Source organism: Streptomyces sp. TRD_SC_5 (genome assembly GCF_056836825.1).
The window spans coordinates 1,755,914-1,812,586 of record NZ_JBWZZS010000001.1; the positions used below are offsets into that span (position 1 = coordinate 1,755,914).

51 protein-coding genes, 1 pseudogene and 1 riboswitch (2 of these 53 only partly in view) are annotated in these 56,673 nt (G+C 70.9%); of the genes and pseudogenes, 19 read left to right on the plus strand and 33 right to left on the minus strand.

Annotation, left to right across the window (positions count from 1 at the left end):
- A protein-coding gene (locus AC1P0E_RS08085; RefSeq protein ID WP_482745688.1) for a zinc metalloprotease crosses the window boundary here: on the plus strand, positions 1-161 show its final stretch. Its footprint begins 772 nt before the window's first position; the window shows 161 of its 933 coding nt (coding positions 773-933); its start codon lies beyond the left edge, outside the window; the stop codon is at positions 159-161.
- 25 nt (positions 162-186) lie between these two features.
- Entirely contained in the window at positions 187-1,749 is a 1,563-nt protein-coding gene (locus AC1P0E_RS08090) for a serine/threonine-protein kinase (protein ID WP_482741472.1), read from the plus strand.
- Positions 1,750-1,753: 4 nt separating this feature from the next.
- Here AC1P0E_RS08090 and AC1P0E_RS08095 read toward each other — a convergent pair whose 3' ends face one another.
- Positions 1,754-2,323 carry a dienelactone hydrolase family protein gene (locus AC1P0E_RS08095; RefSeq protein ID WP_482741473.1) on the minus strand — a complete coding sequence of 190 codons (570 nt, stop codon included), beginning with the start codon at positions 2,321-2,323 and terminating at the stop codon, positions 1,754-1,756.
- Between the two features lie 30 nt (positions 2,324-2,353).
- On the opposite strand from AC1P0E_RS08095, the gene AC1P0E_RS08100 reads away from it, so the two are divergent.
- Complete coding sequence (locus AC1P0E_RS08100) at positions 2,354-3,445, plus strand: mechanosensitive ion channel family protein (RefSeq protein WP_482741474.1); 1,092 nt, start codon at positions 2,354-2,356, stop codon at positions 3,443-3,445.
- Between the two features lie 9 nt (positions 3,446-3,454).
- On the opposite strand, the gene AC1P0E_RS08105 is transcribed toward AC1P0E_RS08100, so the two are convergent.
- The 6 genes from AC1P0E_RS08105 to AC1P0E_RS08130 all read right to left on the minus strand — a co-directional run bounded on the left by AC1P0E_RS08105 (position 3,455) and on the right by AC1P0E_RS08130 (position 9,155).
- Positions 3,455-5,041 carry a Na+/H+ antiporter gene (locus AC1P0E_RS08105; RefSeq protein WP_482741475.1) on the minus strand — a complete coding sequence of 529 codons (1,587 nt, stop codon included), beginning with the start codon at positions 5,039-5,041 and terminating at the stop codon, positions 3,455-3,457.
- Positions 5,042-5,094: 53 nt separating this feature from the next.
- Positions 5,095-6,111, minus strand: coding sequence for a glycoside hydrolase family 5 protein (locus AC1P0E_RS08110; protein WP_482741476.1), 1,017 nt, complete (start codon positions 6,109-6,111; stop codon positions 5,095-5,097).
- Positions 6,112-6,279: 168 nt separating this feature from the next.
- Positions 6,280-6,765 carry a GNAT family N-acetyltransferase gene (locus AC1P0E_RS08115; RefSeq protein WP_482741477.1) on the minus strand — a complete coding sequence of 162 codons (486 nt, stop codon included), beginning with the start codon at positions 6,763-6,765 and terminating at the stop codon, positions 6,280-6,282.
- Positions 6,766-6,775: 10 nt separating this feature from the next.
- Positions 6,776-7,717, minus strand: a complete 942-nt coding sequence (locus AC1P0E_RS08120; RefSeq protein ID WP_482741478.1) for an RluA family pseudouridine synthase — start codon at positions 7,715-7,717, stop codon at positions 6,776-6,778.
- A 17-nt stretch (positions 7,718-7,734) separates the two neighbouring features.
- A complete protein-coding gene (gene lspA, locus AC1P0E_RS08125; RefSeq protein ID WP_482741479.1) occupies positions 7,735-8,334 on the minus strand; it encodes a signal peptidase II in 600 nt (199 codons plus the stop codon).
- Between the two features lie 71 nt (positions 8,335-8,405).
- Entirely contained in the window at positions 8,406-9,155 is a 750-nt protein-coding gene (locus AC1P0E_RS08130; protein ID WP_482741480.1) for a TraR/DksA family transcriptional regulator, read from the minus strand.
- Positions 9,156-9,723: 568 nt separating this feature from the next.
- Between AC1P0E_RS08130 and ileS the strand changes: the two genes are divergently transcribed.
- Positions 9,724-12,861: an isoleucine--tRNA ligase gene (gene ileS, locus AC1P0E_RS08135; protein ID WP_482741481.1), complete on the plus strand. Its 3,138-nt coding sequence runs from the start codon at positions 9,724-9,726 to the stop codon at positions 12,859-12,861.
- Between the two features lie 284 nt (positions 12,862-13,145).
- Here the strand turns inward: ileS and AC1P0E_RS08140 are convergent, their stop codons facing one another.
- From AC1P0E_RS08140 to rsmH, 16 genes are all read right to left on the minus strand, one after another.
- Positions 13,146-14,366 carry a DivIVA domain-containing protein gene (locus tag AC1P0E_RS08140; RefSeq protein WP_482741482.1) on the minus strand — a complete coding sequence of 407 codons (1,221 nt, stop codon included), beginning with the start codon at positions 14,364-14,366 and terminating at the stop codon, positions 13,146-13,148.
- Between the two features lie 49 nt (positions 14,367-14,415).
- Positions 14,416-14,700, minus strand: coding sequence for a YggT family protein (locus tag AC1P0E_RS08145; protein ID WP_138902161.1), 285 nt, complete (start codon positions 14,698-14,700; stop codon positions 14,416-14,418).
- 70 nt (positions 14,701-14,770) lie between these two features.
- On the minus strand, positions 14,771-15,388 hold the full coding sequence (locus AC1P0E_RS08150) for a cell division protein SepF (protein WP_482741483.1): 618 nt from the start codon (positions 15,386-15,388) through the stop codon (positions 14,771-14,773).
- 140 nt (positions 15,389-15,528) lie between these two features.
- Positions 15,529-16,248 (minus strand): YggS family pyridoxal phosphate-dependent enzyme, encoded by a 720-nt coding sequence (locus AC1P0E_RS08155; protein ID WP_482741484.1) that lies wholly within the window; start codon positions 16,246-16,248, stop codon positions 15,529-15,531.
- A gap of 3 nt (positions 16,249-16,251) precedes the next feature.
- Positions 16,252-16,983 (minus strand): peptidoglycan editing factor PgeF, encoded by a 732-nt coding sequence (gene pgeF, locus AC1P0E_RS08160; protein WP_482745689.1) that lies wholly within the window; start codon positions 16,981-16,983, stop codon positions 16,252-16,254.
- Between the two features lie 2 nt (positions 16,984-16,985).
- Positions 16,986-18,209: a cell division protein FtsZ gene (ftsZ, locus tag AC1P0E_RS08165; protein ID WP_482741485.1), complete on the minus strand. Its 1,224-nt coding sequence runs from the start codon at positions 18,207-18,209 to the stop codon at positions 16,986-16,988.
- A gap of 272 nt (positions 18,210-18,481) precedes the next feature.
- Positions 18,482-19,297 (minus strand): cell division protein FtsQ/DivIB, encoded by an 816-nt coding sequence (locus AC1P0E_RS08170; RefSeq protein WP_482741486.1) that lies wholly within the window; start codon positions 19,295-19,297, stop codon positions 18,482-18,484.
- Between the two features lie 38 nt (positions 19,298-19,335).
- Entirely contained in the window at positions 19,336-20,430 is a 1,095-nt protein-coding gene (gene murG / locus AC1P0E_RS08175) for an undecaprenyldiphospho-muramoylpentapeptide beta-N-acetylglucosaminyltransferase (RefSeq protein ID WP_355266120.1), read from the minus strand.
- A 6-nt stretch (positions 20,431-20,436) separates the two neighbouring features.
- Positions 20,437-21,840: a putative lipid II flippase FtsW gene (gene ftsW / locus AC1P0E_RS08180; protein ID WP_482741487.1), complete on the minus strand. Its 1,404-nt coding sequence runs from the start codon at positions 21,838-21,840 to the stop codon at positions 20,437-20,439.
- 61 nt (positions 21,841-21,901) lie between these two features.
- Positions 21,902-23,320 (minus strand): UDP-N-acetylmuramoyl-L-alanine--D-glutamate ligase, encoded by a 1,419-nt coding sequence (murD, locus tag AC1P0E_RS08185; RefSeq protein ID WP_482741488.1) that lies wholly within the window; start codon positions 23,318-23,320, stop codon positions 21,902-21,904.
- A complete protein-coding gene (gene mraY / locus AC1P0E_RS08190) occupies positions 23,317-24,387 on the minus strand; it encodes a phospho-N-acetylmuramoyl-pentapeptide-transferase (protein WP_214977456.1) in 1,071 nt (356 codons plus the stop codon). Before mraY ends, murD begins: the two co-directional genes overlap by 4 nt.
- Entirely contained in the window at positions 24,384-25,799 is a 1,416-nt protein-coding gene (locus AC1P0E_RS08195) for a UDP-N-acetylmuramoyl-tripeptide--D-alanyl-D-alanine ligase (protein ID WP_482741489.1), read from the minus strand. The genes mraY and AC1P0E_RS08195 overlap by 4 nt, the downstream gene beginning before the upstream one ends.
- Positions 25,796-27,475 carry a UDP-N-acetylmuramoyl-L-alanyl-D-glutamate--2,6-diaminopimelate ligase gene (locus AC1P0E_RS08200; protein WP_482741490.1) on the minus strand — a complete coding sequence of 560 codons (1,680 nt, stop codon included), beginning with the start codon at positions 27,473-27,475 and terminating at the stop codon, positions 25,796-25,798. Before AC1P0E_RS08200 ends, AC1P0E_RS08195 begins: the two co-directional genes overlap by 4 nt.
- A gap of 13 nt (positions 27,476-27,488) precedes the next feature.
- A complete protein-coding gene (locus tag AC1P0E_RS08205; protein WP_482741491.1) occupies positions 27,489-29,462 on the minus strand; it encodes a peptidoglycan D,D-transpeptidase FtsI family protein in 1,974 nt (657 codons plus the stop codon).
- Positions 29,463-29,549: 87 nt separating this feature from the next.
- Positions 29,550-30,125, minus strand: coding sequence for a cell division protein FtsL (gene ftsL, locus AC1P0E_RS08210; RefSeq protein ID WP_482741492.1), 576 nt, complete (start codon positions 30,123-30,125; stop codon positions 29,550-29,552).
- The gene (rsmH, locus tag AC1P0E_RS08215; protein WP_482741493.1) at positions 30,122-31,078 is read right to left on the minus strand and encodes a 16S rRNA (cytosine(1402)-N(4))-methyltransferase RsmH; all 957 of its coding nucleotides are present in this window, start codon (positions 31,076-31,078) and stop codon (positions 30,122-30,124) included. The genes ftsL and rsmH overlap by 4 nt, the downstream gene beginning before the upstream one ends.
- 395 nt (positions 31,079-31,473) lie before the next feature.
- Here rsmH and AC1P0E_RS08220 point away from each other — a divergent pair, with 395 nt between their 5' ends.
- The 4 genes from AC1P0E_RS08220 to AC1P0E_RS08235 all read left to right on the plus strand — a co-directional run bounded on the left by AC1P0E_RS08220 (position 31,474) and on the right by AC1P0E_RS08235 (position 37,228).
- Complete coding sequence (locus tag AC1P0E_RS08220) at positions 31,474-32,037, plus strand: beta-class carbonic anhydrase (RefSeq protein WP_482741494.1); 564 nt, start codon at positions 31,474-31,476, stop codon at positions 32,035-32,037.
- Between the two features lie 210 nt (positions 32,038-32,247).
- A complete protein-coding gene (locus AC1P0E_RS08225) occupies positions 32,248-33,285 on the plus strand; it encodes an AAA family ATPase (RefSeq protein WP_482741495.1) in 1,038 nt (345 codons plus the stop codon).
- Entirely contained in the window at positions 33,285-34,721 is a 1,437-nt protein-coding gene (locus AC1P0E_RS08230; RefSeq protein ID WP_482741496.1) for a DUF58 domain-containing protein, read from the plus strand. The genes AC1P0E_RS08225 and AC1P0E_RS08230 overlap by 1 nt, the downstream gene beginning before the upstream one ends.
- Positions 34,718-37,228 carry a transglutaminase TgpA family protein gene (locus tag AC1P0E_RS08235; RefSeq protein ID WP_482741497.1) on the plus strand — a complete coding sequence of 837 codons (2,511 nt, stop codon included), beginning with the start codon at positions 34,718-34,720 and terminating at the stop codon, positions 37,226-37,228. Before AC1P0E_RS08230 ends, AC1P0E_RS08235 begins: the two co-directional genes overlap by 4 nt.
- 130 nt (positions 37,229-37,358) lie before the next feature.
- Here AC1P0E_RS08235 and AC1P0E_RS08240 read toward each other — a convergent pair whose 3' ends face one another.
- From AC1P0E_RS08240 to AC1P0E_RS08250, 3 genes are all read right to left on the minus strand, one after another.
- Complete coding sequence (locus tag AC1P0E_RS08240; RefSeq protein WP_482741498.1) at positions 37,359-37,763, minus strand: DUF3040 domain-containing protein; 405 nt, start codon at positions 37,761-37,763, stop codon at positions 37,359-37,361.
- A 282-nt stretch (positions 37,764-38,045) separates the two neighbouring features.
- Positions 38,046-38,816 carry a class I SAM-dependent methyltransferase gene (locus AC1P0E_RS08245; RefSeq protein WP_482741499.1) on the minus strand — a complete coding sequence of 257 codons (771 nt, stop codon included), beginning with the start codon at positions 38,814-38,816 and terminating at the stop codon, positions 38,046-38,048.
- Positions 38,817-38,934: 118 nt separating this feature from the next.
- Positions 38,935-39,480: an SAV_6107 family HEPN domain-containing protein gene (locus AC1P0E_RS08250; RefSeq protein ID WP_482741500.1), complete on the minus strand. Its 546-nt coding sequence runs from the start codon at positions 39,478-39,480 to the stop codon at positions 38,935-38,937.
- 152 nt (positions 39,481-39,632) lie between these two features.
- Between AC1P0E_RS08250 and AC1P0E_RS08255 the strand changes: the two genes are divergently transcribed.
- The 4 genes from AC1P0E_RS08255 to AC1P0E_RS08270 all read left to right on the plus strand — a co-directional run bounded on the left by AC1P0E_RS08255 (position 39,633) and on the right by AC1P0E_RS08270 (position 45,102).
- Positions 39,633-40,412: an ATP-binding cassette domain-containing protein gene (locus AC1P0E_RS08255; RefSeq protein WP_482741501.1), complete on the plus strand. Its 780-nt coding sequence runs from the start codon at positions 39,633-39,635 to the stop codon at positions 40,410-40,412.
- Entirely contained in the window at positions 40,384-42,552 is a 2,169-nt protein-coding gene (locus tag AC1P0E_RS08260; protein ID WP_482741502.1) for a YhgE/Pip family protein, read from the plus strand. Before AC1P0E_RS08255 ends, AC1P0E_RS08260 begins: the two co-directional genes overlap by 29 nt.
- Positions 42,553-42,563: 11 nt before the next feature.
- On the plus strand, positions 42,564-43,175 hold the full coding sequence (locus AC1P0E_RS08265) for a TetR/AcrR family transcriptional regulator (RefSeq protein WP_482741503.1): 612 nt from the start codon (positions 42,564-42,566) through the stop codon (positions 43,173-43,175).
- A 418-nt stretch (positions 43,176-43,593) separates the two neighbouring features.
- Positions 43,594-45,102 carry a phytoene desaturase family protein gene (locus AC1P0E_RS08270; RefSeq protein ID WP_482741504.1) on the plus strand — a complete coding sequence of 503 codons (1,509 nt, stop codon included), beginning with the start codon at positions 43,594-43,596 and terminating at the stop codon, positions 45,100-45,102.
- A 31-nt stretch (positions 45,103-45,133) separates the two neighbouring features.
- On the opposite strand, the gene AC1P0E_RS08275 is transcribed toward AC1P0E_RS08270, so the two are convergent.
- From AC1P0E_RS08275 to AC1P0E_RS08300, 6 genes are all read right to left on the minus strand, one after another.
- Entirely contained in the window at positions 45,134-45,940 is an 807-nt protein-coding gene (locus AC1P0E_RS08275) for a hypothetical protein (RefSeq protein ID WP_482741505.1), read from the minus strand.
- Between the two features lie 51 nt (positions 45,941-45,991).
- Positions 45,992-46,909 (minus strand): methylenetetrahydrofolate reductase [NAD(P)H], encoded by a 918-nt coding sequence (metF, locus tag AC1P0E_RS08280; RefSeq protein ID WP_482741506.1) that lies wholly within the window; start codon positions 46,907-46,909, stop codon positions 45,992-45,994.
- Between the two features lie 118 nt (positions 46,910-47,027).
- The gene (gene thiE / locus AC1P0E_RS08285) at positions 47,028-47,717 is read right to left on the minus strand and encodes a thiamine phosphate synthase (protein ID WP_482741507.1); all 690 of its coding nucleotides are present in this window, start codon (positions 47,715-47,717) and stop codon (positions 47,028-47,030) included.
- Between the two features lie 78 nt (positions 47,718-47,795).
- Complete coding sequence (locus AC1P0E_RS08290; RefSeq protein WP_482741508.1) at positions 47,796-48,161, minus strand: Rv2175c family DNA-binding protein; 366 nt, start codon at positions 48,159-48,161, stop codon at positions 47,796-47,798.
- A 68-nt stretch (positions 48,162-48,229) separates the two neighbouring features.
- Positions 48,230-49,444, minus strand: a complete 1,215-nt coding sequence (locus tag AC1P0E_RS08295) for an NAD(P)/FAD-dependent oxidoreductase (protein ID WP_482741509.1) — start codon at positions 49,442-49,444, stop codon at positions 48,230-48,232.
- Between the two features lie 67 nt (positions 49,445-49,511).
- The gene (locus AC1P0E_RS08300) at positions 49,512-49,862 is read right to left on the minus strand and encodes an avidin-fold protein (RefSeq protein ID WP_482741510.1); all 351 of its coding nucleotides are present in this window, start codon (positions 49,860-49,862) and stop codon (positions 49,512-49,514) included.
- Between the two features lie 94 nt (positions 49,863-49,956).
- A riboswitch (TPP riboswitch) is annotated at positions 49,957-50,070 on the plus strand.
- On the opposite strand from AC1P0E_RS08300, the gene thiO reads away from it, so the two are divergent.
- From thiO to AC1P0E_RS08330, 6 genes and pseudogenes are all read left to right on the plus strand, one after another.
- Positions 50,067-51,257, plus strand: coding sequence for a glycine oxidase ThiO (gene thiO / locus AC1P0E_RS08305; protein WP_482741511.1), 1,191 nt, complete (start codon positions 50,067-50,069; stop codon positions 51,255-51,257). (Overlaps the previous riboswitch by 4 nt.)
- The gene (gene thiS, locus AC1P0E_RS08310) at positions 51,254-51,454 is read left to right on the plus strand and encodes a sulfur carrier protein ThiS (protein WP_452804772.1); all 201 of its coding nucleotides are present in this window, start codon (positions 51,254-51,256) and stop codon (positions 51,452-51,454) included. The genes thiO and thiS overlap by 4 nt, the downstream gene beginning before the upstream one ends.
- A 3-nt stretch (positions 51,455-51,457) precedes the next feature.
- Positions 51,458-52,252: a thiazole synthase gene (locus tag AC1P0E_RS08315; RefSeq protein ID WP_482741512.1), complete on the plus strand. Its 795-nt coding sequence runs from the start codon at positions 51,458-51,460 to the stop codon at positions 52,250-52,252.
- 236 nt (positions 52,253-52,488) lie between these two features.
- Positions 52,489-54,414 (plus strand): Stk1 family PASTA domain-containing Ser/Thr kinase, encoded by a 1,926-nt coding sequence (pknB, locus tag AC1P0E_RS08320; protein WP_482741513.1) that lies wholly within the window; start codon positions 52,489-52,491, stop codon positions 54,412-54,414.
- 30 nt (positions 54,415-54,444) lie between these two features.
- Positions 54,445-55,320 (plus strand): deoxyribonuclease IV, encoded by an 876-nt coding sequence (locus AC1P0E_RS08325; protein ID WP_482741514.1) that lies wholly within the window; start codon positions 54,445-54,447, stop codon positions 55,318-55,320.
- A gap of 74 nt (positions 55,321-55,394) precedes the next feature.
- Positions 55,395-55,661, plus strand: a pseudogene (locus AC1P0E_RS08330) (DUF4396 domain-containing protein); the annotation flags it as partial.
- Between the two features lie 29 nt (positions 55,662-55,690).
- Here the strand turns inward: AC1P0E_RS08330 and AC1P0E_RS08335 are convergent.
- Positions 55,691-56,323, minus strand: a complete 633-nt coding sequence (locus tag AC1P0E_RS08335; RefSeq protein ID WP_482741515.1) for a sulfite oxidase-like oxidoreductase — start codon at positions 56,321-56,323, stop codon at positions 55,691-55,693.
- 155 nt (positions 56,324-56,478) lie between these two features.
- On the opposite strand from AC1P0E_RS08335, the gene bfr reads away from it, so the two are divergent.
- Positions 56,479-56,673, plus strand: the start of a protein-coding gene (bfr, locus tag AC1P0E_RS08340) for a bacterioferritin (RefSeq protein WP_482741516.1). 285 nt of this gene lie beyond the right edge of the window; 195 of the gene's 480 nt are visible here — the first part of the coding sequence; its start codon is at positions 56,479-56,481; its stop codon lies beyond the right edge, outside the window.

Sequence of the window (56,673 nt, forward strand, 5' to 3'; positions counted from 1 at the left end):
CGTACCAGTGCCCGACCGGCCGCGACTCCTGCGCCAACAAGACCGGCGTCGACCCGGTCCACAACTTCATGGACTACACGTACGACAACTGCATGTACCAGTTCACCGCCGGCCAGACCGCGCGGATGACGGACAACTGGACCGCCTACCGCGCGGGCTGACCCAGGGGTCCCCTACCCTGACGCCATGAGCGGGCCGGGGGACATCGGGGACATCGTCGACGGGCGGTTCGAGCTGCTGGAGCGGCTCGGCAGCGGGGGCATGGGCACGGTGTGGCGTGCCCGCGACGCCGTCCTCCACCGTGAGGTCGCCCTGAAGGAAGTCCTGTCCTCCGGCCCCGCGTCGGCGGGTGACGCCGAGGCGTCGCGCGTCCTGCGGGAGCGGGTGATGCGCGAGGCCAGAGCGCTGGCCAGGATCAACCACCCCCACGTGGTGATGATCCATCACATCATCGACCAGGAGCCGCACCCCTGGCTCGTGATGGAGCTCCTGCCGGGCCGCACCCTTCAGCACCGCCTGGAGCAGGGCCCCTTGCCGCCCCAGGAGGCGGCGCGCACCGGCCGCGAGGTCCTCGCCGCCCTGCGCGCCGCCCACGTCGCCGGAATCCACCACCGGGACGTGAAACCCGCCAACGTCCTGCTGCGGGCCGACGGCCGGGCGGTGCTCACCGACTTCGGCATCGCCGCCGTCCAGGGATCGGTGTCCCTGACCATGACCGGCGAGGTGATCGGCTCCCCCGAGTACATGGCGCCGGAGCGCATCCGCGGGGCGGCGGACATCCCGGCGTCCGACTTCTGGTCGCTGGGCATGACGCTGTACGTCTGTGTGGAGGGCGTGAGCCCCATGCGCCGCGGCAGCACCCTCGCCACGCTGGCCGCCGTACTCGACGATCCCGTTCCGCCGCCCCGGCAGGCCGGGCCGCTCGGTCCCGTGCTGGCGGAGCTGCTGGTACGGGACCCGGCCGCGCGCCCGTCCGCCGACCGGCTCGACGCGCTGCTGGCGGCCGCGGAGGCGGGACACTTTCCGGCGCCGCCTCCGATGCCCGTACCACCGTCGCCCACCCGGATCGACACACCGCGGCCCGTCGGGCCGCCGCCGACGCCGCACGCGCTGCCGACCGTCGGCCCGGGGAGCGTGCCCGCGACGGTGACCACGCGACCGCACCGCGGCCGGGCGCCGCTGGCCGCCGCGGCAGCGGTCGTCGCCCTGGCGCTGCTGGGGGCGGGGGCGTACGCCGTGCTGAAGCCGGAGGCGAAACCGGACACGACGGCCGGAGGGGGCGGCAGCACCCCCACGGCCACGGCGAGCGCGACCCCGACGGCCACCGGGAACCGGACGACGTCCCCGCCCACGCCGCCCCCGTCCGCCACCCCGTCCACTCCGGCCACGAAGTCCTCGTCGCCGCGACAGCCGGCCGTGGCCGACAGCTGGGTCGCGCAGCTCCACTCGGAGCCGCTGTCCGCCGGCCGCGCCGCACTCGAACGCCGCCTCGCCGCCGTCCGTCAGCAGGTGCCGGAGGCCCAGGTGCTGCGGAGTGACGACTTCCGCTCGTTCCGGTCCGGCTACTGGGTGATCTACGCCCCGGGCCCGTTCGCCGACGGTCGCGCGGCGCTGTCCTTCTGCGCCGAACGCGGCCGTACGACTCCCGACCAGTGCGTCGGCCGCTGGGTGAGCGACCGTTCCGCCGACCTGGCCTACCTGTGCCGCCCGCCGGCGGGCGCCCCGACAGGTCGCTGCACCCGCCCGTAGGGAGCTAGAGCGTCGCCAGGAACCCGGCCGCGACCTTCCACGTCTGTGCGGCGGCATCGGCGTCGTAGTCCGCCAGGTCAGGGTCGGTGTAGATGTGCCCGGCTCCCGGATAGCGATAAATCTCCACGTCCGCACCGATCCGCCGCATCCGCAGATACCAGGCGTTCAGCCAGTCGTCGGACTCGAAGGGATCCGGGTCCGCGACATGCAGCTGTACGGGCAGATCGTGCCCTGTGGCGTCGTCCGCGATGTCCGACGTTCCGTGCAGAAGCAGCAGGCCACGGGCCTTCTCGTCGCCGAGCGCGAGGTTCTGTGCCACGGACCCGCCGAAGGAGAGACCGGCGTACACCAGACCGCTCTCGGAGTGCGGGGCGGCGGCGAGAACGGCGCGGCGCAGGAGCTCGTCCCGGCCGATGCCGTCCTTGATCGCCATACCGGCCTCCACGGTCTCGGCGGTTTGCCCTTCGAAGAGGTCGGGCACGTGCACCTGGTGCCCGGCGGCACGCAGCCGCTCTGCTGCGGCGTGCACCGCCGGGCGCAGACCGTAGACGGAGTGGAAAAGCATGATGTCCATCCCGTCATCCTCCCACTGAGCGTCGGAGTCATGGAGAACGTACTGCGTCCGTTGATCGTCATTGGTGGCTCGGTCGTGCTCACGCTGGTCGTCGGCTGGGCCGCCGACCTTCTGCTGCGCCGGACCGATGCCCGCCACCACGAGACCCCGCTGTGGGGCCTGCTGCGCCGCTGCCGTGTGCCGCTTCAGGTCCTGATCCTCGCCGCCGTCCTCAGAGGGGCGTACGAGACGACCGCTCTCGGGATCGTGCAGGACCACCGGGCAGGAATCGGCCAGACGCTCTCCCTGGTGCTGATCGGCGCCGGCGCGTGGCTGGTGATAAGGATCGCCTCCGCCGTCGTGGAGTCGTCGTACGCCCGCTACGCGTCCACGACGCGTGATCCGGCCCGGGTACGGCGCGTCCGTACCCAGGTCACGCTGATCATGCGGATCGTGACCGCGGTCGTGGCGGTGGTGGCGGCCGGCGCGATGCTGATGACCTTCCCCGGCATGCGGACGATCGGTACGTCGATGCTCGCCTCGGCGGGAATCATCGGCATCGTCGCCGGTGTGGCGGCCCAGTCGACCCTCGGCAACCTCTTCGCCGGCTTCCAGATCGCCTTCGGCGACATGGTGCGCATAGGGGACACGGTGGTCGTGGACGGCGAGTGGGGTGTGGTGGAGGAGGTCACGCTGACCTTCCTGGCCGTACGGACCTGGGACGAGCGGCGGATCACCATGCCGGTGTCGTACTTCACCAGCAAGCCGTTCGAGAACTGGTCGCGCGGCGGCGCCCAGATGACCGGCACGGTCTTCCTCCACCTCGACCACAGCGCGCCGGTGGACCTGATGCGGGAGAAGCTCCAGGAGATCCTTGGCACGACCAAGGCCTGGGACGGCCGCGACTGGAGTCTGGCGGTCACCGACACGACGCCGAACACCATGGTGGTACGGGCGGTCGTCACGGCCAAGGACGCGGACGACGTGTGGACGGTCCGGTGCACCGTGCGCGAGCAGCTGATCGCCTGGCTGGCCGAGAAGCACTCCTACGCGCTCCCGCGCATAGCGACCGCCCCGGCGGACCGGCCCCCGAACGGCAAGCCGCCGGTGCCCGACGAAGAGCCGCGCACCGGACGCGGGTAGCGCGGACCGCTACTTGAGGCTTCGCACGTCCAGATGGTGCAGCACCCGGTCCACCACCTCGGGATCGACGCCGGGTTCGCTCCGGGCCGACAGCACCTCGCGCCGGGCGGCCGACATCATCTCGCGCTGGATCCGTTGCACCGACTTGACCCGCTGGGCGCGCTGCGCGAACGCCTCGCGCCGCTCGTCGTCCACGATCTCGGGGCTGATCCTGATTCCGATGTCGACCACGCCGCGGTGCAGCCGGTCCACGACGTCGTCAGGCAGGTCCTCGACATCCTGGATCTCCTTGAGCCTGCGCTTGGCGGCCTTGGCGGCCCGTACCGCCAGATCGCGTTCGAGTTCGCGCTCCGCTCCGGTGTCCGCGCGTACGCCGAGCTTCCGTACCAGCCACGGCAGCGTGAGTCCCTGGACGAGGAGGGTGGCCATGATGACGGAGAAGGCGATGAACACGATCTCGTCCCGCGCCGGGAAGGGCGAGCCGTCGTCCGTCCTGAGCGGAATGGCCAGCGCCAGCGCGACGGACGCCACCCCCCGCATCCCCGACCACCACATGACGACCGTCTCGCGCCAGCTGACGGGAATGTCCTCGTCGTAGTCGCGGAGCGTGTGCAGCCGCTTGGCCAGCCAGGTGGCGGGCAGCAGCCACACCAGCCGTACGCCGACGACGACTCCGACGATCGCTGCGCCCCAGCCGAGCATCTCGCCGAGGCGGTCCTCGGCCGTACCGAAGACGTTGTGCAGCTCGAGACCGATCAGGCCGAAGGCGATACCGGTGACCAGGGTGTCGACGATCTGCCAGAAGGTCTGTCCGGCGAGGCGGCCGAGTACGTCGTCGGCGTCGACGGCCTGCTCCGCGAGATACAGCGCGATGACGAGCACGGCGAGCACGCCGGACCCCTTGAACTCCTCCGCCAGCACGTACGCGACGAAGGGCGCCAGCAGCGTCAGGCTGATCTGCAGGGTCGCGTCGCCGAGGAAACCCATCAGTTTGTCGGTGACCCAGCCGAGCCCGAACCCGACGACGACGGCGACGAGCGCGGAGAGGAAGAGCTCCCCGACCGCGACCGGCCAGGAGAACGTCCCGCTCACCGCCGCCGCGATCGCCACGTGGTAGAGCACGATGGCCGTCACGTCGTTGAACAGCCCCTCGCCCTCCAGGATCGACACGAGCCGCCGCGGGAGCCCCAGCGACCCGGCCACGGCGGTGGCCGCGACCGGGTCCGGCGGGGCGACGAGCGCGCCGAGCGCGATGGCGGCGGCGAGCGGCAGCCCCGGGACGACGGCGTTGGCGACCGCGGCCACCGCGGCCGTCGTCACGAAGACGAGCGCCACCGCGAGCAGCAGGATGGGTCTGATGTTCGCGGTGAACTGCCGCCAGGAGGTGCGCTGTACGGCGGCGTACAGCAGGGGCGGCAGGACCAGCGGCAGGATGTACTCGGGCGGGACCTCGACGTTCGGTACGAACGGCAGCAGCGCCAGTACGATCCCGGCGACCGTCATCAGTACCGGCGCCGGCAGCCCGAGGCGCTCCCCCAGCGGCACCGTGACGACGGCCCCCAGCAACAGCAGGAACAGCAGGGCCAATTGATCCACGGTGCACCATCCGGCGGTTCGGAGTCTCGATGATCAAGACCCCAAGGGTGCCACTACTCGCGGATCCGCTGTCGGATCCAGACGCCGGCTTCCTTCAGCACACCGGTTCCCGCCCACGTGTCGCCGTCGCAGGTGCCGGTCTTGAAGACGGCTCCGGAACGGTTGTCGTCGGAGTAGTTCCAGTTGGTCCAGGAGATCTTCTTGCGCTTCATCAGGTCGAGGAAGCGCTGGGACTGGGCGAAGTCGTTGGCGCCCTCGCCGGCGTAGTTCTGCGTCCCGAACTCGGTGACGAACACGGGGAGCCGGTCGGAAGCCCGGTCGAGGGCGTCCAGGTACTCCCCCCGGTGCGAGGCGGCGTAGAAGTGGAAGGTGTACATGATGTTGGACGAGTTCACGGGGTTTCGGACGACCTCCTGCTCGTCAGCGCCCTCCGAGACCCCGAACGACGACCACGCGCGCGTGCCGACCAGGACCACGGCGTCCGGGTCCTGTGCCCTGATGACCGGGATGATCTTCTCGGCGTACGACTTGATCTTCGACCAGCTCGTGCCTGACGGCTCGTTGGCTATCTCGTAGAGAACGCCGGGGTTGTCCTTGTACTTCTTCGCCATCGCGGTGAAGAAGGTCTTGGCGCGCGAGAAGTTGAAGTCCGGGTCGCCCGGGTCGAGCATGTGCCAGTCGATCACGGCGTACATCCCGCGCCGGTGGGCCCCGTCGACGAACTTCTGGGCGAGGGCGGTGAAGCGCTGCGGGTCGGTCTCGTAGCCGCCCTCCTGGACGTACGTCGAGACGCGCAGGACGTCGGCGCGCCAGTCACCGGCGAGGGCGTCGAGCGATCCGTCGGTGACGCACTGGGCGTACCACTGGGTGCCGTGGGTGCTCATGCCGCGCAGCTGGACGGCCCGGCCCTGCTCGTTGCAGAGCTGGCGGCCGCAGACCTTGAGCTGTCCGTTGGCGGAGACGGCAGAGAGGGAGGGGGAGGGAGTGGGGGCGGTGGGGGTGGCGCTGACAGGCGACTGGAGTGCGATCACAACTCCGAGCGCCGAGGCGAAGAGCAGGGGTTTGCGCATGGGTGGTGCTCCCTTCGGGTGGGGGTTCCGGTACGGGAGTTCGCGAGAAAGTTAGGGTTGTTTCCAGTTAGCGTCAAGAGTGTTGGGAAACTTTCCTAACAGTTACCCGGCCCACAAAATGGGGCCACAGCATTGAGCTGTGACCCCATGGGCGCCGCTGAGCTGCGACTACAACCCGCGCCTCATCGCCTGGTGCGGAATCCCCGCATCCGGGAATTCCGGCCCGTACACCACGTACCCGAGACGCTCGTAGAAGCCGAGCGCGTGCGTCTGCGCGTGCAGGTCCACCGCGCTCAGACCGCGCTCCCTGGCCGCGTCCTCGATCGCCCGCACCAGCGCCGCCCCGACGCCGAGCCCGCGCGCCTCGCGGCTGACGGCCAGCCGGCCGAGCGAGCCGACCGTCGCGTCCCCGCCGGTCCTGCCGGCCGCGGCGGCGCCGTACAGCAGCCGTCCCGTACCCAGCGGCACTCCCTCACCGGTCACGGCCAGGACGTGCACCGCGTCGGCGTCGTACGCGTCGTACTCGATGTCGGCGGGCACCCGCTGCTCGACGACGAACACCTGCTTGCGGACGGCGAAACAGGCCTCCATGTCGGCGGGCCCCTCGGCGATCCGGACGTCGTACGGCGAAGAGGACGAAGAAGGCGTACTCATCGGCCGCGCGTCACTCGCTCTCGGCGCGGATCACGTCCAGCGCCTTCTGCAGGTCAGCCGGGTACGAGCTCTCGAACTCGACCCACTGACCGTCCGACGGATGTTCGAAGCCGAGCCGCATCGCGTGCAGCCACTGCCGCGTCAGGCCGAGCCGCTTGCCCAGCGTCGGGTCGGCGCCGTATGTCAGGTCGCCCACGCAGGGGTGGCGGTGCGCGGACATGTGCACGCGGATCTGGTGCGTACGCCCCGTCTCCAGCTTGATGTCGAGGAGCGACGCGGCCCTGAAGGCCTCGATCAGGTCGTAGTGCGTGACGGAGGGCTTGCCCTCGGCCGTCACGGCCCACTTGTAGTCGTGGTTGGGGTGGCGCCCGATCGGGGCGTCGATGGTGCCGCTCATCGGGTCCGGGTGGCCCTGGACCAGCGCGTGGTACTTCTTCACGACGACCCGGTCCCGGAACTGCGCCTTGAGCAGCGTGTACGCCCGCTCCGACTTGGCCACGACCATGAGGCCCGACGTACCGACGTCGAGGCGGTGCACGATGCCCTGGCGCTCGGCGGCGCCCGAGGTCGAGATGCGGTACCCGGCGGCGGCGAGGCCGCCGATCACGGTGGTGCCGGTCCAGCCGGGGCTGGGGTGGGCGGCGACGCCGACCGGCTTGTCTATGACGACGATGTCGTCGTCGTCGTGCACGATCTCCATGCCCTCGACGGGCTCGGCGACGATCTGTACGGGCGCTGCGGCCTGCGGCATCTCCACCTCGAGCCAGGCGCCGCCCCGGACCCGCTCGGACTTCCCGACCACCGACCCGTCGACCTGAACCTTCCCGGCGGCGGCAAGCTCGGCCGCCTTCGTACGGGAGAACCCGAACATCCGGGAAATGGCGGCGTCGACGCGCTCGCCCTCAAGGCCATCGGGAACGGGCAGGGTGCGGAACTCGGGAATGGTACTCACCCGTCGAGTATGCCTTGTCAGTCCTTGTGAACGGTCCCGTCGGGGTCCAGCCCCCGGAACGACAGGATCACAATCAGGATGCCGCCGCACACGATCGCCGAGTCCGCGAGGTTGAAGACCGCGAAGTTCGCCGGAGCGATGAAGTCCACCACGGCGCCCTTGAAGACCCCGGGCGAGCGGAAGATGCGGTCGGTGAGATTGCCGAGCGCGCCGCCGAGCAGCAGCCCGAGAGCGATGGCCCAGGGCAGGCTGTAGAGCTTGCGCGCGAGCCGGGCGATCACCACGATCACGGAGGCCGCGATGGCCGTGAAGAGGACGGTGAAGGCCTCGCCGATACCGAACGCGGCGCCCGCGTTCCTGATCGCCTCGAACCTCAGCAGATCACCGATGACCTCGATCGGCTCATGGTGTTCCAGCTTGGCCACCACGAGCATCTTGCTGCTCAGATCGAGCACGTACGCCACGAGGGCCACGCTGAACAGCACAGCGATCCTCCGCTTGCCCCTGCCCGCCGGCTGCTCGTCGGGGGCCGCCGCATCGGAGATCTCCTCCGGCTCGCTTCCCCCGACCTCATCAGGGGTATCCGGCGTACCGATGATGCGCTCCGCCTCTGCCACGTGAGTCCCTCAACCTAGGTGCCTGACTGAGGATGAGGGTACGGCACACACGTACGGACAAACTTGTGGTGTCAGTAGCGGCGCTCCTGCTTCTGCTTGTCCTCCACGCACAGCGTGGCGCGCGGGAAGGCCTGCATGCGCGCCTTGCCGATCGGCTTGCCGCAGACCTCGCAGAGCCCGTACGTCCCGGCGTCCAGCCGCTCCAGGGCCCGCTCGGTCTGTTCCAGGCGCTCGCGGGCGCTGGCCGCCAGCGCCAGCTCGTACTCCCTGGAGATGTTCTTGGTGCCGGTGTCGGCCTGGTCGTCGCCCGCGCCGTCCCCGGAGTCCCGCATCAGCCCGGTCACCGCCTCCTCCGACGCGATGATCTCCGCCCTCAGACCGGACACCTCCTTCTCCAGCTCGGCCCGCGCCTCGGCGACCTCTTCCGGGGTCCAGGGGTTCTCCCCCGGCCTGACCGCGAGCTCGTCGGGGGCGGCCGGGGCGACCGTGCGGGACTTGGGTACCGCCGTCGCCGGGACCGCCTTCTTGGCGGCCGTGGTCCTGCCTGCGGTCTTTTTCGCAACCACCGTCTTGGCTCCTGTCTCTTCCGCGGCCTGGGCCGCCCCCTTGGCCGCGGGAACGGCCCTCTTCGCAGCCGCCTTCTCGGCAGGTGCCTTCTTGGCCGGTGCGGCCTTCTTCGCAGCGGTCTTCTTCGCGGCGGTCTTCTTGGCAGCGGTCTTCTTCGCGGCGGTCTTCTCGGCAGCGGCCTGCTCCGCGACGGGGTCGTTCTCCGCCGTGCCGGTCCCGTCTGCGCTCCGTGCGGCGGTCTTCTTAGCCACCATGGCCGCGGCCCCTTCACATATTGTGATCTTGCTCGCGCATCGTGCTGGGACGATAAGTCGACCCCAGCCCCGCGGCAACGGGGCACGCCGCCGGTTCGGCCCTACCGCGCGCCGTACGCGATGAGCCTGCATCGGTTGTGCCCAGCTCTCCGCCCGGTAATCCGCTCCGGGGGGCGCGGGCGGAGTCCGCAGGACGGCGTATGGCCATTCGGGTTATCGGCGTACGCTCCGGCGCCGCGCGAAAACCGGGCGGCCGTCCGGCCCCCCGGCCCGTACACTGGGCGCAGCGAAAGGCCTCGAAGGGGACGAGTAGCGTCGTACGCAGCCAAGAGCGATCCGGGGACGGTGTGAGCCCGGCGGCGAGCCCGGCGTGAAGCATCACCCCTGAGCCGCCGGAAGAAAGCTTTGGACAGTGGGCTCCGCCCACGGGCGCAAAGCAAGTAGAACCGGCATCGCTGCCCCAATGAGGGGGTCACGGGCGCCGCCCGGGGCCAAGGAGGGTGGTACCGCGGGAGCAGATCAGCGCTCTCGTCCCTCCGACGGAAGTCACAGTCCGCCGGAGGAATCGATGTCGCTGTACCGCCAGGTGCCCGCCCAGGTCGACCTGCCCGCGCTCGAGCACGCCGTGCTCGATTTCTGGCGCGAGAACAAGGTCTTCTCGAAGAGTCTCGAACAGTCCGAGGGGCGCCCCGAGTGGGTGTTCTACGAGGGTCCGCCCACCGCCAACGGCATGCCGGGCGCGCACCACATCGAGGCCCGCGTCTTCAAGGACGTCTTCCCGCGCTTTCGCACGATGCGCGGCTACCACGTCGCCCGCAAGGCCGGCTGGGACTGCCACGGCCTGCCGGTCGAGCTCGCCGTCGAGAAGGAACTGGGCTTCAACGGCAAGAAGGACATCGAGAAGTACGGCATCGCGGAGTTCAACGCGAAGTGCCGCGAGTCGGTGACCCGCCATACCGACGCCTTCGCCGAGCTCACGACCCGCATGGGTTACTGGACGGACCTCGACAACGCGTACCGCACCATGGACCCGTCGTACGTCCAGTCGGTCTGGTGGTCCCTGAAGGAGATCTTCAACAAGGACCTGCTGGTCCAGGACCACCGCGTCGCCCCCTGGTGCCCCCGCTGCGGCACGGGCCTGTCCGACCACGAGCTGGCACAGGGCTACGAGACGGTCGTGGACCCTTCGGTCTTCGTCCGTTTCCCCCTCACCTCGGGACCGCTCGCGGGCGAGGCGTCGCTGCTGATCTGGACGACGACGCCCTGGACCCTCGTCTCCAACACGGCGGTGGCGGCCCACCCCGACGTCACATACGTGGTGGCCACGAACGGCGAGGAGAAGCTGGTAGTGGCCCAGCCGCTCCTGGAGAAGTCCCTCGGCGAGGGCTGGGAGGCGACCGGCCCCACCTTCACCGGCGCGGAGATGGAGCGCTGGACGTACGAGCGCCCCTTCGCCCTGGTGGAGTTCGAAAAGCCGGCCCACTTCGTGGTGAACGCCGACTACGTCACCACGGAGGACGGCACGGGCTTGGTCCACCAGGCTCCGGCCTTCGGTGAGGACGACCTCAAGACCTGCCGGGCGTACGGCCTCCCGGTGGTGAACCCGGTCCTCCCGGACGGCACATTCGCCCCCGGCCTCGCCCTCGTCGGCGGCCAGTTCTTCAAGAAGGCCGACGAGGCTCTCACCGCCGACCTCGACACCCGCGGCCTGCTCTTCCGCCACACCCCGTACGAGCACAGCTACCCGCACTGCTGGCGCTGCCACACGGCGCTGCTCTACTACGCACAGCCGTCCTGGTACATCAGGACCACCGCGGTCAAGGACGCGATGCTGCGCGAGAACGAGCGGACGAACTGGTTCCCGGACTCGGTGAAGCAGGGCCGCTTCGGCGACTGGCTGAACAACAACATCGACTGGGCGCTGTCCCGCAACCGCTACTGGGGCACCCCGCTGCCCATCTGGCGCTGCGAGGACGATCACCTCACGTGCGTGGGCTCGCTGGCCGAGCTCTCGGACCTGACGGGCACCGACCAGTCGGACCTGGACCCGCACCGCCCGTACATCGACGCGGTCACCTTCCCGTGCCCCACCTGTCGCCAGACGGCGACGCGCGTCCCCGAGGTCATCGACGCCTGGTACGACTCGGGCTCGATGCCGTTCGCGCAGTGGGGCTACCCGTACCAGAACAAGGAGCTGTTCGAGAAGCGCTACCCGGCGCAGTTCATCTCGGAGGCGATCGACCAGACGCGCGGCTGGTTCTACACGCTCATGGCGGTCGGCACCCTGGTCTTCGACAAGTCGTCGTACGAGAACGTCGTCTGCCTGGGCCACATCCTCGCCGAGGACGGCCGGAAGATGTCGAAGCATCTGGGCAACACCCTCCAGCCCATCCCGCTCATGGACCAGCACGGCGCGGACGCAGTGCGCTGGTTCATGGCGGCGGGCGGCTCGCCGTGGGCGGCGCGCCGGGTGGGCCACGGCACGATCCAGGAGGTGGTGCGCAAGACGCTCCTGACCTACTGGAACACGGTCGCCTTCCAGGCCCTGTATGCCCGTACGTCGAACTGGGCCCCGTCCGCCGCCGACCCGGCCCCGGCGGACCGCCCGGTGCTGGACCGCTGGCTCCTGTCGGAGCTCCACGCGCTGACGGACCAGGTCACGCAGGGCCTGGAGTCGTACGACACGCAGCGAGCGGGCAAGCTCCTCTCCGCGTTCGTGGACGACCTCTCGAACTGGTACGTACGCCGCTCGCGCCGGCGCTTCTGGCAGGGCGACAAGGCCGCGCTGCGCACGCTGCACGACGTGGTGGAGACGGTCACGCGCCTGATGGCCCCCCTGACCCCGTTCATCACCGAGCGGGTCTGGCAGGACATGATCGTCCCGGTCACCCCCGACGCCCCGGAGTCGGTCCACCTCTCGACCTGGCCGGAGCCCGACCTCCCCTCGATCGACCCGACGCTCTCCCGGCAGATGGCGCTGGTACGCCGCCTGGTCGAGCTGGGCCGCGCGACGCGGGCGGAGTCGGGCGTGAAGACCCGCCAGCCGCTTTCGCGCGCCCTGGTGGCGGCCTCGGGCTTCGAGTCCCTGACTCCCGAGCTCCAGGCCCAGATCACCGAGGAGCTGAACGTCTCCTCGCTCGCGTCTCTCTCGGAGGTCGGCGGCTCCCTGGTCGATACGACGGCCAAGGCGAACTTCCGCGCCCTGGGCAAGCGCTTCGGCAAGGGCGTGCAGGCGGTGGCCAAGGCGGTCGCGGAGGCGGACGCGGCGGCGCTGTCCCTGGCCCTGCGCGAGGGAACGGCGACGGTCACGGTGGACGGCGAGACGGTCTCCCTCTCGCCCGACGAGGTGATCATCACCGAGACGCCGCGTGAGGGCTGGTCGGTCGCCTCCGACTCGGGCGCGACGGTCGCCCTGGACCTGGAGATCACCCCGGAGCTGCGGCGGGCGGGCCTGGCCCGTGACGCGATCCGTCTGATCCAGGAGGCGCGCAAGAACAGCGGCCTGGACGTGGCCGACCGCATCGCGGTCCGCTGGACCACCACCTCCGAGGAGACGGCGGCGGCCCTGTCCGAGCACGCGGCCCTGATCGCGGACGAGGTTCTGGCCCTGGACTTCACCAAGGCGGAAGCGGACGCCACGTACGGCACCCCCTTCACGGACGAGGGCCTGTCCCTGACCTTCCGCCTCCGCAAGACCGAGGCGTAACGCCCACCCCGGCAACCGGGCCCGGCCGACCTCGTCGGCCGGGCCTTTGCTTGTTCCCCTGCCCGGCACTCTCCAGCCCCTCCGGCGTTTGAGGAGCGGGGTCTGGGGCGGCGCCCCAGTTCGGGAAGGGGCGGGGTGGGGAAAGAGCCCGCCGCAGGCGTCGCACACCCGCACCCGCCCGTGCGCGCGCACTCGTACGCAAAAGGACCGGGCCCCGGGGAAGGAATCCCCGGGGCCCGGCCCTCAGCCTGCCGACGGCTACGCGCTCAGCGCGCGCACCGCTGTCAGTTGTCGTCCTCGTCGATCAGGAACCCGCGCATCGGCGACGGAGCCTGCTGCATCGGCTGCGGCGCCTGCGGCCGAACCGGAGCCATCGGCTGAGTCATCGCCGGCGACATCTGCTGCTGGCCGCCGTACGACGGACCGTTCGAGGACTGGCCACCGTGGCCGCCCATCGACGGGTTGCCACCCATGGAGTGCCCCATCGCACCCGCACCGGCCGGCGCCATCGACCCGCTCATCTGCGGAGCCGGCGGCAGCGACGCGGTCGCCGGGGTACGCGGCGGAGCCAGCGAGTCGTCCGCCTGGGTCTCCAGCTGACGCAGCTGGCTCTCCAGGTAGGACTTCAGCCGGGTCCGGTACTCGCGCTCGAAGCCACGCAGGTCCTCGACCTTGCGCTCCAGCGTCGCGCGGGCCGACTCCAGCGAGCCCATCGCTACGCGGTGCTTCTCCTGCGCGTCCCGCTCCAGCGCGTCAGCCTTCGCACGGGCGTCCCGCTCCAGACCCTCGGCGCGGCTACGAGCCTCACCGACGATCTTGTTGGCCTCGGAACGGGCCTCGGCGATCGCCTGGTCGGCGGTCTGCTGGGCCAGCGAGAGCACACGAGCGGCGCTGTCGCCGCCGGGGCCCTGACCGGGCTGCGGGAGCTGCGGACCGTGGCCGCCCATGGGGCCGCCCATCGGGCCACCCATGCCCTGGCCCATCTGACCCTGGCCCATCTGCTGGCCCATCTGGCCCTGCATCTGGCCCTGGCCCATCGGGCCGCCCTGTCCCATCGGACCGGGACCGTGCTGGCCCTGCTGACCCTGGCCGTGCTGACCCTGGCCCAGCTGGCCCTGGCCGTGCTGACCCTGACCGTGCTGGCCCTGCTGTCCGTGACCGCTGGGACCGGCGGGCAGCTGCGGAGCGCCACCGGGCAGCTGGGGCGGACCCATCTGCGGGGGCTGCTGCTGGACCGGCGGGCCGGATATGGCCGCGGGCACGGGCGCGCCGGGACGATCCTGCTGCTCCGGCGGCTTGCGCATACCTTGCTGCTGCTGGTTCTGCGCGGCGGCACGCGTCGCGGCGGCCAGCTTCGCGCGGAGATCCTCGTTCTCGCGGAGCAGGCGCGTCAGTTCAGCTTCGACCTCGTCGAGGAAGGCATCGACCTCGTCCTCGTCATAGCCTTCTCGGAGGCGGACGGTCGTGAACTGCTTGTTCCGCACGTCCTCGGGGGTCAACGGCATCTCTTCTTCACCTCTACGTAGTCGTCGGCAGTCGGCAAGACCGTATCGCTCACAGTCTGATCACAATGCTGATCAGGATGTAGACGATGATCATCAGAACGAAGAAGGACAGGTCGAGTGCCACGCCCCCGAGACGCAGCGGCGGAATGAACCGCCGCAGAAGCTTGAGCGGTGGATCGGTGACAGTGTAAGTGGCCTCCAGAACGACCACCATCGCCTTGCCGGGTTCCCATGAGCGCGCGAACTGGAAGACGTAATCCATGACCAGCCGGAAGATCAGGACGATCAGGAAGCACATCAGCGCGATGTAGATCACCTGTAGTGCGACGCTCATCTCGCGCTTCCCTCTCCCCGTGCTCTCATGGTTCCGGCCTCCCGGCCGGGTTCGTTCCCGGTGTCGTGTCTCAGCTCTGGTTGAAGAATCCGCCCTCTGCAATACGGGCCTTGTCCTCCGCCGTGACATCGACGTTAGCAGGCGACAACAGGAACACCTTCTGCGTCACTCGTTCAATGCTGCCATGCAGACCGAAGACGAGACCCGCCGCAAAGTCGACAAGTCGCTTCGCGTCCGTGTCGTCCATCTCGGTCAGGTTCATGATCACCGGAGTGCCCTCACGGAAGTGTTCCCCGATGGTACGGGCCTCGTTGTAGGTCCGCGGGTGCAGCGTGGTGATGCGGTAGGGCTCCCGCTCGGACACAACCTTGGGCATGATCACCGGTGCGTTCTTCTCCATGTTCGGACGTTCAGGTGTGATGGATGCCACGGGGGCGATACGTGCCGGTCGTCCGCTTTCTACGGGAAGCGGAGCGGAGTGGGGCACCGGCTCGCGCTGCGCGGGCGGCTGCACCACACGGACCGGCTCTTCGTGCCGCTCCTGGTGCGGGGGCTGGTGCCGGCGGTGCTCCCGCTCGGGCTCCGGCTCGGGTTCGAAATCGTCATCGGGATCGAAACCCCGGCCGTCGTACCCATCGTCCTCCACGAGGCCGAGGTAGACCGCCATCTTGCGCATCGCGCCGGCCATTCTCTGAGTCCTCCGCTCTGTGGTGGATCGCCCTTGTTGCCAACGTGCAGCGTCACCAAGTGCCCGCGATCCACTCGGCCCGCCCACCTATCAGTGGGAATGACCATATTTTCTGCTGTGGTCCGACTTGCTTCGCGACGTTACCCGAGCCGGGGTCGGACTCCGAGCACCGCAGTACCGACGCGTACATGTGTCGCTCCGGCGGCCACGGCCTGCTCGAGATCCGCACTCATCCCTGCCGAGACCATGTTCGCAGCAGGATGAGCCGCGCGCAGGCTTGATGAGAATTCCATCAGCCGCTCGAACGCCGCCTGTTCGCGCCCCGCGTACGGCCCGGCGAGCGGCGCGACCGTCATCAGCCCGCCGAGCCGGAGCCCCGGGGCTCCGGCCACCTTCGCGGCCAACTCCTCGATGCCGTCGGGTCCGACACCGCCCCGCTCCCCCCGCTCGCCCGACTCGGCGTCGAGGGCGACCTGGATGAGGCAGTCGAGCTCGCGCCCGGCCCGTACCGCCGCCGTCGACAGCGCCGTAACGAGCTTCGACCGGTCCACGGACTGCACCACGTCGGCATAACCTGCCACAGAACGGACCTTGTTCGTCTGGAGTTGTCCGACGAAGTGCCAGCTGACCGGCAGGTCCGCCGACTCGGCCGCCTTGGGGGCCGCGTCCTGGTCCTTGTTCTCCGCGACGTGGCGTACGCCGAGCTCGGCGAGCAGGCGCACATCGCTCGCGGGGTACGTCTTGGTGACCACGATCAAGGTCACCTCGTCACGCGCCCGCCCCGCCGCCGAGCACGCGGCGGAGATACGTTCCTCCACCTGCGCCAGATTTGCGGCGAGTTGAGTCTTACGGTCTGTCATGTCCTACCTATCCAGCCAGACATATCCGGCGAGCCGCCCCGTGGTGCGGTCGCGGCGGTACGAGAAGTGGTCGCCCGACTCCAGCGTGCAGACCGGCGACTGCCGCCGGTCGCGTACGCCGAGTGCTTCGAGCTGGGCATGCACCCCGGCGGTCACATCGACGGCCGGTGTTCCCCAGCTGGTCTCCGACCAGGCGGCGGGCACCGCTTCCGCGACCTCGTCCCGCATCCCCGCCGGGACTTCGTAGCAGCGCCCGCAGACCGCGGGCCCCGTACGCGCGGTGATACGGGAAGGATCGGCGCCCAGTGTGATCATCGCCTCGACGGCGGCGGGAACGACCCCCGCGACCATGCCGGGGCGTCCGGCATGTGCGGCGGCCGCGACACCGGCGACGGGGTCGGCGAGCAGAACGGGTGTGCAGTCCGCGGTGAGCACGGCGAGGGCGAGCCCGCGCCGTGCGGTGACGACCGCGTCCACCGAAGGAACTTCGGCGTCGCCCCACGGTCCGTCGACCACGGCCACGTCCCGCCCGTGCACCTGGTTCATCCAGACGACCAGGTCCGGGTCGAGGCCGAGCGACTTGGCCGCCAGTTCCCTGTTGCCGCGTACGGCGGCCGGGTCGTCGCCGACCGCGCCGCCGAGATTGAGCGCCTCGTACGGAACGGCGCTCACCCCGCCCCACCTGTCGGTGAAGGCGAAGTGCGCGCCGTTCTCGTGTATCGCGTCGTGCCGCACTGTCACTTCAAGAAGTCCGGGACATCCAGCTCTTCGGCCTGGCTGTCGTACGGACGGGCCGGCGGTACGTGCGGCGGCGAGACCGGCGTGTTCGGCAGCTCGCTGACCGGCGCGGCCTCGGCCTGGACCGGAGCCGGCTCCTCGCGCTCGCGCGGGGGGACGGTGCCGATGCCGCCGACGGGCCGCGAGGTCTCCGCGGGCCGGGACGGCGCGGGCTCCTCGCGCTTGGCGCCCGAACCGGCACCGGCGCCGAGCACGTTCTCGCGGCGGGCCGGCGGCTGTCCGCCGTCGAAGCCCGCGGCGATGACGGTGACCCGTACCTCGTCGCCCAGCGCGTCGTCGATGACCGCGCCGAAGATGATGTTGGCCTCGGGGTGCGCGGCCTCGCTCACCAGCTGCGCGGCCTCGTTGATCTCGAACAGGCCGAGGTCCGAACCACCCGAGATGGAGAGCAGCACGCCACGGGCGCCGTCGATGGACGCCTCCAGGAGCGGCGAGGAGATCGCCATCTCGGCCGCCGCCACCGCGCGGTCGTCGCCGCGCGCCGAGCCGATGCCCATGAGCGCCGAACCCGCCTCGGACATGACCGACTTGACGTCGGCGAAGTCGAGGTTGATGAGGCCGGGGGTGGTGATGAGGTCGGTGATGCCCTGGACGCCGCTCAGCAGGACCTGGTCCGCCGACTTGAAGGCGTCCAGCACGCTGACCTGACGGTCCGAGATGGACAGCAGCCGGTCGTTCGGGATGACGATGAGGGTGTCGACCTCTTCGCGGAGCTCGGCGATGCCGTCCTCCGCCTGGTTCGCGCGGCGCCGGCCCTCGAAGGTGAACGGGCGGGTGACCACGCCGATCGTGAGGGCGCCGAGCGAGCGCGCGATGTTGGCGACGACGGGTGCGCCACCGGTTCCGGTGCCACCGCCTTCGCCCGCGGTGACGAAGACCATGTCGGCCCCCTTGAGGACCTCCTCGATCTCCTCGCGGTGGTCCTCTGCCGCCTTGCGGCCGACTGCCGGGTTGGCTCCGGCGCCGAGGCCGCGGGTCAGTTCGCGTCCGACGTCGAGCTTGACGTCGGCGTCGCTCATCAACAGAGCTTGCGCGTCGGTGTTGATCGCGATGAACTCGACGCCCTTGAGACCGACCTCGATCATCCGGTTGATGGCATTGACACCACCGCCGCCGACACCGATGACCTTGATGACTGCGAGGTAGTTCTGCGGTGCTGCCACGTCGAAGGCCTCTCGCCTCGAGTTACGTGCCGCCGCGGGGTTGCAGCGCCGCGACGACTGATGCCGATTGGGACGGTCCGAACGCCGACCCGAACCCTAACGGTGAAGTTTAGGGTTACCAGTGTGTCTGTTCCTTGGACTCTCCGAACAGGACACTAAGTCGACAAGTGGCGCACGTTCAACGAACACGCCGAACCTCCCGTTTTTCTTTTCACCCTATGTGATCACCCATATCGCTGGCCAACCAGGGTGCTGGCCAGCGCGTATGACCGTCAACTCCCTGATGCGGCGGGGGCCGTGGGCGCACTCACATTGAAGTGCACGGCCGTCGGAACTGCTTTCATGAGCGCCTTCAGCGCACGCGCCTTCGCTTCGCCCTGCTCGGCACTGCCCCAGTCAACAGTACGGTCCCCGGTGAGCCCCAGGGTTACGGAGTCGTACGAGCCGACCTGAACCGTCCGCACGTGGCCGACGACGGACTGCGGCAGGTCGCCGGTGACGCGTACCGCCTCACGCACCAGCCGGTCCGCGCCGAAGCGGCGCAGGCTCGGGGAGTCGCCGGGCGCCAATTCCAGCAACGGGACACCGTCGGGCGCCTTGGCGACCGTGGCGAACCGCACACTCTCGTCGTCCACTTCGATGAAGTTTGCGCCCTTCTCGATGAGCAGTACCGGCTTTCGCTCGGTCACTTTCAGACCAATGCCGTGCGGCCATGAGCGAACGACTTCCACCGAGTCGATACGGCGCAATTTCTGCCGCAGCCGGTCCTCAATGACATCCGTGTCGACTGAAATCAGTGGCGCCCCGACCGGCACGGCCGCGGCGTCCAGTACCTCATCGGGCGTCAGAACCTGGGTGCCCGACGCCTTCACGCGCTCCACCCGCAGCCAGGAAGAGCCGTAAAGCACCCAGATTCCGCCTGCCGTGAGCAGCACCGCCAGGACGAGCCCCAGGATCAGGACCCCGCGCCCGGGCAGCCGGAACCGGCGACCGGCTCCACCCCGACCGGGACGGCCGTACGGCGGGCGGGCCGCCGACGACCCCTGCGCCTGTCGTTCACCGCGCTGGGCGGTCGTCGGTCCGGCCACTCCCTGTCGCCTCCTGGGCACCTGCGTCGGTGGGCCGTTCAGCCGGCCCTGCGTGCGGCGATCGCCTCGTACACCATGCCGACGAGCAGGTCGTCGGCGTCCCGGCGGCCGAACTCGGCGGCGGCGCGGGACATCTCGAACAGCCGGTGCGGGTCCGCGAGGACCGGGAGCACCTGGCTCTGCACCCACTCGGGCGTCAGCTGCGCGTCGTCGACCAGCAGGCCGCCGCCGGCGTTGACCACCGGCTGGGCGTTGAGCCGCTGCTCGCCGTTGCCGATGGGCAGCGGGACGTACGCGGCGGGCAGCCCGACGGCGGAGAGTTCGGCGACGGTCATCGCGCCCGCGCGGCAGAGCATCATGTCGGCCGCGGCGTACGCGAGGTCCATCCGGTCCACGTACGGTACCGGGATGTAGGGCGGCATACCCGGCATGTTGTCCACGCGCGGCAGTTCGTTCTTGGGGCCGACCGCGTGCAGGATCTGGATGCCGGAGCGCTGGAGCACCGGCGCGACCTGCTGGATCACCTCGTTGAGGCGCCGCGCGCCCTGCGAGCCGCCGGAGACCAGCAGCGTCGGCAGGTTCGGATCGAGGCCGAAGGCGGCGCGCGCCTCCGGGCGGACCCGGGCCCGGTCGAGGGTGGCGATGGTGCGGCGCAGCGGGATGCCGATGTAGCGGGCGCCGCGCAGCTTGCTGTCGGGGGTGGAGACGGCCACGGCGTGCGCGTAGCGCGAGCCGATCTTGTTGGCCAGACCCGGCCTGGCGTTGGCCTCGTGGACGATGATCGGTACGCCGAGGCGCTTGGCCGCGAGGTAGCCGGGCAGGGCGACGTAACCGCCGAAGCCGACGACGCAGTCCGCCTTCGTACGCTCCAGGATCTGCTCGGCGGCCTTGATGGTGCCGCGCAGCCGCCCGGGGACGGTGATCAGTTCCGGGGTGGGCCTGCGGGGCAGCGGGACCGCGGGGATCAGCCCGAGTTCGTAGCCGCGCTCGGGTACGAGCCTGGTCTCAAGTCCGCGCTCCGTGCCGAGGGCTGTGATGCCCACGGAAGGGTCCTGCCTCCGCAGTGCGTCCGCGAGGGCAAGCGCGGGCTCGATGTGGCCGGCGGTCCCCCCACCGGCGAGTACGACATGCACCGAAATTCACCGCTCTCCGGACGGACGCTTCTTGACGCGCCGTCTCATCGTCTTCCATCTCACCCCGGCCCCTTTGCCAAGGACTGTCCTTCGCATGGCGAGGGCGGCCTTCGCGGCGGGATCCTCTCGCGCGAAGGCGATCAGCAACCCTACGGCGAACATGGTCGGCAGCAGGGAGGAGCCCCCGTACGAGAACAGCGGGAGCGGGACACCGGCGATCGGCAGCAGGCCGAGCACCGCACCGATGTTGACCACGGCCTGAGCCGTGATCCAGGTGGTCACACCTCCCGCTGCGTACCTCACGAAGGGGTCCTCCGTGCGTCCGGCCACGCGGATACCCGCATAGCCTAGAGCCGCGAAGAGGGCGAGTACCGACAGCGTCCCCGCCAGACCCAGTTCCTCCCCGGTGATGGCGAAGATGAAGTCCGTGTGCGGCTCGGGGAGTTGACCCCATTTTTCCACACTTGCACCCAGTCCCGAACCGAACCAACCGCCCGAGGCGAGAGCATAGATTCCGTGCACCGCCTGCCAGCATTCACCCTTGGGACCGAGATCGGTCGCGCCGGTGCAGGCGAGGCGTGACATCCGGTTGGCGTTGCTGCTGATGAGGACGAAGCCGACGAAGGCGGCGAAGGCCAGTACGCCGGCGAAGAGCCGGGTGGGCGCTCCCGCGAGCCACAGCAGGCCGAAGAGGATCGCGGTGAGGAGGATCGCCGTACCCATGTCGCCGCCGAGCATGATCAGGCCGAGCAGCAGGAAGGCGACGGGGACGAGCGGCACCAGCATGTGCTTCCACTGGGTCAGCAGCCGCTTCTCCTGCTTGCGGGCGAGCAGGTCGGCCCCCCACAGGACGAGGGCCAGCTTGCCGAACTCGCTGGGCTGGAGCATGAAGGGGCCGCCGAGCGAGATCCAGTTCTGGTTCCCGCCGATGGAGACTCCTATCCCCGGGATCTGGACGAGCACCATCAGGAAGACGGTCATGGCCAGCAGCGGGTAGGACAGCGCGCGGTGCAGCTTGGCGGGCATCCGGGAGGCGGCGAGCAGCAGAGCCGTTCCGATGACCGCCGCGACGAACTGCTTGCGGAAGAAGTACGAGGCGGGGAGTGACAGCTCCAGCGCCTTGATCATCGAGGCGGAGTAGACCATCACGAGACCGAGCACGGTGATCAGCAGGGCGCTGCCCAGGATGAGGTAGTACGCCGTCAGAGGCCGGTCCCAGGTGCGGCGCGCCTGCTCGTACAGCCGGCGCAGACGGTTCTCACCGGGCGGTCCGGGCAGGCGCGGCGCGCGGCGGCGTACGGCGGCCGGGCGGCGGGTGGTGGTCCGCGTCGCGGCCGACCTCGCCCCGGCCGTCCCGGCGCGCCCGCGCAGCACGGTGCGGCCGCGCGGGGCACTGTCGTCGGCCAACATCTCGGTGTCCCCTCCACTCGTGCGCTGCGCCGGACCGGTCCGTGGCGCGGGGACCGGTTCGCTAGTCGCGCTCCGGAGCCAACTCGCGTACGGCGTCGGCGAATGCCTCGCCCCGCTTGTTGTAGTTGGTGAACATGTCCATGGAGGCGCAGGCCGGGGCCATCAGGACCGTGTCCCCGGGCTGTGCGAGCCGCGCCGCTTCGCGGACCGCCGCCGACATCGCCCCAGTGTCGGTCCGGTCGAGGTCGACCACCGGTACTTCGGGGGCGTGTCGCGCGAGGGCTTCGCGGATGAGCGCGCGGTCGGCGCCGATGAGGACGACGCCGCGCAGTCGCTTTGCCGACTTCTCGACCAGCTCGTCGAAGGTGGCGCCCTTGGCGAGGCCGCCCGCGATCCACACGATGGGGTCGTACGCCGCCAGGGAGGCTTCGGCGGCGTGGGTGTTGGTGGCCTTGGAGTCGTCGACGTACGCGACTCCGGCCACGTCCGCGACGTGCTCGATGCGGTGGGCGTCGGGGCGGAAGGCCCGCAGTCCGTCGCGTACGGCGGCGGGCTCCACGCCGTAGGCGCGGGCGAGGGCGGCGGCCGCGAGGGCGTTGGCGATGTTGTGCGGGGCCGGCGGATTGACGTCGGAGACGTCCGCCAGCTCCTGCGCGTTCTTCTGGCGGTTGGCGACGAAGGCACGGTCGACCAGGATGCCGTCGACGACGCCGAGTTGGGAGGGCGCGGGCGGGCCGAGGGTGAAGCCGATCGCGCGGCAGCCTTCCTCGACGTCGGCCTCGCGGACCAGGTCCTCGGTGGCCGGGTCGGAGGCGTTGTAGACGCAGGCGACCTGGTTGCCCTCGTAGATCCGGCCCTTGTCGGCGGCGTACGCCTCCATCGAGCCGTGCCAGTCGAGGTGGTCGGGGGCGAGGTTCAGCACGGCCGCGGAGTGGGCGCGCAGCGAGGGCGCCCAGTGCAGCTGGTAGCTGGAGAGCTCGACGGCCAGTACGTCGTACGGCTCGTCGCCGAGGACCGCGTCCAGCAGGGATACGCCGATGTTGCCCACGGCGGCGGTACGCAGGCCCGCGGCCTCCAGGATGGAGGCCAGCATGCGTACGGTCGTGGTCTTGCCGTTGGTGCCGGTCACCGCGAGCCAGGGTGCGGCGTCCGGACCCCGGAGCCGCCAGGCCAGCTCTACGTCGCCCCAGATCTCCACGCCCGCCTCGGCGGCGGCCCGGAAGAGCGGCTTGTCGGGCTTCCAGCCGGGCGCGGTGACGATCAGCTCGGTGCCCTCGGGGAGGGTCGCGCCGTCACCGAGGCGCACGGTGACGCCCAGGGCTTCAAGTTCGGCGGCCTGGGCGCGGGAGCGCTCGTCGTCGCCGTCGTTGACGACGGTGACGTGGGCCCCGAGCCCCCGCAGCACACGTGCTGCGGGGATCCCGGAGACGCCAAGACCCGCGACGGTCACCCGCTTGCCGGTCCAGGTCACTTCTGTCACTTGTCGGCCGCCCAGCCCGCGTAGAAGAGCCCGAGGCCGATGATCACGCACATGCCCTGGATGATCCAGAAGCGGACCACCACAAGGACTTCGGACCAGCCCTTGAGTTCGAAGTGATGCTGGAGCGGCGCCATTTTGAAGACCCGCTTGCCGGTCATCTTGAACGAGCCGACCTGGATTACGACGGACATCGTGATGAGGACGAACAGACCGCCGAGCAGCGCCATCAGGAACTCGGTGCGCGAGCAGATCGCCAGACCCGCGAGCGCGCCGCCGAGGGCGAGCGAGCCGGTGTCACCCATGAAGATCTTGGCGGGCGAGGTGTTCCACCACAGGAAGCCGAAGCAGGCACCCATCAGGGCGGCGGCGACGACCGCGAGGTCGAGTGGATCTCGTACTTCGAAACAGGCTTCCGGGTTGGTCAGGCTCGGCGCGTCGGCGCAGGACTCCTGGAACTGCCACAGACCGATGAAGGTGTACGCACCGAAGACCATCACGGAGGCGCCGGTGGCGAGTCCGTCGAGGCCGTCGGTGAGGTTCACACCGTTCGACATCGCCAGGATCATGAACAGCGCCCAGACCACGAACAGCACCGGGCCGATCGACCAGCCGAAGTCCTGGACGAAGGAGAGCCTGGTGGAGGCCGGGGCGTTGCCTCGGATGTCCTTGAACTGCAGGGCCAGCACGGCGAAGGCGATACCGACGATCAGCTGTCCGGCCATCTTCGCCTTGGCCCGCAGGCCCAGCGAACGCTGCTTGACGATCTTGATGTAGTCGTCGAGGAAACCGACCAGGCCCATGCCCGCCATGAGGAAGAGCACCAGCAGGCCGGAGACGCTCGGCTTCTCGCCGGTGATCACCTTCGCCATGGCGTACGCGATGAGCGTGGCCAGGATGAAGGCGATGCCGCCCATGGTCGGCGTACCGCGCTTGCCGTGGTGGCCGCGCGGGCCGTCGTCCCGGATGAACTGCCCGTAACCCTTGCGGGCCAGCAGTTTGATGAGCAGCGGGGTACCGATCAGGGTCAGGAAGAGCCCGATGGCTCCCGCGAAGAGGATCTGCCTCATCGGCCGGCGACCTCGCCCTCGGTGCGGTGGTCGAGGAGCGCAAGCGCGACCCGCTCGAGACCGACCGACCTGGAAGCCTTCACCAGCACGACGTCTCCCGGACGCAGTTCACTGCGCAACAGGTCGACCGCCGCCTGCGCGTCGGACACGTGCACCGACTCCTCACCCCACGAACCCTCGTTGTAAGCGCCCAGCTGCAGCCAGGACGCTTCCCTGCCCCCGACTGCCACGAGCTTGCTGACGTTGAGCCGGACGGCGAGCCGTCCGACCGCGTCGTGCTCGGCGAGCGAATCGTCACCCAGCTCGGCCATGTGACCGAGCACCGCCCACGTACGACGCCCCGTGCCCATGGACGCGAGCGCACGCAGGGCGGCTCGCATGGATTCGGGGTTCGCGTTGTAGGCGTCGTTGACGACTGTCACGCCGTCAGGACGCTCGGTGACCTCCATGCGCCAGCGGGACAGCGTGCCCGCCTCGGAGAGCGCGGTGGCGATCTCGTCCACGGACATGCCCAGCTCATGGGCGACGGCGGCCGCGGCGAGCGCGTTCGACACGTGGTGCTCACCGTACAGCCGCATGGTCACGTCACTGCACCCGGTGGGTGTGCGAAGACTGAACGCCGGCCGGCCGTTCTCGGTTAGCCGGACGTTCTCGGCCCGTACGTCCGCATCTGCGGCCTCACCGAAGAGCACCACACGGGCTTTTGTACGAGCCGCCATGGCCCGGACGAGCTGATCGTCGGCGTTGAGCACGGCCACACCGCCGGCGTTGGCCGACGGCAGCGCCTCGACCATCTCGCCCTTGGCCTCGGCGATCTGCTCGCGGCCGCCGAACTCGCCGATGTGGGCGGTGCCGACGTTCAGTACGAGGCCGATGCGCGGCGGGGTCAGCCCGGTGAGGTACCGGATGTGCCCGATGCCGCGCGCGCCCATTTCGAGGACCAGGTGCTCGGTGTCCTCGGTGGCGCGCAGCGCGGTGAGCGGCAGGCCGATCTCGTTGTTGAGGGAGCCGGGCGTCCAGACCGTGGGGCCCTTGCGCTCCAGGAGCTGGGCGATGAGGTCCTTGGTGGAAGTCTTGCCGGCTGAGCCGGTGAGCGCGACGACCTTCGTGCCGAGCCGTCCGACGACGGCGCGTGCCAGGGCGCCCAGCGCCTCGGTGACGTCGTCCACGACGATGGCGGGTACGCCGACCGGTCGGGTGGCCAGCACGGCTGCGGCGCCGGAGGCGACGGCCCGCTCGGCGTAGTCGTGGCCGTCGACCTTCTCGCCCGCGAAGGCGGCGAAGAGGCTGCCGGGCTTCACCTCGCGGGAGTCGATGACGACGGGGCCGGCCACCCGCAGGGCGCTGTCCGGTATGTCGTGCGACTGCCCGCCGGTGATCTCGGCGATCTCGGCGAGGGAGAGTGCGATCACTTGGCCACCCCGCCGTCCGGGGTCAGTGCGGCGGCGCGGATCGCGTGCCGCAGCACCTGGCGGTCGTCGAAGGGGCGTACCACTCCGGCGATGTCCTGGCCCTGCTCGTGCCCCTTGCCCGCGACGAGCACGGTGTCGCCGGGCTTGGCGCGGGCGACCGCCGTCGCGATGGCCGAGGCCCGGTCGGCGTCGATCAGGACGTCGCCGCGCTCGTGCGCGGGGACCTCGGCGGCCCCCGCGAGCATCGCGGCGAGGATCGCGAGGGGGTCCTCGGAGCGCGGGTTGTCGGAGGTCAGTACGGCGGTGTCGGCGAGCCTGGCGGCGGCGGCGCCCATCGAGGGCCGCTTCTGCTTGTCGCGGTCGCCGCCGCAGCCGAGCACGATGTGCAGTTCGCCCTCGGTGACCTTGCGCAGCGCGCGCAGGACCGATTCGACGGCGTCCGTCTTGTGGGCGTAGTCGACGACGGCGAGGTACGGCTGGCCCGCGTCCACGCGCTCCAGACGGCCCGGTACGCCGGGGACGGCGGCGATGCCGTCGGCGGCGGTCTGCGGGTCGACGCCCGCGACGGCGAGGGTGACGATCGCGGCGAGCGTGTTGGCGACGTTGAACGGGCCGGCCAGCGGGGCGGTCGCGGTGACGCGCTCCCCCTTGGGGCCGATCGCCGTGAACGTACTGGTGAAGGGGCCGACCTCGACGCCCTCGGCGCGCCAGTCGGCGTCCGGGTGACCCTCGGCGGAGAAGGAGGTGACCGGGACGCCCGACTCGGTGATGAGCCGCCGGCCGTATTCGTCGTCGAAGTTCACGACGCCGACCTTGCTGCGCTCCGGGGTGAAGAGACGAGCCTTCGCCTGGAAGTAGTCCTCCATGTCGGAGTGGAATTCCATGTGCTCGGGGCTCAGGTTGTTGAAGACCGCGACGTCGAAGACGCAGCCGTCGACCCGGCCGAGCACCAGCGCGTGGCTGGAGACCTCCATGGCGACCGCGTCGACACCGCGTTCGCGCATCACGGCGAAGAGGGCCTGGAGGTCGGTGGCCTCGGGGGTGGTGCGCTCGGACTTGATGCGCTCGTCGCCGATGCGCATCTCGACCGTACCGATCAGGCCGGGCAGCCTCCCGGCCGCCCGCAGACCGCCCTCGACGAGGTACGCCGTGGTGGTCTTGCCGGAGGTCCCGGTGATGCCGAGCTGGAGCAGGGCGTCGCCGGGGTGGCCGTAGATCTCGGTGGCGAGCTCACCCATCCGGCCGCGCGGGTCGTCGACGACCAGGGCCGGCAGGCCCGTGGCCTCGGCCCTCGCGGCGCCGCTGGGATCGGTGAGGATCGCGGCCGCGCCGAGTCCCGCCGCCTGCGTGGCGAAGTCGGCGCCGTGGAGGCGCGCCCCGGGCAGGGCGGCGTACAGATCACCGGGCCTGACCGCGCGGGAATCGTGCGTGATACCGGTGACCTCGGTCGCGCCCGGGGGGTCGATACCCAGGCGCTCGGCCAGCTCCCCGAGGGGTGTCGGGCGGACCTGGACCGGCCGGGGCGCTCCGGGGTACGTCACCGTTGCGTCCTTCTGGGTGGTTTGGGACTGATCAGCGTGTGGCACGGCGGTGAGCGTACCGGGCGTACCCGGCCCCCCGCGAAACGAGGGGGGAGGGTCTTCTTGGTTCCCGGGGTTCCGGGTGATGGTTGTCACTGGTGGTCCTGAGTCACTCGCCGGGTGTGAAGGACACCGGCAGCCGGGCGGGCTTGCTGCCGGTCGGTGCGACCTGGAGGGTCTTCAGTGCGAACTCCATAACCTTCTTGTAGATGGGGCCGCAGATCTGGCCGCCGAAGTAGCTGCCCCTGGTCGGATTCTGGATGGCGCAGTAGACGGTGACCCGCGGTTTGTCCGCGGGCGCGAAGCCGGCGAAGGACGCGGTGTAGCCCTTGTAGCGTCCGGTGGCCGGATCCACCCGGTTGGACGTGCCGGTCTTGCCGCCGACGCGGTAGCCGGGGATGCGGGCCTTGGTGCCCGTACCCTCCTCGTCGTCGACGACCGACTCCAGCATGGTGGCCACGGTCCTGGCGGTCTTCTCGCTGACCACCCGGGTCTTCTTGGGCGCGGGGGCGGGGGTGAAGCGGCCGTCGGGGCCCTTGGTGCCGCGTACGAGCGTTGGCTGGATCCGTACGCCGCCGTTGGCGATCGTCGAGTAGACGGACGCGGCCTGCATGGCGTTGAGGGACAGTCCCTGCCCGAACGGGATCGTGTACTGCTGCGAGGTGCTCCAGTCCTTGGGCGCGGCGAGGATGCCCGACGTCTCGCCGGGATAGCCGAGGCCGCTGGGGCTGCCGAGGCCGAACTTGCGCAGGTAGGAGTGCAGGACCCGGTTGGCCTGCGCCCGGGTCTTGCCGAGCTGCTCGGTCGCCAGGATGGTGCCGATGTTGCTGGATTTGGCGAGTACGCCGTTGAGCGTCAGGTACCAGGTGGGGTGGTCGATGTCGTCCTTGAACAGCCGGTCGCCCCGGTGCAGCCGGTTCGGTACGACGACATGGGTGCCCGGCGCGGCGGCGTTCTCCTCCAGTACCGCGGCCATGGACATGACCTTGGCGGTGGAGCCGGGCTCGTACGCGTCCTGGAGAGCGGCGTTGCCCATGGCGGTGGCGTCGGCCTGCGAGAGGTCGTTGGGGTCAAAACCGGGGGCGTTGGCCATGGCGAGGACCTCACCGGTGCGGGTGTCCTGGACTATCACGTAGCCACGGTCGGCCCCGGACTTCTGCACCTGCTCGCTGATGGCGTCCTGGGCGGCCCACTGGATGTCGCGGTCGATGGTCAGCTCGATGTCGGAGCCGGGGACTGCGGGGACCTCGCGGGCGCCGACGGTGGGGACCCTGCGGCCGCCGGACTGGGCGTATTTGATCTCCCCGTCCTTGCCCGCCAGCTCCTCGTCCAGCTGGGTCTCCAGGCCGCCCGCACCCTTGCCCTCGGCGTTGACGTAACCGAGTATCCCGGCGGCGAGATCGCCGTTGGGATAGACGCGCTTGCTGCTGGCCTCCTGGAAGACGCCGGCGAGGACGTTGACGCCCTTGCCGCCCTTGGCCTTGTCCTCCCTGGCCTTCTCGGCGAAGACGCTCTTGAGGTCCTTGATCTGGTTCCAGATCTGCGGCGTCTGGCGGCGGGCCAGGACGGCGTACTTGCTCTTGGGTTTCTTGAGCTTCTTCGCCAGGTCGTCCGCGTCCTTGCGGAGGATCGGCGCGAGGAGCGCCGCCGCCTGCTCGGGCGCGTCCGGGGCCTTCGTGAACTCGGCGGTGAACATCGACGGGTCGGCGGTGATGTCGTGCGCGTCGACGCTGGTGGCCAGCGCGATGCCGCTGCGGTCGGTGATCTCGCCGCGCTCGGCGGCCAGCGTGGAGCTGGAGTACCGGTTCTTCTCGGCCTTGGCGGTGTACGTACTCGCGTCGACGGCCTGGACCTGGAGCAGCCGTACGACGAAGGCCAGCATGACGAGCGTGAGTCCGACGCCGACCAGCCGCAGCCGGGGCCTGGGGCTGCCGAGCACCAGGGAGCGCGCGGCCTTGGGGGCGGGGCGCGGCCGCCCGACCGGGGGGCGTGCCTTGGGCCGCGCGGAGGGCTTGGGGCGCCCGCCGCTGTGCGGGCGCCCGGGGCCGGGCACGCGACGGCGCGGTGGTTCCTGGGGGGGCACTGCGTCACCTGCCGGGGGTCGGGGTCGGCTTCGCGGACGGGCTGGGGCGGTTGGACGGGCTGGGGCGGTCGGACGGGCTGCGGCGGGTTACGGGACCGGGGCGGGGGCGGGCGGGCCGGCCGGAGCCGGGGCGGGCGGTGACGGGGGCGGTGACGGGGCGGACTCGACCGGCGGGGCGGTCGCGGCCGGAGTGGCGGTCGCGGCCGGAGTGGCTGAAACCGGCGGTGCGGGAGGCGCCACAGGGGGCGGGCCGGCCGCCGGGAGACCGAGCGGCGCGCGGCGGGTCACTGCGTCGGCAGACGCCTGGGAGGGCACGCCCCGGACCGTACCGTCGGGCTCGAGGAAGGCGGGGCTGCCGCCGGGCACCATGCCGAGTTCGCGGGCTCTGCGCTCCAGCGCGCCGGGGGCGGACCGGTCGTCGACGTACTGCTGGAGTTCCTGTTCCTTGTCGGTCAGCTCGGTGGTCCGCTTCTTCAGCTCGCTCAGCTTGAACGAGCCCTCGTTGAGCGAGGAGTTCAGCAGCAGGAGGGTGATGAGACCGCCGCCGAGCAGCAGCACGACCAGCAGCACGAAGGGGGTTCTGGCCGCCTGGTGGGGGCCGGACGGCAGCAGCCGCGACAACCGCGCGGCCCGCCCCTTCAGCTGCTTGGCCGGCTTGGTCACAGCACGTCCTCCCGGATGCGCTGCGCCCCGCGCAGCCGGGCCGGTGCGGCGCGGCGGTTCTCCGCGACCTCTTCCTCGGTCGGCAGTTCCGCGCCGCGTGTCAGCAGCTTCAGCCTCGGCTGGTACTGCTCGGGCACGACCGGCAGACCGGGCGGCGCCGTATTGGCGGCGCCCGCCGCGAAGACCTGCTTGACCAGGCGGTCTTCGAGCGAGTGGTACGAGAGGACCGCGATCCGGCCGTCCACGGCGAGTGTCTTCACCGCTGCCGGAATCGCCCGTTCCAGTACGGAAAGCTCACCGTTGACCTCGATGCGCAGCGCCTGGAAGGTGCGCTTGGCGGGGTTGCCGCCGGTGCGCTTGGCGGCCTGCGGCAGCGCGTCGCGGATCAGCTCGACGAGCCGGGCGCTGTTGCTGAACGGCTCCTTGTCGCGCTCGCGCACGACCGCGGAGACGATTCTCTTGGCCTGCTTCTCCTCGCCGTACTGACGCAGGATCCGCACCAGCTCGCCCGGCGGGTACGTATTGAGGACCTCGGCGGCGCTGACGCCCGTCGTCTGGTCCATGCGCATATCGAGCGGGGCGTCGTGGGCGTACGCGAAACCGCGCTCGCGTTCGTCGAGTTGCATCGAGGAGACGCCGAGGTCGAAGAGGACGCCCTGCACGCGCGGGACGGAGAGGCGTTCCAGTACCTCGGGCAGCTCGTCGTACACGGCGTGCACCAGGGTGGCCCGGTCGCCGAACGGGGCGAGCCGCTCGCCGGAGAGCCGCAGCGCCTCCTTGTCCCGGTCGAGCGCGATGAGCCGCGCCGAGGGGAAGGCGGTGAGCAGGGCCTCGCTGTGTCCGCCGAGGCCCAGGGTGCAGTCCACGACCACCGCTCCCGGTTCGCCGAGCGCCGGGGCCAACAGGTCCAGGCATCGCTGGAGCATCACCGGGACGTGTCGGGACTGGCTCATGCGCCCTCTCAGTTACCGGCGCGGTTCTGTATGTACGGCCTGGTCCCCACCCGCTCGGAAGGGGACGGCCTGCCGGCGCCGGGGAAGTGGCGTCGGCCGACCGGCGAGCGGGAGGAGGCCGGGCCGTACGTACGCCGCGCACGCGGGAGTAATTCGAAATGTGCGAGATGTGTCCGTAAAGCAGTAAGGGACGCGTCACGCCACCCACTTCGCGTCACTTTAGTCGACTCGTCCTTGCGGTCAATCAACGGGCCAGCGCGTCGCGCGGCCTTGTTTTCACCCGTACGGAGGATGACCCGTGACGCCTGTGGGTTACCTCACAACAAGCCTTGTTGACGTTCTTTGTCCCATCTCACAGCGGGCCCATCCCGCAGGCGCGCATTAACGTCTAAGGCATGTCGACTTCCGCGCACCACCCCGCCGAACCCACCGCAGCCAAGCCCGTCGCGGCGCGCACCGGGGGTACGGTCACCGACCGTCTCGTAGAAGCGAACCGGGCATACGCCGCAGGGTTCCAGGATCCGGGAATGGAGGCGCGGCCCGTGCTGCACGTCGCCGTGGTCGCCTGCATGGACGCACGCCTGGACCTCCACGACGCGCTCGGCCTCGAACTGGGCGACTGCCACACCATCCGCAACGCGGGCGGCGTGGTCACCGACGATGTGATCCGCTCGCTGACCATCAGCCAGCGCGCGCTGGGCACCCGCAGCGTCATACTCGTCCACCACACCACCTGCGGCCTGGAAAGCCTCACCGAGGACTTCAGGCAGGAGCTGGAGGACGAGGTCGGGCAGCGTCCGTCCTGGGCCGTGGAGGCGTTCCGGAACGTCGACCAGGACGTTCGCCAGTCGATGCAGCGCGTGCGGACCTCGCCTTTCCTGCCGCACACCGATGACGTGCGCGGCTTCGTCTTCGACGTGACCACCGGTCTGCTGCGGGAGATCGACCCGGTGAAGTAGCGGCCGCAGCGGCAGTCGAGCGAACAAAAACGCGACAACCCCCGACATATCCCTCCCCGTTGTCCACAGGCGAGTGACACGAAGCGGTAACGGCAACAACAATGCGGGTGTGACATCGCGCCGGGACCGTCCGGCGTGATGTCCGTGTTTCGGGGTGGGCCGTTCCGTCGTCGTGGCGTCGGCCTGTGGAACGGGGCCGAGGAGGGCCGGGTGACGACCTATGACGATCGAGCGAGCCTTACAGATCTGACCACCACAGCGGAGCGGGTGCGCAGGTCGGTGGAGGGTGTGATCGAGGGCAAGCCGGAGGTCGTACGGCTTTCGCTGACCGTGCTCCTCGCCGAGGGACATCTGCTGATCGAAGACGTGCCGGGCGTGGGCAAGACGATGCTCGCCAAGGCGCTCGCGAGATCCATCGACTGCTCGGTACGGCGCATTCAGTTCACGCCCGACCTGCTGCCTTCGGACATCACCGGCGTGAGCATCTACGACCAGCAGCGGCGCGATTTCGAATTCAAACCGGGCGCGATCTTCGCCCAGATCGTGATCGGCGACGAGATCAACCGCGCCTCGCCGAAGACGCAGTCCGCGCTCCTGGAGTCGATGGAGGAGCGCCAGGTCACGATCGACGGGCAGACGTACGAACTGCCGTCGCCCTTCATGGTGGTCGCCACGCAGAACCCGGTGGAGATGGAGGGCACGTACCCGCTGCCCGAGGCCCAGCGCGACCGCTTCATGGCGCGGGTCTCCATCGGCTACCCGAGCGCCGAGGCCGAGCTCCAGATGCTGGACGTGCACGGAGCGGCCTCGCCGCTGGACGACCTTCAGCCGGTGGCACACGCGCACGAGATCCTGAAGCTGATCGACGCGGTCCGTTCGGTGCATGTGGCCGACGCGGTACGGCGCTACGCGGTCGAGCTGGTGGGCGCCACCCGCAACCACCCCGACCTGCGCCTCGGCGCCTCGCCGCGCGCCACGCTGCACCTGCTGCGCGCCGCCAAGGCCTCCGCCGCGCTGAGCGGTCGCGACTACGCGCTCCCCGACGACGTACAGGCCCTCGCGGGGGCGGTGCTGGCGCACCGGCTGCTGCCGACGGCCCAGGCCCAGCTGAACCGGCGTACCTCTGAGCAGGTCGTACTGGAAATCCTCCAGCGCACCGCCGTACCGACGGCGGAGCGCAGGGTGACGCCGCCTGCCGCCGCTCCGGCGTACGGCGGCGCTCAGCAGCCCGGCCTACGGCGACTGTGATGGAGGCTGTGCCGGCGACCGAGGGGAGCGCCTCGGCCGACGGCGGCGGGGACAGCGACGGCGACAAAGGCGGGCTGCGGGCCGCGCTGTCCGGGCTGACCACGCGCGGGCGCTCGTTCCTCGCGGCCGGCGTGGCCGCGGCGGTGTGCGCGTACGTCCTCGGCCAGGGCGACCTGCTGCGGGTCGGGCTGCTGCTCGCGGTGCTGCCGCTGGTCTGCGTGGCCGTGCTGTACCGCACGCGCTACCAGGTCGCGGGCAGCAGGCGGCTGACGCCTTCGCGGGTGCCGACGGGCTCGGAGGCACGCGTACATCTGCGGCTGGACAACGTCTCGCGGCTGCCCACCGGTCTGCTGATGCTCCAGGACCGGGTGCCGTACGTCCTGGGGCCGCGGCCCCGGTTCGTCCTGGACCGGGTGGAGGCGGGCGGGCGGCGCGAGGTGTCCTACCGGGTCCGCTCCGACCTGCGCGGGCGCTACCCGCTCGGTCCGCTCCAGCTGCGGCTGACGGACCCCTTCGGCATGTGCGAGCTGACCCGCTCGTTCAGCGCGTACGACACCCTGACCGTGATCCCGCGCGTCGAGGCGCTGCCCGCCGTGCGGATGACCGGCGAGGCGTCGGGGTACGGCGACGGGCGCAACCGCTCACTGGCGCTGGCCGGCGAGGACGACGTGATCCCGCGCGGATACCGGCACGGCGACGACCTGCGCCGCGTGCACTGGCGCTCCACCGCGCGCTACGGCGAGCTGATGGTGCGCCGCGAGGAGCAGCCCCAGCGGGCCAGGTGCACGGTGCTGCTCGACACCCGGCGGTCCGCGTACCAGGGGGCCGGTCCCGACTCGGCCTTCGAGTGGGCGGTGTCGGGAGCGGCCTCCGCTCTGGCGCACATGCTCGAACGGGGCTTTTCGGTACGGCTGTTGACCGACACCGGGAATTCGGTGCCCGGTGAGGGGTCCGGCGGTTTTGCCGGGGCCACCCAGGAGACGGCCGACTCCGCCGGACTGATGATGGACACACTCGCCGTCGTCGGGCACTCGGACGGCGCTGGGCTCTCCGCGTCGTACGACGTGCTGCGCGGCGGGAACGAAGGGCTTCTGGTCGCCTTCTTCGGTGATCTGGACGAGGAGCAGTCGGTTGTGGCGGCGCGCATGCGTCAGCGCAGCGGGGCCGCCGTCGCCTTCGTACTGGACAGCGAGACCTGGACGCAGGGGCGGGCGGCGGGGCAGGGCAGGGCAGTGGACGCGGCGGGCCTCATGGCGCGCGTTCCGGCCGCGGCCGAGGAACGGGTCAGGCCGCTGCGCGAGGCGGGGTGGACGGTGCTGACCGTGCCGCCCGGCATGCCGCTCGCCGACCTGTGGCGGATGGCCGAACGACAGCACACCGGCTCGGGGGCCTCCCCCGCGGGCGGCGCGGCGGGCACAACTGGGGGTTGGTCATGAGCGGTCGCGGACGGCTGGCGCTGTGCGCCACGGCAGCCACCCTGATGGCGGCGGGCGCGCTGCTGCCGCTGATCAACAGCGCGTCGTGGTTCCTGACGGCCGTCCTGCTGGTGACGGTCCAGGCGGGGGTGGGAGCGCTCGCCCGGCGAGTACCCCTGGCCCGGACGCTGACCGTGGCGGTCCAGGCCTTCGTGGCGCTGGTGATGCTGACCGTGGTGTTCGCCAGGGACGTGGCGGTCGGCGGCGTACTGCCGGGGCCCGAGACGTTCCAGGAGTTCGTGAGGCTGCTGACGACGGGCGCCGAGGATGTCGGGCGGTACGCCATCCCGGCTCCGGCGACCGAGGGCATCAGGCTGATGCTGATCGGCGGTGTCCTGCTGATCGCCCTGGCGGTGGACGCCATCGCGGTGACGTTCCGCAGCGCGGCGCCGGCCGGGCTGCCGCTGCTCGCGCTCTACTCGGTGGCCGCGGGGCTTTCGCCGGGCGGCGCCGGCTGGCTGTGGTTCCTGCTGGCGGCCTCCGGCTACCTGCTCCTCCTGCTGTCCGAGGGCCGGGACCGGCTCTCCCAGTGGGGGCGCGTCTTCGGCGGTGCGCCGCGGGCCCAGGGGCGCCCGGCCTCCGGGTTCGAGACGGCGGACGGCTCCGCGCTTGCGCCGGTCCGTACCGGCCGGCGTATCGGCGTACTGGCACTGGGCATCGCCCTGGTCGTCCCCGCCTCGCTGCCCGCCCTGGACGGCGGGCTGCTGAGCGGCACGGGCACCGGCGTCGGCGGCGGTTCCGGGGGCGGCACGATTTCGGCGGTCAATCCGCTGGTGTCGCTGCAGAACAGCCTCAACCAGCCCGAGGACCGCGAGGTGCTGCGGTACCGCACGAACACGGACAACACGAAGGACCTCTATCTGCGGATCGTCGCGCTGGACCAGTTCGACGGCGCCGCCTGGAAGTCCTCGGAGCGCCGGATCGAGGGCGTACCGGACCGGCTGCCCCGCCCGCAGGGGCTCAGCCCCGGTGTCCGTACGACCGAGATCAACTCCAGTGTCTCGGCCGCCGGCTGGTATGCGCAGAGCTATCTGCCGCTCCCCTACCCGGCGACGCGGGTGGACATCGGCGGCCGCTGGCGTTACGAACCGGCCGGCCGCACCCTGGTCGGCGACCAGGGCCAGACCACCCGGGGTGTGCGCTACACGGCCGGCAGCCTGATAGTCCAGCCGACCGCCGAGCAGCTGGCCGCGGCCGGCACGCCGCCGGCCCGCCTGCTGCGCGAGTACACCAAGGTCCCCGGTTCACTGCCCGAGGTGGTCGCGTCGACCGCGCTCCGAGTGACGAAGAGCGCCTCGAACGACTACGAGCGGGCGGTCGCGCTCCAGGACTGGTTCGCCTCGGACGGCGGCTTCACGTACGACACACAGGTGCAGTCCGGCAGCGGCACGGCCGCGATCGCCCGTTTCCTCAGGGACAAGGAAGGCTTCTGCGTCCACTTCTCGTTCTCGATGGCCGCGATGGCCAGGACGCTCGGCATCCCGGCGCGGGTGGCGGTGGGCTTCACGCCCGGCGCCCCGCAGCCCGACGGCACCATGGCGGTCGGGCTGCGCGATGCGCACGCCTGGCCGGAGCTGTACTTCGAGGGTGTGGGGTGGACGCGGTTCGAGCCGACGCCGACCCGTGGCTCGGTGCCGGAGTACACCCGCGACCAGACACCCTCCGACAGCGCGTCCAACCCCGCGCAGGCGCAGCCGAGCACGTCACAGGCTCCTTCGGCGGCGCCCAGCGTCACGGACAGCTGCTCGCCCCAGATGCGCAGGCTGGGCGAGTGCGGCGCTACCGCGCAGCAGGGCGGGGCCGGGCCCACCGACACGGGATTCCCGCTCGGCCCGGTGCTGCTGGTGGCGCTGGGTGTGGTGCTCGTGGTGCTGGTGGTGCTGCTGCCGCTGCTCTGGCGGATCCGGGTCCGGGCGCGACGGCTGGGGTTCGTTGGGCACAGGCCCGCTGACGCGGCCGCCCTCGTGCTCACCGGCCTGCCGGAGTCCGTGGGGCGCGCCCCCGCGGATCCGGCCGGGGGACGTACCCCCGCGGACCTGGCCGCCCGTACGCTCGCCGGCTGGCGTGAGATCACCGATTCGGCGTGGGACTACGGCATCGCGCCGGACGAGTCGCAGACGCCGCGGAAGTCCGCGGCGCGGATCGTGCGTCTGGGCGGGCTGGAAGGTTCGTCGGCCGATGCGGTGCACCGGGCGGCGGGCGCGGTGGAGCAGGTGCTCTACTCCCCGCGGCCCGCCGTCTCGGGCAGCCTCGCCGAGGAGGCCCGGCGCGTACGGACGGGGCTGTGGGCCGCGGCGGGGCGGGGGGCGCGTGTGCGGGCGGTTCTCGCGCCGCGCTCGGCTGTCCGGGTGGTCTGGGCGGTGTCGGCGCGCTGGGCCGCCGTGGGGAACCGGTGGCGTGCGGGCCGCGGGAACCTGGAGCGGTGGGCGGGCGCCCTGCGGCGCCGCCCGTTCCGGCAGCGCGGCTGACGAGGCGGCACGGAGAACGGAATCAGGGGGGAACGAAATGAGGGGTGACCGCATGGAAGCGGTCACCCCTCACTCGTCAGCAAGTGTTGGATGCGATCGACCGGTGTCCGGTCAGCGAACGCGGCCGGTGTCAGTGTCCTTGACCCTCGTCGCGGCGGCGCTGCCACCGCTGCTCGATGCGGTCCATGACGGACCGTCGCTGCCGGGGCCGGCTGCGAGCAGCCGTGTCGGTAGCAGTACCGGGAGCCGGTTGTTCACCCGGCTTCGGGGCCTTGCGCCAGCCGGTGACCGCGAGCACCGCGCAGCCGAGCATCACGAGGAAGCCCACCACGCTTAGCCAGACCTGCTGTGCGACCATTCCGGCCATGAGGAGCGCGATACCCACCAGAAAGCCTGCGACTGCCTGGTAGACCCGTCGTCGGGTGTACGTACGCAGCCCGCTTCCCTCAAGCGCTGTCGCGAACTTGGGATCTTCGGCGTACAGCGCTCGCTCCATCTGCTCGAGCATTCGCTGCTCGTGCTCCGAGAGCGGCACGGGAGTCCTCCTACTCGTCGGTCGCGGGGGGCGACCGTTTGCGGCCCTTTCAGAATAGGCAGGGAATCGCCCCCGTGAAACCCGCCCTCTACGCCAATTCACAATCCGGGCCGCCATGCCGTCTCGGTTGCCTGAGGAAGACATTCCCCATTGGCCGATCCGCCATGCGCACGGTGTGCTCCGATCATACGGGGCCAGGCGGCCGATCGGGGGGCCTGTGGCGGACTCCATGTGCCACTGCGTTGCTGATCAGCCGCTTTTCACGCCCCGTGGGACGGTTCCTCAGCGCTCCGCGGGCTCCTGCTTCTCACCGAGGACGTGCAGCTGGGTCGCGACGGAGTGGAAGGCGGGAAGCTCGGCCGCCGCGGCCTCCAGCTTGAGCAGGGCGTCCAGAGCGCCGGGCTCGGTGTCCACCAGGGCGCCGGGTACGAGGTCGGCGAAGACCCGTACGCCGTGGACGGCGCCGACCTCGACGCCGGCCTTGCCGACCAGCTCGGTGAGCTGACCGGCGGTGAAGCGGCGGGGCACCGGGTCGCCCTCGCCCCAGCGGCCGGCCGGATCAGTGAGGGCCTGCCGGGCCTCGGTGAAGTGCCCGGCCAGCGCCCTGGCCAGGACGGCGCCGCCGAGGCCCGCGGCGAGCAGGCTGAGGGTGCCGGAGGGGCGCAGGGCGTCGACGGCGTTGCGCACGCCCTCGGCCGGGTCGTCGACGTATTCGAGGACGCCGTGGCACAGGACCGCGTCGTAACCGCCGCGCTCGACGACGTCGAAGAGGCCGTGGATGTCGCCCTGCACGCCGCGCACGCGGTCGGCGACGCCGGCCTCGGCGGCCCGGCGCTCCAGCGCGAACAGCGCGTTGGGGCTGGGGTCGACGACGGTGACGCGGTGGCCGAGGCGGGCGACGGGTACCGCGAAGTTGCCCGTGCCGCCGCCGGTGTCGAGGACGTCCAGGGCTTCGCTCCCGGCCGCCTTGGCCTTGCGGTCGAGAGCGTCCTTGAGGACCTCCCAGACCACGGCGGTACGGAGGGAGGCGCGGGGGCGCATCGGGTCCGACACGGCAGTTGACTCCTCGGCGCGGTGCCGCCGCGGACGGCGGGGCGGTGAACGGTGCGGGCGAACGGTGTGGGCGACAAAAAAGCCCTGCCCACCCTATTGCCTCCGGGAACCGGTCCCGTCATCCCGCGTCCGTGCGGTCCGTACTCCCGGGCCGGGGCTGGGGCAGCACCGGATCGAGTACGAGCAGCCGCTCGACCAGGCGCAGGAACATCACCGCGTCGCGCAGCAGGTCGTCGGCGTCCCGGGTGCTCGCCGCTCCCTGTATGCCCGCCTCGGCCAGCGCCCGCCGGCGGGCGCCCGAGGCGAACAGGGCGCTCCACTCGGTCAGTTCCGGCGCGATCTCCGGGAGGACCTCCCAGGCGCTGCGGATCCGCCGGCGCCGGGGCGCGGTGGTCTCCGGCCGGCCGCGGGCCGCGAGGACGGCGGCGGCGGTGCGCAGGGCGGCGAGGTGGGCCGTGGCGTACCGCTCGTTGGGCACCTCGAGGCCTGCGGCCTCGTCCAGCCCGCTGCGGGCCTGGGCGAGCAGGTCCAGGGCCGCGGGCGGCGCACCGGCCCTGCGCAGCACCGGGTGGACGTCGCCTGCTGGGCCGGCCGGGGAGGGGGCGGGGCCGGTGGTGCGGCGCCGGTGTGCGGCAGCTGAGGACGTGCGAGACGTGCGAGCCATGACGAACCTCCTTCGTCGCGTGACGGCTCTGTAGCCGTATGTGTCCATCGTGAGGGGCACCACTGACAATCGGCCCTGACCTGGCCTTTTGCCTCGATCGCGAGTTCGGGATAGTTTTTGCACTGACTGGTCAGTTCAAAAGGGGAGGGCTCGTGGACAGCCCGAGCAACACGCACGGGGCAGCTGTCGTCGCGGAGGACTTCGGGCTGAAGGGCCCGCGCGGCTGGACGTTCCGCGGCGTGCGCGTCACGGCGGAGCCCGGCGCGCTCATCGCGGTGGAGGGTCCGTCCGGCTCCGGCCGCACCTGTCTCCTGCTCGCCCTCACCGGCCGCATGCGCGCCACCGAGGGTCACGCGGAGGTCGGCGGTCTGCGCCTGCCGAAGAAGATGGCCGCCGTACGCCGCCTGAGCGCGCTCGGCCCGGTCACCGGTGTCAGCGAGCTCGATCCGGCCTTCACGGTCGCCGAGCATCTGCGGGAGCGCGCGCTCCTGCAGCGCCGCTACGGCGGCTCGCTGCGCACCCTGCTGAGGCCCCGCGCCGAGCGCGCCGCCGCGGCGCGGGCCAGGATCGACGCCGCGCTCGACGCCGCCGGCCTGGACCTGGACACGCTGCCCAAGGGGGCGCGTACGTCCGTACGGGACCTGGAACGCCTTGAGGCGCTGCGCCTGTCCGTCGGACTGGCGCTGATGGGCGGCCCCCGGCTGCTCGCCGTGGACGACATGGACCTCAAGCTCTCCGACGCGGAGCGCGCGCTGGCCTGGGAGCTGCTGCGCTCCGTCGCCCGAGGGGGGACGACGGTCGTCGCTGTGTGCAGTGAGGCACCGGACGACGCCTTGCGGGTCACCACCACCGCAGCCGACATCACAGACGCAGAGAACGACGACATCGAGGAGGGGGCGGACGATGCGATCGCCGAAGCTGGCCGCGCTTGAGTTGAAGCGGTTCGGCAGGGGGAGGCTGCCGCGGGCCGCGCTCGTCGCGCTGCTGCTGCTTCCGCTGCTCTACGGCGCGCTGTACCTGTGGTCCTTCTGGGACCCGTACGGCAGGCTCGACCGGATACCCGTCGCACTCGTCAACGACGACAAGGGCGCCACCGCGGGCGGCAAGAAGATCGCCGCCGGTGACGAGATCACCGGAAAGCTGCGCGACAGCAAGGTCTTCGAATGGCACGAGGTGAGCGCCACAGAGGCCCGCAGCGGCGTCGAGGACGGCGCGTACTACCTGTCCCTGACCATGCCGGCGGACTTCAGCGAACGGATCGCGTCCAGCTCGGGCGACGTTCCCGAGACGAGCGCCCTTCAGGTGCGCACCAACGACGCGAACAACTACATCGTCGGGCAGATCTCGCGAACGGTCTTCTCCGAGGTACGGACCGCCGCTTCGAAGAACGCCTCCCGTTCGTTCCTCGACAAGATCTTCATCTCCTTCTCCGACATCCATGACTCGACCCAGAAGGCGGCCAAGGGCGCCGACGACATCAAGGGCGGGATCGGGAAGGCGAAGAAGGGCGCCGGCGATCTCAAGGGCGGCCTCAACGAGGCCAAGACCGGCTCGCACGACCTCGCCAAGGGGCTCAAGGACGCCAAGAAGGGCAGCAGCGAACTGTCCGGCGGCCTGAAAACCCTGCACACGAAAATGGGCAAGCTGAAGACCGGCGCGCAGGGGGTCGCGGACGGCACGCAGACACTCGCCGACAAGGTGAACGGCATCGCGGGATCGGTCAGCCCGTACCTCAAGGACAACGGCAAGACGGTCGGGGACACGGCGAAGCTCGTCGCCGACAGCACCCGGATCGTCCGCGAGAACCTCGGCACGCTCGTGAAGACCGCGCCTGTCGCGGCCGAGGGTTCCCGTGTGGCCGCCGACGAACTGCACACCGTCTACGAGGCGCGCTGTGTGAACCAGCCGCTCGACGACCCCGCCTGCCCGCAGCTGAAGAAGGCCGACAAGGCCGCGGCGGACGCGGCTCTGATCGCCGCGGACGTCAACGGTCTCGTCAAGAACCAGCGCGGTGATCTGAACCAGCTCGACAAGGACCTGGCCAAGCTCCAGGAGGAGGCGCGCAAGCTCTCGGCGCGCGCTCCCCACCTCGACGAAGACCTCGACGCCGCCGTCAGCGAGGTCAACGCGCTCAACAGTGGCGCCAAGAAGGTCGCCGAGGGAGCCGGAAAGATCAATACCGGCCTGGGCTCCGCGAAGACCGGCGCGGTCGACCTCGACAGCGGCATCGGCCGGCTCCACACGGGCGCCACCGACCTGGACAACGGGCTCGGCAGGCTCAAGACGGGCGCCGGGGAGCTGAACGGCGGCCTGGTCAAGCTGGTCGACGGCTCGGGCGATCTCGCCAGCGGCCTGCACAAGGGTGTCGGCAAGATCCCGGACTACGACAAGAAGAACCGTGACCAGCGCACCGGCGTGATGGCCGACCCGGTTCAGCTCGCGTCCCAGTCGATGCACCAGGCGCCCAACTACGGCACCGGGTTCGCGCCGTACTTCATCCCGCTGTCCCTGTGGGTCGGCGCGATGGTGGCGTACATGCTGATCCAGCCACTGAACCGCCGCGCCCTCGCGGCGGGAGCCTCGGCCTGGCGGATCGCCCTCGCGGGCTGGCTGCCGGTGGCGGCGCTCGGGGTGCTGCAAGTGGGCGCGCTCATGTCCGTACTGCACTGGGGGCTCGGTCTGCAGATGGAGCGGGCCGCGGGAACGGTCGGTTTCCTGGTGCTGGTGACGGGTTGCTTCGCGGCGATCGTGCAGTGGCTCAACGCCCGGTTCGGCGCGGCCGGCCGCATCCTGGTCCTCGCCGTGCTGATGCTCCAGCTGACCTCCGCGGGCGGCACCTACCCCGTCCAGACCAGTCCGGGCTTCTTCAACGCCATCCACCCCTTCCTGCCGATGACCTACGTCGTGGAGGGCCTGCGCCGGCTCATCACGGGCGGCGGCCTGGAACCGGTCTGGACGGGCAGCGTGGTGCTCCTCGCCTTCACCGCGGGAGCGCTTGCGCTGACGGCGGTGTCCGCGCGGCGCAAGCAGGTGTGGACCCTCGATCGTCTCCACCCGGAGCTCAGCCTGTGAGAATCGTGACCATGGACAGCACCAGAACGCGCCGCGAGGTCACCCGGCAGAAGCTCTACGAGGCGGCCGTCACTCTCATCGCGGAGCAGGGTTTCTCCTCGACGACGGTGGATGAGATCGCGGAGCGCGCCGGGGTCGCCAAAGGCACGGTCTACTACAACTTCAAGAGCAAGACCGAGCTCTTCGAAGAGCTGCTGCGGCACGGAGTCGGACTGCTCACCGCCTCCCTCCAGGCCGCGGCCGACGAGACGGCGGAACGCGACGGCACCAAGGTGGAAGCCCTCGACGCGATGATCCGGGCCGGACTGGGCTTCATCGACCGCTATCCGGCCTTCACGCAGCTGTACGTCGCCGAACTGTGGCGCACCAACAGGGCCTGGCAGTCGACACTCCTGGTGGTACGTCAGGAGGCCGTCGCCGTCGTCGAGACCGTGCTGCGCGAGGGCGTCGAGAACGGCGAGCTCAGCAAGGAGATCGACATTCCGCTGACGGCGGCCGCGCTGGTCGGCATGGTGCTGGTGGCGGCGCTGGACTGGCAGGCGTTCCAGCGCGAGCGGACGATCGACGACGTGCACTCCGCGCTGTCGCTGCTGCTGCACGGCCGGGTGAGCGGCCGCCGCTAGGAAACGCCCGCCGGGGAACGCCCGCCGGCGGACAGCCGCCGACGCACAGCGAAAACGCCGGTCCTGCGAGGCTCGATCCCCCCGAGCCCCGCCGGACCGGCGTTTCCTTGCTCCCCCGCGGGTCCCCCGACCCCCGTCGTACACCCCCGCTCCGGCAGGGGAGCCGCGCCGCTCCGCCGCCCCGTGTCGGCGGTGCGGGCGCCGCGCCCCTTCCGTGGTCCCCACTCTTCCGTCTGCGCAGGTGAGAGCCCATCCGCGTAACTACTCATCTCCTGTACTAGGTACGGATACTCACTCCTGCGTGCTCAGACCCAGCCCCGCCGGACGGCGCCTGGTGACGATCGCGTCCGCGTCCGTACTCCCCCTGGCCCCCCTTCCCCCGGCCGGGCTGTCAGTGGCGGCGGATAAAGTCCCTGTCATGGCACGGATTGTGGTGATCGGCTCCGGGATGGGCGCGATGGCGTCCGCCGCCCGGCTGGCCGTCGCGGGCCACCGCGTGGCGGTGTACGAGCGCGCGGCGACGTACGGCGGCGCGCTCGGCAGGTACGAGCGGGACGGCTTCGTCTTCGATACGGGACCGGGCCTGCTGCACCTGCCCGCCGTCTACCGGGACCTGTTCGCCAAGACCGGCAAGGAGTCCCTGGAGCAGTGCGTCGGGCTCGACCCCGTGGACCCGGCGAGCCGCCACCTGTTCGCCGACGGTACGGACGTGTCCCTGCCCAACGCCTCGCGCGCCGGGGCCGTTTCCGCGCTGGACGCGGCGCTCGGCGCCGGAGCCGGTGAACGCTGGGGCGAGTTCCTGAACCGGGCCCGCGACGCGTGGGACCGGACCAGGCGCCCTCTGCTCGAAGAGCCGCTGTGGCCCGACTGGCAGGTGCTCGGCCGCGACCCTTATCCGTCGGTGCGCCGGCGCAGGGTGCTGCGGCGCGACCGCCTGGCGGCGAGCATCGCGGAGATCGGCGAGTGGGAGCTGGCGGACCCGCGCCTGGCCGCCCTGCTGGACGGTTACGCCCTGGCGTACGGACTTGATCCGCGCACCGCACCCGCGGCGGCCGCCGTACTGCCGTACATGGAGCAGACCTTCGGCAGCTGGTACGTGCGCGGCGGGATGCGGGAGCTGGCGCGGGCGCTGTACGAGCGGTGCCTGGCCCGGAAGGTGGAGTTCGCCTTCGGCGCCGAGGTCGTCGCGATCACGGAGAAGGACGGCCGCGCGGCGGGCGTGGAGCTGGCCGCCGGCACGGTCGCCGAGGCGGATTCGGTGGTCTTCGGGGGCGACCCGCGTCTTCTCGGCGGTATGACGCCTGGGCGCGAGGTGTGGGCCGGGGATGACGTCGTGCCGGGCCCCGTGCCCCCGGGCCGGCTCACGGTCTTCCTGGCGCTGCGCGGCGGCCGCCCGGACGGGGCCGTGCACCGGACGGTGGTCCACTCCCCCGACGCGGGTGCGGAGGCGTCAGCGGCGTTCGCCGGCGAGCACGCCGGGCGTCCCACCGTCACCGTGCTGCGCCCCGACGACCCGCTCACCCGCCCGGACGACGCGCACGAGGCCGTCACGCTGACAGCGACCGTCGCCCCGCAAGGGCCCCTCGACTGGACGGACGAGGCACTGGTCGGGCGGTACGCCGACCTGGTCGTCGAGGCGGCGCTCGCGGCCGTGCCGGACCTGCGGGAGCGCCTGCTGTGGCGCGAGGTCCGCACCCCGGCCGACACGGCCGCCGCGACCGGCGCTCCGGGAGGTTCCGTGTCACCGCCCTCGCTGGCGGGCGCCGGGGGCCGACTGCTGCACCCGGCCAACAGCACGCGGCTGCCCGGCCTCCTGCTGGCCGGCGGCTGGGCGCATCCCGGCGGCGGGCCGGCGCACGCGGGAATGTCCGGGGCCCTGGTCGCGGGGCTCGTCGTCGAGGGCGAAGGCTTCCGGGGCTCGCAGTAGCGGCAGCGGCAGGGGCGGGGCGTCCGTCGGGTCAGTAGCGGTACTGCTCGTTGTAGCCGGTGGTGTCGTAGCCGCCCTGGTAGGGCTCCTGGGCGGGCTGATCGCCGCCGAAGGGCTGTTCGCCGTCGCGCTGCTGCGGGACCCAGACACCGCCGGGCGGCGTCTCGTTGCCGTAATTCTGGTTGTCGTAGGCCTGACCGCCGTACTCCTGGCCCCCGTACTGCTGCGTGTCGTACTGCTGGGTGCCGATGTACGGGTCGGAGTAGGCGGCGTACTGCTGCTGGCCCTGCGGGTAGTCGTACTGGTCGCCGGTGTACGTGGCCTGATTCGGCTGGTCGTAGCCCGAGTAGGTGTCGTACGCGCCGTAGCCGGCCCCGAAAGCGTCGCTCTGGGACTGCTGGGCGGCCGCGTACGCCGCCACGTCGTAGACGCCGTACTGCCCGGTCTCGTCCGGCAGCGGCTCCACCGGCGCGTACACCGGCTCAGCGGGAGCGGCGGGCTCGTACTCGAGGTCCGAGACCTCCAGTGTCGGCTCCTGCTCGACGGGCCGCGCACCGCGCTTGCGGCGGCGGCTCTCGCCCGGTTTGCCGCCGATCGCCCAGCCGGTCGAGAAGCCGCGGCGGAACGACAGCGTGACGTACGTCTGGCCGATCGCGAAGGCGACAGCGCCGCCCGCGATCACGAACACGGACGGCATCAGCACACCGAGGACAACGCCCATGAAGCCGGCGAAGGCCAGCAGCCGCCACCTCAGCCGCGCCTTGTACTGCAGCAGCACTTCGCCGAGCAGCCACAGTGCGACAACTCCGAACGCGATGTAGAGGACCGCCCAGCCCATGCCCGCCCCTCTCCTACGGCCGCTCCCGTGAACAGAGGCGGGTACGGCCGGTCAGGACTGCTCGTGCAGTCCGAGATTCTCGTAGATCTCAAGTGTCGCCGTGGAGTTGTTGAGCGTGATGAAGTGCAATCCGGGTACTCCCTCGGAGAGCAGCCTCGCGCAGAACCCTGTGGCGAACTCGATGCCAATGGAGCGTACAGCGGCTGGATCGTCCTTGACTGCGAGGATCCGCTCTTTCACGGCCGGCGGGAAGTGCGCGTTGCTGAGCTGCGGGAGTCTGTCGAGCTGCTTGACACCCGTCACGGGCATGACTTCGGGGATGATCGGCGTCTCGCAGCCGGCGGCCGCGACCCGGTCGCGCAGCCGCAGGTAGTTCTCCGGATCGAAGAACATCTGTGTGATCGCGTAGTCGGCGCCGGCGCGGCACTTGTCCACGAAGTGCGCGATGTCGGTGTCCCAGTCGGTCGAGCGCGGGTGCATCTCGGGGAAGGCCGCGACGCCCACGCAGAAGTCGCCGGACTCCTTGATCAGCCGGACCAGGTCGGCGGCGTACCGCACGCCCTGCGGGTGCTCGACCCACTCGCCCATCGGGTCGCCGGGCGGGTCTCCGCGCACGGCAAGGATGTTCCGGATTCCGGCGTCCGCGTACTGGCCGATCATGTTGCGCAGTTCGGCGACGGAGTGGTCCACCGCCGTGAGGTGCGCGACCGGGGTGAGCGTGGAGTCGGAGGCGATCTGCTCGGTGGCCCCGACGGTGCCGGCGCGAGTGGATCCGCCCGCTCCGTACGTCACGGAGACGAAGCTGGGGGCCACCGCTTCGACCCGGCGCAACGCGTTCCAGAGGTTCCGCTCGCCCTTTTCGGTCCTGGGCGCGAAGAACTCGAACGAGTACGAAGTCTTGCCGGTCGCGAGCAGATCACGCACGGTGCGTGCGTGATCCGTCCTGGTCGAAGCTGTGCCAAGGGCCATACCCGCAGGTTAACCAGGGCCGGGCGGGGACCCAATAAAAGAGAGGGTTTTGTCCAGATTGCCGGATTATTGTCCACCTATCGGACAGCCGTGGACAGCCGTGTACGGGCAAGGGCGGTCAGCCGGTGTACGCCCTGACCCTCTTCGCGAGCGCCGCCGTGGCAGCGCCCGGATCGTCGGCCTCGGTGATCGCGCGCACGACCACCACCCTGCGGGCACCCGCGTCCAGCACCTCGTCGAGATTGCCCGCGTCGATGCCGCCGATCGCGAACCAGGGCCGGTCCTGGCGCAGCCCCGCGGCGTACCGGACGAGGCCGAGGCCCGGGGCGTACCGGCCGGGCTTGGTGGGGGTGGGCCAGCAGGGCCCCGTGCAGAAGTAGTCCACGCCGGGCTCCGCGACGGCCGCGTCGACCTCGGACTCGCCGTGCGTGGAGCGGCCGACGAGCACGTCGGCGCCGAGGATCGCCCGCGCGGCCGGGACGGGCAGGTCGCCCTGTCCCAGGTGCAGCACATCCGCACCGATGGCGTGGGCCACGTCGGCGCGGTCGTTCACGGCGAGCAGCTTGCCGTGCCTGCGGCAGGCGTCGGCGAAGACCTGGAGGTGCTCAAGCTCCTCGCCGGCCTCCATGCCCTTGTCGCGCAGCTGCACGATGTCCACGCCGGAGGACAGCACGGCGTCGAGGAAGTCAGGGAGGTCGCCCTGGCGCTTGCGCGCGTCCGTGCACAGGTACAACCGGGCATCGGCGAGCCGCTCGCGCGCGGTGGAGCCGTCGGTCGGCGGGTACGTGGACGACGTGGGCGTGGGCATGGCGGTGTGTCCCCCCGTTGATGGGCGGTGCACGGGCCGGCTGGGGCCCGTACACCGCATCGGTTGTGTCGGCTGAGGTCAGACGGCGAGCGCCTGGGCGCGCCGCTTCACCTCCGTGCCGCGATTCTCACTCAACGCCTGCGCGGGGGTACCGGGCAGGGTCGGGTCGGGAGTGAAGAGCCAGTCGAGCATCTCTTCGTCGGAGAAGCCGTCGTCCCTCAGGAGTGTCAGGGTCCCTGCGAGACCCTTGACCACCTTGTCGCCGTCGATGAAGGCGGCAGGCACCTGAAGCACCCTGTTCTCTCCGCGGCGTACGGCGATCAGCTGGCCTTCCTTGACCAGCTGCCGGACGCGCGTCACCTCGACATCGAGCATTTCCGCGATGTCGGGGAGGTTGAGCCAGGCGGGGACGAGAGCATCGATCTTTGCGTCAATCTCGGTCACGGGACAAGCGTGCCATCTGGGACTGACAGCCGGTAGTCGGGGCCTGCCGTCCGGGCCGCGGTGACCGCCTAAAGGGTGGCGGACTTGAGCGGGACGGACGGATCCGCGGCCCGCTCCGGGTCCAGCCGGAGGCCCGACGCGATGAGCCTGCGCCCCTGTGCGAGGTCACGCGGCCGCGCCACGGTGAGCAGCGCGACGAGTGCCCCTTCGCGCAGCCAGCACACCGACCAAGCGGCGCCGGCCGGGTCGCCGCGCCACACCGTCGCGTCGGCGTGCGCGTGGTGGCCCGCGTACTGCACGAAGCGGCCGAACTGCTCGGACCAGAAGTACGGGACGGGGTCGTAGTCCTGCGGTGTCTCGCCGACGATGTTCGCCGCGACCGCGTGCGGTCCCTGGAGCGCGTTGTCCCAGTGGTGGACGAGCAGGCGTTCGCCGTAGCGGGCGGAGGGGAAGGACGCGCAGTCCCCGACGGCGTACACGTCGGGCTGCGAGGTGCGCAGGCGCGCGTCGGCGGTGACGGAGCCGTCCGGGCCGAGTGCGATGCCGGAGCCCGCGAGCCAGGCCGTCGCGGGCCTGGCGCCGATGCCGACGACCACCGCGCCGGCCGCGAGCCGCCGGCCGTCGGCGAGGACGACGGTGCCGGGCTCGATCCGTGCGACGCGCGCGCCGGTGAGCAGTTCGGCGCCGCTCTCGGCGTACCAGGCGGCCATGGGGACGGCGATCTCGGCGGGCATGGTGCCCGCGAGCGGCCGGTCGGCCGCCTCGACGACGGTCACCGCACAGCCCGCCTCGCGGGCCGCCGTGGTGAACTCCGCGCCGATCCAGCCGGCCCCGACGACCACGATGTCGTGCTTCCGCTCGAGCACGGGCCGCAGCCGGGCCGCGTCGTCGAGCGTGCGCAGGAGATGGACTCCCTGGACGCCTTCGCCGCCCGGCAGCGTGATGGGCAGCGCTCCGGTGGCGACGACCAGTACGTCGTACGGGACCGGGCCCGAGGGGGTGTCGATCTCGTGCGCCCCGGGGCGCACGCCCGTCACTTCGCGCCCCAGATGAAGTTCGATGCCCAGTGCCTCGAAGTCGACGTCGAAGGCCGACTCCTCGGCCTGGCCGAGCAGCACCGCCTTGGACAGGGGCGGCCTGTCGTACGGCTGATGCGGCTCGGCGCCGATCAGCGTGACGGTGCCGGTCCAGCCCTGCTCCCGCAGGGCGACGGCGGTCTGCACGCCGGCCATTCCCGCACCGACGATGACGACGCGCCGCTCTGTCTGCTTCTGCTCACTCACCCGGTCACTCTAGGGCGGCGGGTCCCACTGCTCTCAAGGCCACGAAGGGGAGATCTCTGACACACCGTCACAGGGCGGCCGGCGGCAGCTCCTCGACGACGCTCGTCCCGCTGCCCTCCTGGGACTCCCAGGACCAGGTCTCCTCCAGCCGTACGCGCCCGTCGGGGAGGCCGACGACGGTGGAGGCGCAGTGGCCCGACGAAGTGGTGCCGTCCTGCTTCAGCTGTACGTAACGGAAGTCCAGCGCGTCGCCCTCGCGCGTGCCGACGAGGTGACCGCGTACGACGTCGCCGCCCGCGTACTCGGCCCAGATCCGGCCGTTCTCCTCGTGGTACGTGAAGCGGGTCCGTGTCCCGACCTGGCCGGGGGCCTGGTCGGCGACCGGCGAGAAAACGAGTCCGTCGAGCGAGCGGGCCACAGCGGTTGCTCCCTTACAGCGCGTTGGGGCCGGGCGTTAGGGTGGCCAACGTACTGCTGCCATCCGGGGGACGACTCCCGGACCCCCAGCAGGAAACACAACTCGCGGGAGTCCGGGCGTACCGGGCTGAGAGGGAGGCTGGGCGGCCTCCGACCGTACGAACCTGATCCGGGTCATGCCGGCGAAGGGAGGGGCTGGACGCCCATGTCGCGTACATCAGACGTCCTCGTCATCGGGGGCGGAATCATCGGCCTGGTCACGGCCTGGCGGGCCGCGCAGCGGGGGCTGCGCGTCGCTGTCGCCGATCCGGAGCCAGGCGGCGGGGCCGCGCAGGTCGCGGCCGGAATGCTGGCCGCCGTAACCGAGCTGCACTACGGCGAGCAGACGCTGCTCGGCCTCAATGTCGCGTCCGCCGAGCGTTATCCGGCATTCGTCGCGGAGCTGGAGGCGGCGAGCGGGCAAGGCACCGGCTATCGCGCGTGCGGCACGCTCGCCGTCGCGCTCGACACCGACGACCGCGCCCACCTGCGCGAACTCCACGCGCTCCAGCGCCGCTCCGGCCTGGAGTCGGAGTGGCTCACGGGGCGCGAATGCCGCCGCCTGGAGCCGATGCTCGCGCCGGGCGTGCGCGGGGGCCTGCGGGTGGACGGCGACCACCAGGTTGACCCGAGGCGGCTGACCGCTGCCCTGCTGACGGCCTGCGAGCGGGCCGGGGTCATCTGGCATCGCGGCTGGGCGGATCGGCTCTCTGTCGTACGGGAACGGGCCTCCGGGGCCGTACTGGCGGACGGGACGCGGCTCGCGGCCGGCCAGGTGGTGCTGGCCGGCGGCAGCCTCAGCGGCAGGCTCGGCGGCGTACCGGAGGAGGTGCTGCCACCGGTACGGCCGGTCAAGGGGCAGGTGCTGCGGCTGGCCGTACCGAAGGCGTACGCGCCGTTCCTGAGCCGGACGGTGCGGGCGGTGGTGCGGGGGAGCCACGTCTATCTCGTGCCGCGCGAGAACGGTGAGCTGGTCGTCGGAGCGACCAGCGAGGAGCTCGGCTGGGACACGACGGTCACGGCGGGCGGCGTGTACGAGCTGCTGCGCGACGCGCACGAGCTGGTGCCCGGGATCACCGAACTGCCGCTGACGGAGACCCGCGCCGGGCTTCGCCCCGGTTCCCCCGACAACGCTCCGCTGCTGGGGCCGACCGCGCTGCCAGGGCTGCATCTGGCCACGGGGCACTACCGCAACGGGGTGCTGCTCACTCCGGTCACGGGCGATGCGATGGCCGATGTGCTGGCCGGTGGGGAGCTGCCGGACGAGGCGCGCCCCTTCAGCCCGCTCCGCTTCGCGCCGGCCCCTCCCGCTTCACTGGCCTCCCCCGCCTCCGTACCGCAGGAGCAGCCCGTATGACCATCTCCGTGAACGGCGAGACCCGCGAGGTCGTCGCCGGTACGACGCTGGGCGCGCTCGTCGCGACCCTCACCCGGGCCCCTTCGGGGGTCGCCGCCGCCCTCAACGAGACCGTCGTACCGCGAGGGCAGTGGGATGCCACCGCGCTCGGCGACGGTGACCGTATCGAAGTCCTCACCGCAGTCCAGGGAGGCTGAACCATGGCCGACGACCTTCTGACCATCGCGGGCACGACGTTCTCGTCGCGTCTGATCATGGGAACGGGCGGGGCACCGAGCCTCGACATACTGGAACGTTCGCTTGTCGCGTCCGGGACCGAGCTGACGACCGTCGCGATGCGGCGGCTCGATCCGACGGTCCAGGGATCGGTTCTTTCCGTTCTGGGGAAGCTCGGAATCCGGGTGCTGCCGAACACCGCGGGGTGCTTCACGGCGGGCGAGGCCGTGCTGACGGCGCGCCTCGCGCGGGAGGCGCTGGGTACGGACTGGGTGAAGCTGGAGGTCGTCGCCGACGAGCGGACGCTGCTGCCCGACCCGATCGAGCTGCTGGACGCGGCGGAGACGCTGGTGGACGACGGTTTCACCGTGCTGCCGTACACGAACGACGATCCTGTGCTCGCGCGGAAACTGGAGGACGTGGGGTGTGCGGCGATCATGCCGCTGGGGTCGCCGATCGGCTCTGGGCTCGGTATCCGTAACCCGCACAATTTCGAGCTGATCGTGGAGCACGCGCGCGTGCCGGTCGTTCTCGACGCGGGCGCGGGTACGGCGTCGGACGCGACGCTGGCGATGGAGCTGGGGTGCGCGGCGGTGATGCTGGCGTCGGCGGTGACGCGGGCGCAGGAGCCGGTGCTGATGGCCGAGGCGATGCGGCACGGGGTGGAGGCGGGGCGGCTGGCGTATCGGGCCGGGCGGATTCCCCGGCGCCATTTCGCGGAGGCGTCGTCGCCTGCGGCGGGCAGGGCGGCCCTGGACCCGGAACGCCCGGCGTTCTGACCCGGCCGGCCGCTGCGCCGGGCTCTTTCCCCACCCCGCCCCTTCCCGCAGTGAGTCCAGCCCCTCCGGCGTTTGAGGAGCGGGGTCTGGGGCGGCGCCCCAGTTCGGGAAGGGGCGGGTAGGGGAAAGCCCGCCGCAGGCGCCGACGCCCGCCCCCGCGTCACAGCTCCGCTGCAATGCCGCCCCCGGAACCCGCACCCGCACGACGTGTCAGCGGCGGCTCGTAGACTCGCCCCGTGGATACGACCCTCCAGGACCCGCTCGTCGGGCACGTGCTCGACGGCCGCTACCGCATCGACGCGCGCATCGCCGTCGGCGGCATGGCCACGGTCTACCGGGCCGTCGACACCCGCCTCGACCGCGTGCTCGCCCTCAAGGTGATGCACCCCACCCTCGCCGCCGACGGCTCCTTCGTGGACCGGTTCATCCGGGAGGCGAAGTCGGTCGCCCGGCTCGCGCACCCGAATGTGGTCGGCGTCTTCGACCAGGGGACGGACGGGTCGTACGTCTACCTCGCGATGGAGTACATCCCCGGGTGCACGCTGCGCGACGTACTGCGCGAGCGCGGTGCTCTCCAGCCCCGCGCCGCCCTCGACATCCTGGAGCCCGTCCTGGCCGCGCTCGGCGCCGCCCACCGCGCCGGCTTCGTGCACCGGGACATGAAGCCGGAGAACGTCCTGATCGGCGACGACGGCCGCGTCAAGGTCGCCGACTTCGGTCTCGTACGGGCCGTGGACACCGTCACCAGCACCACCGGCTCCGTCCTCGGCACCGTGTCGTACCTCGCGCCCGAGCAGATAGAGCACGGCACCGCCGACACCCGCGCGGACGTCTACGCCTGCGGTGTCGTGCTGTACGAGATGCTGACCGGCGCCAAGCCGCACACCGGCGGCACCCCCGCGCAGGTGCTCTACCAGCACCTGCACGAGGACGTGCCCGCCCCGTCCGCCGCCGCGCCCGGACTCGCGGTCGAGCTGGACGAACTGGTCGCGGCCGCGACCGCGCGCAACCCGGAGATCCGTCCGTACGATGCCGTGGCCCTCCTCGCGCAGGCGAGGGAAGCGCGCGCCGCCCTGAGCGACGAGCAGCTCGACGCCGTGCCGCCGCAGGCGCGCCCCGAGGCGACGCACAACGGCGCCGAGGACCGTACGAGCGTCATCCCCAGGACCATGACCATCGGCCACAGCGACGCCGAAGAGCCCCTCAACCGCACCAGCCGCCTCCAGATGCCCGCGCCCCAGCCGGCGCCGTCCTCCGGGCGCGCCCTCGCGCCCAGACGTGGCGCGCTCGCGATCGTCGCCGCCGTCCTGCTCGTCCTGGGGGTCGGCGCCGGCGTCTGGTACATCAACTCCGGGCAGTTCACCCGCGTCCCTTCGCTCCTCGGCCAGACAGAGAAGGAAGCCGCCAAGCGGCTCTCCGCCGCCGGTCTCGACGTGAAGGACGTGCAGCGCAAGTACAGCGAGACGTACGACCGCGGCACCGTCATGAACAGCGACCCGGCCTCCCGCGCCCGCATCCGCGACAACGGCTCCGTCACGCTGGTCGTCTCGCGCGGCCCGGAGACGGTGAAGGTCCCCGACGTCGAGCGGCTGCCGCTGGCCAAGGCCAAGGCCGAGCTGAAGAAGGCCGGCCTGGCCCCCGGCATCGTCAGCAGGGCGTTCAGCGAGGAGGTGCCGCAGGGTTCCGTCGTCAGTACGGACCCCCGCGCCGGCACCGAGCGGCACCCCGACTCCGCGATCGCCGTCGTCGTCAGCAAGGGCTCCCCCGTGGAGGTGCCCGACGTGACCGGCGAGAGCGTGCAGGACGCCACCTCCGCACTGGAGGACGACGGGTTCAAGGTCAAGGTGGCGCCCGGCCGGATCACTTCCCCGCAGGAGGCCGGAGCCGTCGCCCGCCAGTCCGCGGCCGAGGGTGCGCAGCTCGCCCGGGGCGACACCGTCACGCTCACCGTCTCCAAGGGCCCGCGCATGATCCCCGTGCCCGATGTCGTCGGTGAGAAGGTCGACGACGCGAAGGCCACGCTCAAGGCGGCGGGCTTCGAGGTCGAGGTCGACCGTCCCTTCCTCTCCTTCAGCGACGAGATCGCGAGCCAGTCGGTCGAGGAGGGCGACGAGGCCCCGGAGGGCAGCACGATCACCATCAGGACCAAGGGCGGCCTGTAGCGTACGAGCGCCCTGGCATCCTTGACGGCGATGAGCAACGCACCTTTCCCCTCCCGAAACCCTGTCGGCAGCCACGTGCCCGTGGCCGGCGGCCTGTCCACGACCGGTCTCGCGTACGCCCGTGAACTGGGCGCCGAGGTCGTTCAGGTCTTCGTCGCCAACCCGCGCGGCTGGGCGACACCCACCGGAAACCCGGCCCAGGACGAGCTGTTCCGCGCGGCCTGCGCCGCCGAGCGGATACCGGCGTACATCCATGCCCCGTATCTGATCAACTTCGGCTCGCACACCGAGGCGACCGTCGAGAAGTCCGTGGAGTCGCTGCGGCACTCGCTGCGCCGCGGGCGCGAGATCGGCGCGCTGGGCGTGGTCGTGCACACCGGTTCCGCGACGGGCGGCCGGCCGCGCTCGGAGGCGCTCGCGCAGGTACGTACGCACCTGCTGCCGCTCCTCGACGAGCTGACGCACGACGACGACCCGTTCCTGCTGCTCGAATCGACGGCCGGGCAGGGCTCCTCCCTGTGCTCGCGCGCCTGGGACTTCGGCCCGTACTTCGAGGCACTCGACGCCCACCCCAAGCTCGGCGTCTGCCTCGACACGTGCCACATCTACGCGGCCGGGCACGACCTCGCGGGGCCCGGCGGGATGAAGCAGACGCTGGACCTGCTGGTGGACACGGTCGGCGAGGGCCGGCTCAAGCTGATCCACGCCAATGACTCCAAGGAAGGCGTCGGCGCCCACAAGGACCGCCACGAGAACATCGGCTCCGGGCACATCGGCGAAGAGCCGTTCCGGGAGTTGTTCTCGCACCCGGCGACCGAGGGCGTACCGCTGACGATCGAGACGCCCGGCGGCAAAGAGGGACATGCGGCCGATGTGGCACGGCTGAAGGAACTGCGGGATCTCTGAGGGCTGCTGAAATCCGAAAATCCGTTGGAATACCCTGGGGGGGGTATACCGTCCCCTCTGTAGGCAGGAACCACGGCATCCTCAAGGCCGGCGTCGACTTCAAGACCGCCTTCCGGGTCGCCCTCGCCGCCGACACGCTCTCGATCGCCGTGATGGAAACGATCGACAACGGCGTACTCGCCCTGTGGCCGGGCGCGATGGACGCGCACCTCACCGACGTCATGTTCTGGGGCGTACTCGCCTTCGCGCTCTTCGCCGCCTTCCTCATCACCACACCCGTCAACAAGTGGATGATCGGCCGCGGCAAGGGCCACGCGGTGGTCCACCAGTACCACCACTGAGGTCTCGGGGCAGCCGGCCGGCCCGGGTGTTACAGCTCGGGGCCGTCGCCCGGCTCCTCCTGATAGGAGTACCGCTGCTCACGCCAGGGGTCCCCGACGTTGTGGTAGCCGCGCTCCTCCCAGAAGCCCCGGCGGTCCGCCGTCATGTACTCGACGCCCCGGACCCACTTGGGCCCCTTCCAGGCGTACAGATGCGGTACGACCAGCCGCAGCGGAAAGCCGTGCTCGGCGGTGAGCAGCTCACCGCCCTTGTGGGTGGCGAAAATGGCGCGGTCGGAAGCGAAGTCCGCGAGCCGCAGATTGGCGCTGAAGCCGTACTCGGCCCAGACCATGACATGCGTGACGCTCGGCGCGGGAGGCGCGAGTTCGACGAGCGTACGAGCGAGTACGCCACCCCATTCGGCCCCAAGCATGCTGAATTTCGTCACGCAGTGCAGATCGGCCTCGACCGTGGAGAACGGGAGCGCCGAGAACTGCTCATGGTTCCAGCAGTGCTTGTCACCGTCGGCCGTCGCGCCGAATATGCGGAACTCCCAGCGTTCCGGCTTGAATTTGGGTACAGGGCCGTAGTGGGTGACGGGCCAGCCACGCTGCAGCCGCTGCCCCGGCGGAAGCTCGGGCTGCGCTGATTCGTGATGTTCCCGGCTTTCCGGCTGACCCATGACTCCATGGTGACAGACGGCGAAGGGTGGTCATGACCAGGTCTGACCCTATTCGGGGCAACTCCTGATAAGCCTGCACTTACTGGACGCCCTTCACCCGCGATGCAAGGATGCGCGAAACCTGCCCAGTACCACGCCTGGAAGGAGCCTCTGCGATGCAGGGCGACCCCGAGGTCATCGAATTCCTCAACGAGCAGCTGACCGCCGAGCTGACTGCCATCAACCAGTACTTCCTGCACGCCAAGATGCAGGACAACTTCGGCTGGACGAAGCTCGCGAAGTACACCCGGGCCGAGTCCTTCGACGAGATGAGGCACGCGGAGACACTGACCGACCGGATCCTCTTCCTG

What these genes read in the sequence shown, in the direction of transcription:
- AC1P0E_RS08090 (WP_482741472.1), top strand. Translation starts at nt 187, where the DNA reads ATGAGCGGGCCGGGGGACATCGGGGACATCGTCGACGGGCGGTTCGAG.
- AC1P0E_RS08095 (WP_482741473.1), bottom strand. Translation starts at nt 2,323, where the DNA reads ATGGACATCATGCTTTTCCACTCCGTCTACGGTCTGCGCCCGGCGGTG.
- AC1P0E_RS08100 (WP_482741474.1), top strand. Translation starts at nt 2,354, where the DNA reads ATGGAGAACGTACTGCGTCCGTTGATCGTCATTGGTGGCTCGGTCGTG.
- AC1P0E_RS08110 (WP_482741476.1), bottom strand. Translation starts at nt 6,111, where the DNA reads ATGCGCAAACCCCTGCTCTTCGCCTCGGCGCTCGGAGTTGTGATCGCA.
- AC1P0E_RS08115 (WP_482741477.1), bottom strand. Translation starts at nt 6,765, where the DNA reads ATGAGTACGCCTTCTTCGTCCTCTTCGCCGTACGACGTCCGGATCGCC.
- AC1P0E_RS08130 (WP_482741480.1), bottom strand. Translation starts at nt 9,155, where the DNA reads ATGGTGGCTAAGAAGACCGCCGCACGGAGCGCAGACGGGACCGGCACG.
- ileS (WP_482741481.1), top strand. Translation starts at nt 9,724, where the DNA reads ATGTCGCTGTACCGCCAGGTGCCCGCCCAGGTCGACCTGCCCGCGCTC.
- AC1P0E_RS08140 (WP_482741482.1), bottom strand. Translation starts at nt 14,366, where the DNA reads ATGCCGTTGACCCCCGAGGACGTGCGGAACAAGCAGTTCACGACCGTC.
- AC1P0E_RS08145 (WP_138902161.1), bottom strand. Translation starts at nt 14,700, where the DNA reads ATGAGCGTCGCACTACAGGTGATCTACATCGCGCTGATGTGCTTCCTG.
- AC1P0E_RS08150 (WP_482741483.1), bottom strand. Translation starts at nt 15,388, where the DNA reads ATGGCCGGCGCGATGCGCAAGATGGCGGTCTACCTCGGCCTCGTGGAG.
- AC1P0E_RS08155 (WP_482741484.1), bottom strand. Translation starts at nt 16,248, where the DNA reads ATGACAGACCGTAAGACTCAACTCGCCGCAAATCTGGCGCAGGTGGAG.
- ftsW (WP_482741487.1), bottom strand. Translation starts at nt 21,840, where the DNA reads ATGTTGGCCGACGACAGTGCCCCGCGCGGCCGCACCGTGCTGCGCGGG.
- mraY (WP_214977456.1), bottom strand. Translation starts at nt 24,387, where the DNA reads ATGAGGCAGATCCTCTTCGCGGGAGCCATCGGGCTCTTCCTGACCCTG.
- rsmH (WP_482741493.1), bottom strand. Translation starts at nt 31,078, where the DNA reads ATGAGCCAGTCCCGACACGTCCCGGTGATGCTCCAGCGATGCCTGGAC.
- AC1P0E_RS08220 (WP_482741494.1), top strand. Translation starts at nt 31,474, where the DNA reads ATGTCGACTTCCGCGCACCACCCCGCCGAACCCACCGCAGCCAAGCCC.
- AC1P0E_RS08230 (WP_482741496.1), top strand. Translation starts at nt 33,285, where the DNA reads ATGGAGGCTGTGCCGGCGACCGAGGGGAGCGCCTCGGCCGACGGCGGC.
- AC1P0E_RS08235 (WP_482741497.1), top strand. Translation starts at nt 34,718, where the DNA reads ATGAGCGGTCGCGGACGGCTGGCGCTGTGCGCCACGGCAGCCACCCTG.
- AC1P0E_RS08250 (WP_482741500.1), bottom strand. Translation starts at nt 39,480, where the DNA reads ATGGCTCGCACGTCTCGCACGTCCTCAGCTGCCGCACACCGGCGCCGC.
- AC1P0E_RS08260 (WP_482741502.1), top strand. Translation starts at nt 40,384, where the DNA reads ATGCGATCGCCGAAGCTGGCCGCGCTTGAGTTGAAGCGGTTCGGCAGG.
- AC1P0E_RS08265 (WP_482741503.1), top strand. Translation starts at nt 42,564, where the DNA reads ATGGACAGCACCAGAACGCGCCGCGAGGTCACCCGGCAGAAGCTCTAC.
- AC1P0E_RS08270 (WP_482741504.1), top strand. Translation starts at nt 43,594, where the DNA reads ATGGCACGGATTGTGGTGATCGGCTCCGGGATGGGCGCGATGGCGTCC.
- AC1P0E_RS08275 (WP_482741505.1), bottom strand. Translation starts at nt 45,940, where the DNA reads ATGGGCTGGGCGGTCCTCTACATCGCGTTCGGAGTTGTCGCACTGTGG.
- metF (WP_482741506.1), bottom strand. Translation starts at nt 46,909, where the DNA reads ATGGCCCTTGGCACAGCTTCGACCAGGACGGATCACGCACGCACCGTG.
- thiE (WP_482741507.1), bottom strand. Translation starts at nt 47,717, where the DNA reads ATGCCCACGCCCACGTCGTCCACGTACCCGCCGACCGACGGCTCCACC.
- thiO (WP_482741511.1), top strand. Translation starts at nt 50,067, where the DNA reads ATGTCGCGTACATCAGACGTCCTCGTCATCGGGGGCGGAATCATCGGC.
- thiS (WP_452804772.1), top strand. Translation starts at nt 51,254, where the DNA reads ATGACCATCTCCGTGAACGGCGAGACCCGCGAGGTCGTCGCCGGTACG.
- AC1P0E_RS08315 (WP_482741512.1), top strand. Translation starts at nt 51,458, where the DNA reads ATGGCCGACGACCTTCTGACCATCGCGGGCACGACGTTCTCGTCGCGT.
- AC1P0E_RS08325 (WP_482741514.1), top strand. Translation starts at nt 54,445, where the DNA reads ATGAGCAACGCACCTTTCCCCTCCCGAAACCCTGTCGGCAGCCACGTG.
- AC1P0E_RS08335 (WP_482741515.1), bottom strand. Translation starts at nt 56,323, where the DNA reads ATGGGTCAGCCGGAAAGCCGGGAACATCACGAATCAGCGCAGCCCGAG.